38 protein-coding genes and 1 tRNA gene (2 of these 39 running past the window's edge) are annotated in these 57,671 nt (G+C 45.1%); 25 read left to right on the top strand and 14 right to left on the bottom strand.

All coding sequences use genetic code 11. The annotated features are described in order from the left end of the window. The 3 genes from ALT761_RS04585 to ALT761_RS04595 all read right to left on the bottom strand — a co-directional run. Positions 1-1,096, bottom strand: the beginning of a protein-coding gene (locus ALT761_RS04585; protein WP_129736923.1) for a hypothetical protein. 1,217 nt of this gene lie to the left of the window's left edge; the window shows 1,096 of its 2,313 coding nt (coding positions 1-1,096); its start codon is at positions 1,094-1,096; the stop codon falls past the left edge of the window. 185 nt (positions 1,097-1,281) lie between these two features. Continuing rightward, positions 1,282-2,001 carry a hypothetical protein gene (locus ALT761_RS04590; protein WP_129736925.1) on the bottom strand — a complete coding sequence of 240 codons (720 nt, stop codon included), beginning with the start codon at positions 1,999-2,001 and terminating at the stop codon, positions 1,282-1,284. A 224-nt stretch (positions 2,002-2,225) separates the two neighbouring features. Further along, positions 2,226-3,626, bottom strand: coding sequence for a GIY-YIG nuclease family protein (locus ALT761_RS04595; protein ID WP_129736927.1), 1,401 nt, complete (start codon positions 3,624-3,626; stop codon positions 2,226-2,228). A gap of 681 nt (positions 3,627-4,307) precedes the next feature. Here ALT761_RS04595 and ALT761_RS20575 point away from each other — a divergent pair. After that, on the top strand, positions 4,308-4,445 hold the full coding sequence (locus ALT761_RS20575; protein ID WP_172602850.1) for a hypothetical protein: 138 nt from the start codon (positions 4,308-4,310) through the stop codon (positions 4,443-4,445). Between the two features lie 600 nt (positions 4,446-5,045). Here the strand turns inward: ALT761_RS20575 and ALT761_RS04600 are convergent. Next, positions 5,046-5,351: a DUF3301 domain-containing protein gene (locus ALT761_RS04600; RefSeq protein ID WP_013785197.1), complete on the bottom strand. Its 306-nt coding sequence runs from the start codon at positions 5,349-5,351 to the stop codon at positions 5,046-5,048. 3 nt (positions 5,352-5,354) lie between these two features. Further along, positions 5,355-6,401 carry a DUF3549 family protein gene (locus tag ALT761_RS04605; protein ID WP_129736929.1) on the bottom strand — a complete coding sequence of 349 codons (1,047 nt, stop codon included), beginning with the start codon at positions 6,399-6,401 and terminating at the stop codon, positions 5,355-5,357. A 102-nt stretch (positions 6,402-6,503) separates the two neighbouring features. Here ALT761_RS04605 and ALT761_RS04610 point away from each other — a divergent pair, with 102 nt between their 5' ends. From ALT761_RS04610 to ALT761_RS04620, 3 genes are all read left to right on the top strand, one after another. Next, positions 6,504-6,887: a YqcC family protein gene (locus tag ALT761_RS04610; protein WP_129736931.1), complete on the top strand. Its 384-nt coding sequence runs from the start codon at positions 6,504-6,506 to the stop codon at positions 6,885-6,887. Positions 6,888-6,890: 3 nt separating this feature from the next. Beyond that, positions 6,891-7,676, top strand: coding sequence for a tRNA pseudouridine(65) synthase TruC (gene truC, locus ALT761_RS04615; RefSeq protein ID WP_129736933.1), 786 nt, complete (start codon positions 6,891-6,893; stop codon positions 7,674-7,676). 68 nt (positions 7,677-7,744) lie between these two features. Beyond that, complete coding sequence (locus ALT761_RS04620; RefSeq protein ID WP_129736935.1) at positions 7,745-8,194, top strand: flavodoxin; 450 nt, start codon at positions 7,745-7,747, stop codon at positions 8,192-8,194. 85 nt (positions 8,195-8,279) lie between these two features. Here ALT761_RS04620 and dapD read toward each other — a convergent pair whose 3' ends face one another. The 3 genes from dapD to map all read right to left on the bottom strand — a co-directional run bounded on the left by dapD (position 8,280) and on the right by map (position 13,050). Then, positions 8,280-9,104 carry a 2,3,4,5-tetrahydropyridine-2,6-dicarboxylate N-succinyltransferase gene (gene dapD / locus ALT761_RS04625; protein ID WP_013785192.1) on the bottom strand — a complete coding sequence of 275 codons (825 nt, stop codon included), beginning with the start codon at positions 9,102-9,104 and terminating at the stop codon, positions 8,280-8,282. Further along, a complete protein-coding gene (gene glnD, locus ALT761_RS04630; protein WP_129736937.1) occupies positions 9,101-11,752 on the bottom strand; it encodes a [protein-PII] uridylyltransferase in 2,652 nt (883 codons plus the stop codon). The genes dapD and glnD overlap by 4 nt, the downstream gene beginning before the upstream one ends. Positions 11,753-12,255: 503 nt before the next feature. Beyond that, positions 12,256-13,050, bottom strand: a complete 795-nt coding sequence (map, locus tag ALT761_RS04635) for a type I methionyl aminopeptidase (protein ID WP_129736939.1) — start codon at positions 13,048-13,050, stop codon at positions 12,256-12,258. A gap of 362 nt (positions 13,051-13,412) precedes the next feature. Here map and rpsB point away from each other — a divergent pair, with 362 nt between their 5' ends. The 17 genes from rpsB (at position 13,413) to tilS (ending at position 33,026) form a co-directional block, all read left to right on the top strand. Beyond that, the gene (gene rpsB, locus ALT761_RS04640; RefSeq protein WP_013785189.1) at positions 13,413-14,144 is read left to right on the top strand and encodes a 30S ribosomal protein S2; all 732 of its coding nucleotides are present in this window, start codon (positions 13,413-13,415) and stop codon (positions 14,142-14,144) included. Positions 14,145-14,267: 123 nt separating this feature from the next. Beyond that, the gene (gene tsf / locus ALT761_RS04645) at positions 14,268-15,140 is read left to right on the top strand and encodes a translation elongation factor Ts (RefSeq protein WP_013785188.1); all 873 of its coding nucleotides are present in this window, start codon (positions 14,268-14,270) and stop codon (positions 15,138-15,140) included. A gap of 241 nt (positions 15,141-15,381) precedes the next feature. After that, the gene (gene pyrH, locus ALT761_RS04650; RefSeq protein ID WP_013785187.1) at positions 15,382-16,119 is read left to right on the top strand and encodes a UMP kinase; all 738 of its coding nucleotides are present in this window, start codon (positions 15,382-15,384) and stop codon (positions 16,117-16,119) included. Between the two features lie 22 nt (positions 16,120-16,141). Further along, positions 16,142-16,699 carry a ribosome recycling factor gene (gene frr / locus ALT761_RS04655; protein ID WP_013785186.1) on the top strand — a complete coding sequence of 186 codons (558 nt, stop codon included), beginning with the start codon at positions 16,142-16,144 and terminating at the stop codon, positions 16,697-16,699. Positions 16,700-16,707: 8 nt separating this feature from the next. Next, positions 16,708-17,490: a polyprenyl diphosphate synthase gene (gene uppS / locus ALT761_RS04660; protein ID WP_129736941.1), complete on the top strand. Its 783-nt coding sequence runs from the start codon at positions 16,708-16,710 to the stop codon at positions 17,488-17,490. Positions 17,491-17,544: 54 nt separating this feature from the next. Further along, positions 17,545-18,408 (top strand): phosphatidate cytidylyltransferase, encoded by an 864-nt coding sequence (locus ALT761_RS04665; RefSeq protein ID WP_129736943.1) that lies wholly within the window; start codon positions 17,545-17,547, stop codon positions 18,406-18,408. Further along, positions 18,408-19,595 carry a 1-deoxy-D-xylulose-5-phosphate reductoisomerase gene (gene ispC / locus ALT761_RS04670; RefSeq protein ID WP_129736945.1) on the top strand — a complete coding sequence of 396 codons (1,188 nt, stop codon included), beginning with the start codon at positions 18,408-18,410 and terminating at the stop codon, positions 19,593-19,595. Before ALT761_RS04665 ends, ispC begins: the two co-directional genes overlap by 1 nt. Then, on the top strand, positions 19,589-20,941 hold the full coding sequence (gene rseP, locus ALT761_RS04675) for a sigma E protease regulator RseP (protein ID WP_129736947.1): 1,353 nt from the start codon (positions 19,589-19,591) through the stop codon (positions 20,939-20,941). The genes ispC and rseP overlap by 7 nt, the downstream gene beginning before the upstream one ends. Positions 20,942-20,999: 58 nt before the next feature. After that, entirely contained in the window at positions 21,000-23,477 is a 2,478-nt protein-coding gene (bamA, locus tag ALT761_RS04680; RefSeq protein ID WP_129736949.1) for an outer membrane protein assembly factor BamA, read from the top strand. A gap of 56 nt (positions 23,478-23,533) precedes the next feature. Next, positions 23,534-24,049, top strand: a complete 516-nt coding sequence (locus tag ALT761_RS04685; RefSeq protein ID WP_013785180.1) for an OmpH family outer membrane protein — start codon at positions 23,534-23,536, stop codon at positions 24,047-24,049. Between the two features lie 174 nt (positions 24,050-24,223). Beyond that, complete coding sequence (gene fabZ / locus ALT761_RS04690) at positions 24,224-24,673, top strand: 3-hydroxyacyl-ACP dehydratase FabZ (protein ID WP_013785179.1); 450 nt, start codon at positions 24,224-24,226, stop codon at positions 24,671-24,673. A gap of 1 nt (position 24,674) precedes the next feature. Next, entirely contained in the window at positions 24,675-25,445 is a 771-nt protein-coding gene (gene lpxA, locus ALT761_RS04695) for an acyl-ACP--UDP-N-acetylglucosamine O-acyltransferase (RefSeq protein WP_129736951.1), read from the top strand. 15 nt (positions 25,446-25,460) lie between these two features. Next, positions 25,461-26,609 carry a lipid-A-disaccharide synthase gene (lpxB, locus tag ALT761_RS04700; protein WP_129736953.1) on the top strand — a complete coding sequence of 383 codons (1,149 nt, stop codon included), beginning with the start codon at positions 25,461-25,463 and terminating at the stop codon, positions 26,607-26,609. Next, on the top strand, positions 26,602-27,177 hold the full coding sequence (gene rnhB, locus ALT761_RS04705) for a ribonuclease HII (RefSeq protein ID WP_129736955.1): 576 nt from the start codon (positions 26,602-26,604) through the stop codon (positions 27,175-27,177). Before lpxB ends, rnhB begins: the two co-directional genes overlap by 8 nt. A 2-nt stretch (positions 27,178-27,179) precedes the next feature. Continuing rightward, positions 27,180-30,644: a DNA polymerase III subunit alpha gene (dnaE, locus tag ALT761_RS04710; RefSeq protein ID WP_129736957.1), complete on the top strand. Its 3,465-nt coding sequence runs from the start codon at positions 27,180-27,182 to the stop codon at positions 30,642-30,644. A 68-nt stretch (positions 30,645-30,712) separates the two neighbouring features. Next, positions 30,713-31,669, top strand: coding sequence for an acetyl-CoA carboxylase carboxyl transferase subunit alpha (gene accA / locus ALT761_RS04715; RefSeq protein ID WP_013785174.1), 957 nt, complete (start codon positions 30,713-30,715; stop codon positions 31,667-31,669). A 43-nt stretch (positions 31,670-31,712) separates the two neighbouring features. Continuing rightward, positions 31,713-33,026, top strand: coding sequence for a tRNA lysidine(34) synthetase TilS (gene tilS, locus ALT761_RS04720; RefSeq protein WP_129736959.1), 1,314 nt, complete (start codon positions 31,713-31,715; stop codon positions 33,024-33,026). A gap of 275 nt (positions 33,027-33,301) precedes the next feature. On the opposite strand, the gene ALT761_RS04725 is transcribed toward tilS, so the two are convergent. Then, a complete protein-coding gene (locus ALT761_RS04725) occupies positions 33,302-34,201 on the bottom strand; it encodes a GGDEF domain-containing protein (protein WP_129736961.1) in 900 nt (299 codons plus the stop codon). 264 nt (positions 34,202-34,465) lie between these two features. Here ALT761_RS04725 and ALT761_RS04730 point away from each other — a divergent pair, with 264 nt between their 5' ends. Beyond that, complete coding sequence (locus ALT761_RS04730; RefSeq protein WP_129736963.1) at positions 34,466-36,433, top strand: monovalent cation:proton antiporter family protein; 1,968 nt, start codon at positions 34,466-34,468, stop codon at positions 36,431-36,433. Positions 36,434-36,518: 85 nt separating this feature from the next. Here the strand turns inward: ALT761_RS04730 and ALT761_RS04735 are convergent, their stop codons facing one another. After that, positions 36,519-36,752, bottom strand: coding sequence for a hypothetical protein (locus ALT761_RS04735; protein WP_129736965.1), 234 nt, complete (start codon positions 36,750-36,752; stop codon positions 36,519-36,521). 387 nt (positions 36,753-37,139) lie between these two features. Here ALT761_RS04735 and tadA point away from each other — a divergent pair, with 387 nt between their 5' ends. Next, positions 37,140-37,682 (top strand): tRNA adenosine(34) deaminase TadA, encoded by a 543-nt coding sequence (tadA, locus tag ALT761_RS04740; RefSeq protein ID WP_129736967.1) that lies wholly within the window; start codon positions 37,140-37,142, stop codon positions 37,680-37,682. A 292-nt stretch (positions 37,683-37,974) separates the two neighbouring features. Here the strand turns inward: tadA and mltF are convergent, their stop codons facing one another. Then, positions 37,975-39,342, bottom strand: coding sequence for a membrane-bound lytic murein transglycosylase MltF (gene mltF, locus ALT761_RS04745; RefSeq protein WP_129736969.1), 1,368 nt, complete (start codon positions 39,340-39,342; stop codon positions 37,975-37,977). Positions 39,343-39,518: 176 nt separating this feature from the next. Here mltF and purL point away from each other — a divergent pair, with 176 nt between their 5' ends. Together purL and ALT761_RS20580 are read left to right on the top strand one after the other, a co-directional pair. After that, positions 39,519-43,418: a phosphoribosylformylglycinamidine synthase gene (gene purL / locus ALT761_RS04750; RefSeq protein WP_129736971.1), complete on the top strand. Its 3,900-nt coding sequence runs from the start codon at positions 39,519-39,521 to the stop codon at positions 43,416-43,418. A 234-nt stretch (positions 43,419-43,652) separates the two neighbouring features. Further along, on the top strand, positions 43,653-43,793 hold the full coding sequence (locus tag ALT761_RS20580) for a hypothetical protein (protein ID WP_013785166.1): 141 nt from the start codon (positions 43,653-43,655) through the stop codon (positions 43,791-43,793). 91 nt (positions 43,794-43,884) lie between these two features. Here ALT761_RS20580 and smrA read toward each other — a convergent pair whose 3' ends face one another. From smrA to ALT761_RS04765, 3 genes are all read right to left on the bottom strand, one after another. Beyond that, complete coding sequence (smrA, locus tag ALT761_RS04755) at positions 43,885-44,475, bottom strand: DNA endonuclease SmrA (RefSeq protein ID WP_129736973.1); 591 nt, start codon at positions 44,473-44,475, stop codon at positions 43,885-43,887. Between the two features lie 468 nt (positions 44,476-44,943). Beyond that, positions 44,944-45,018 (bottom strand) — tRNA-Arg (locus ALT761_RS04760). Positions 45,019-45,240: 222 nt separating this feature from the next. After that, positions 45,241-57,671: the 3' portion of a BapA/Bap/LapF family large adhesin gene (locus ALT761_RS04765; protein ID WP_129736975.1), read on the bottom strand. Its footprint extends 6,175 nt past the window's final position; 12,431 of the gene's 18,606 nt are visible here — the last part of the coding sequence; its start codon lies beyond the right edge, outside the window — the gene reads right to left on this strand; it ends in the stop codon at positions 45,241-45,243.

Consider the following 57,671-nt stretch of genomic DNA (forward strand, 5'->3'; position numbering starts at 1 on the left):
CGCCATATTCAATGGATAAATAGAGTTGTGTGAGCTGAAATAGACTCTGTAGATTTTGCTCAATGAATTGCTCATCTTTTCGTGAGATAGCTACTTGTACATTCTGCCGTAAATGCTCTAGTGTATTCGTTAGAAAGCGATCAGATGCGAACGGGTTCTCGAAAATATAGTTATTTGAGAAAAACGTTTGCCCTTTTGTTTTAATATACAACTCATTGATTGCGGCTATTCCATTGAGGGCAACTCGTGAAACCTCATGATCGCCTTGTTCTGCATAGCGTTTTGAAAAGCTAATACAATAGGATATTGATTGTTCGGCTGATGCTGTCCAATTCGGATGTAATTGAAAGTAGGTTACACGATCCATATCGTATTTACCCCTGACTTCTTTATCTTCCTTCCCAGCGCTTGCATTAGCTCGATATATCGGTATCGTCCGCTTTACGTCTCTGTCCCATTTACTAAAATTCTTTTCCGTATCAGCGACAACCAATCCCAACTGCATAGTAGGACTAATCAAAGCAAGCGCTCTTCGGTACGCAAGCAAAAAAAGTAATATTATTAAAAATATACACCAAGCCACTATTGCAGTTGCCGCCGCGACCCAAGATTTATCTGGAATCAAAGCCATCCCAGCCATGATCACAGCCAATGAGAATGTAGAAACAAATGCTCCAAGCAGCCTCACGTCTGAGCTAAACTTTCGAAACAGGCCATGTGGCATGCGCTCAACATTTACCTGCATTGCAAACATAATGAGTGAGAACGCAATCGCGTTGGCACCGAGCATGGCACCACCAAGAGAAAGGAATAGTGCTCTTATTGAGTCTAGGCGTCCTTTTTCGGAAAAATACGCTTCTAGATAATTTTGAAGCGCAGGAACAGAAATTGCACTTATAAACATTAGTATAACTAGAAACAGTAAGCCCAATCTGCCAGCATATCTAGACATGAAGTTATAAAGCCAGTTTTTCCCAATATATAGATATTGCCAACCTTTGGCGTGCCAAAGTGATACTTGCTCTATTGCTCTTGATGCAATTACATGGGATGTTTGCTTTACCCTTCGCCAGAGCGATTTGGCTTGTTTGGTCACAGTTTGTCAGTCCCTTTGTTAAATGAAGCTTCTTAGAGTCATTCCATATTAATAACGTCAATACCGATAAGACACATAACCCCCCCCCCGACTTTGGGGCACATTTACATGGGCTAAAATAACTAGCGAAGCGTGGGAGCCTATTAGTTTGTGTCTCAGCGACGCAGTGAACGCCTACAGTCTTTTTAGGTACGCTTGTTACCATTGATTACCTGATAGAAAAGGTTCGGTAGTGCGCCGATTTCTAATAATGCATCTGTCATTGCTTTAAATAACTTGTCCGTTGCTATATAGAAGTCTTCTATCTCAGATTTAAATTTTATAACATTCAAGTTTGAGATTATTTCATACTGTTGTAAAGCATCAGACTCTCGATGTGCGATTGTATTATGGCGTAATTCAGAAAACTGAGTTGTTATGTTCTTCCTTGATTTTCGCACTTCTTTCAAACTATTGATTAAGTTAGTTTTAGCCTGTTCAGAAATGCCCGTGATGCCATAAATAATCTTCATGTTCTTACCAGTAACTTTCCCCATATCCCATTCATAAATAGTTAATAACAAAGCTCTCAATGCGATATTGCGTTTTGCTTCATTAGGATGAGCAAAAGCATCGGGTTTTAATGCTTGAATGTCCCTTTCAGCAAGCAAGAAAAACAAACAAATATTGAAGAACTCTTTAGTTGCTGGAAAAAGGTCTTCGTCTAACTTTTTAAGTTGGGTCACTATTGCATTGATAGCACTCCCTATTGCTTCATCTGTAATACGATGATTCTTTATTAATTTTCTATGAAGCTTACATAGAAGTAATTTTTGGAGCATTTTTCCATACTTTTTATGAAGTTTATAACGAAACCACCGTTCTTGGATTGTTTTACTTTTATCCCAAAACCTACTTGACGGCATAAACTCTCCTTTGCGCACCTAACAGCATATTACTGAGACTTCATGGTAACAGTCGCTTCGATTAAAAAATCATATTCTGTTATTTTCGCAGGAAGAATATGAAATGTTCGCTTCACGTACAAAACGGTAATTTGATTAGGCAGGGTAAGCTTGCCCAACACATATAGTTATTTGATTTATTGGTATGTAATTTGAGCTATCGAATAAAAATTTTAGCCTTCAAACTATATTGCTAACTCGGTTTCGTTCAATTGATTGTCGGGTAAATCTACTTTGGTATGTGTATTGAGTATCTTGAGAGATTGATAATACTCATCTGCACTAGGAACTCGTGAAATAAGTGCATCAATGTGCATTTTGTTTAACTCTTTTTCTACATCATCAATTGATACCCTGAAAAACTCCTTTCGGTGGTTTACACGATTTAATCGTTTAGTATCAAAGAGCCTATGTAATATTGATTCAAGGTTTGGTGCGTCATCGGACTCGATAAGTGCGTGTACATCAAAGGTAAAAGGTACAGAAGCATCTCCAAGCTCTCTCACTCTGTCCATTGGCTCTAAACGTCGGGTCATGCCAATTTTTAGTACGTCTTCACCGAAACTACCAATATTTGAGATAATATAAACGTGACCTTGTTTAGTTTCCTGTGCGCGACTTTTTGCACGCTTCATTTTTTCCTGGGCTAGCGCTAATTCAGATTTAAGAGCGTTAAGCTGCTCTTGGTAGGCCAGCCTTTCTTGTTCGGATTTTTCAGCGAGTTCAGCCTCAAGTTTAGCGATGGCGGCTGCCTTAATTGCCTCTTCTTTTTCAGCCTCTTTTTGGACTTTCATCGCTTCTTCACGTGCTTTTTTCTCTTCCCGTTGTTGCTCTCTTAATTCGCGTTGTTCCTCTTTCGCAATCTGTTTCGCTTTTTTATAGTTAATTTCAATCTCTAGTCGCTTCATCAACAGCGTCTTCATTTCGCTATTAATTTCGGCGCGACTATCAATTGCTTTGACCAGTGCTTCAGTCGCTATGATTGTCTCCGCCAGCTTTTCAGCAGCAAGGTGGCCACTTGACGCTGTAACCTTAGAGCAAAGCATTTCAACTACGCTAAGAAGTAGTGCCCCCGCCATATCCGCTTTTGCAGAAATGGCAACAAATTTCCCAACGTTAACATCTGCGTTGTGACCTCTGACATTGTCGATAGCATCGATGGCAAGCTTTTTCAGTCTAGCTTTGACTGCTTTCCTGTCATCAACATAGCTTTTACTTGATTGAAGATCGTCTTCTGTTAAAAGTTCTATATCGGCAGCATGTTGACAACTGCGGTCGGTAATACCATCTATGAGTGCTCTGGACTCTTTTAAGCGTGCACGGATCTCTTTATCTGCTTCTTTCAATCTTTCGATGCGAGCATCTGAGGCAGCTTCACGGTTATTTATGTCCTCGATACGTCGGTTAATATCTGCGTCAGTTTCGGCTTTTTTAGCTTTTGCTTCGCTCACTATTTTCATACTGCGAGATTTTGCGTTGCTAATGAGTTTGTTAAAAAGTCTTTGTTTTGTGGTGTATCGGTGTGCCGCCATTAATACAATGATGACAAAAAAGAGAAAGGCTAATAGGGCAAAGTAATAGTCCATGGATATTCCCTTATCATTAACTAGTAGAGTAAGGGTCTCATTATTGAGCAATGATTGCTAATTGATTACTTAAGTGGGAGCCACACAAAGCTAACTAAAACTCGCTATTCTTTCTAATCAAGGGCGTCATATGAATTCTTAGAAACAAAACCATGCTCTGTTAGCCATGTATTCATTTCAGAGAAAGAATGGGGGCCTTCATTCGTGATTCATATGACTTAGAGGACAAAGAAGGAATACTTGAATTAGAACGGCAGCTTTCGGCAAAACTGTCCGTCACTTTAAATTGGATGTTGAGCATACCGGCAAATAGAAATGCTTGATGTTAAAGAAACAGAGAATGTAATCTATGGTTGTACTCACTTAAATACTGTCTTTTGAGAAACAAGAAGCTGCAGGTAGTTGCCTCTTGAACGAGATTCTCATTTCGAATGACGATCGCCAAAAATTCGCAATTGGTCATAATGACGACAAGCTTTGTACGACATTTCCTACAAAAGTGTAGGAAATGTGGGTTTTTTTTCGTGGTTTATATCTAGACTAAAGTCTAATGTTGTTGATTTATATAAGTTTTTTATATGTAGATCATTTTAGCTCCTTATTTTCTCCTTAATTTATTGTAATTCTGCCTAGCGGGAATTCTTGGTAGGGATATTATTAATGGCGTCACAGGGAAACACGATGAGTCAGGATGATTTTAAGGACAACCTTGGACAACTTAAGGAAGAGAATCCCTTAACAGGAGTGAGGGGAGATGGAAAAGCAGGAAGCATCACAGGGATGATAAGCGCACCGGACGTGCTGAAATGGAATTACTAAAGGGACAAGCAAGGAAAGCGCAAGCGATAAGGAATCGCAACAGGAAGTAGAAAGGATTTGGCGAAGGATCGTCATAAAAAGGAAAGATATAGGATATATCGTAAAGGAAAGCTTGGAAGGCTTAAGCAAGGATAGTTTGCGCAGGATGCGTAAGAGCAAGGCAGCTCAGGAACGAACGGACCGCTTAAGGATTGAGCTAGTTGCACAGGATGTGTAATGCAGAAAGGATGAAAGGATAGGAACACCAGCTTTTGCTGGCAAGGAACAGCCTTAGGATGAGGCCCCCACGTGCAGGATAGGTGGGATGCTTAGGATAAATGGAAAGGGATTTACGCAAGGACGGGTAACTCGCACGGGAACACGCGAGAGAAGATGGAAAGGGGCGTATATGGATTTTAATCGGGAAGATTTTAGTCGCAAAGGAACGCAGAGAGGGAAACTCAAAATTCCAGGAAAAGGGGTAGCAGAGAGGCTACCCCTTTTTTTTTGCGTAATTTTTGGCGTTGTCACTAAAACGCTCACGTTTCTAGACGCCTATTGCGCTCGGCATAGCCATCTCGTTCATACCTAATTTATAGCGGGCTAACAAACTCGAAGAACTTAATTAACTCTGTGAGGTGGTAGGGTAGTTCTAATAATATGTTTGCCCACTAACTCCACTTCTCCGCTGTATCTGTCTTCACCATTACCGGAAAATTCAAACACAAAGATATTATGCCAATCAGGCTTGCTGTAGTTGAAGGTAATGCGGGTTTTGGCTCTGGCAATGCTGAGCAGTTGCAGTTGATTGTTTTTACAGTACTGGCGCAAGTAACTATCAGTAAATTCAGAAATACTTCGTATGCGCCAAAACTGAAAAGCGACAAAGCCCAGCCCTAGCCATAACGTTAACTCAAGTAATGTCATTCATTACCCCTTAGTTTGAGAAAACAGCGTGCCAATTGCGCTGGCCAGTAAGTCACTGCGTTCTGGGGTTCTTAGTATGCCTAGTACTAATTCACGTAACTGGGGCACTTGAACAAGATCAGAGAAGAAGCCGCGAAATACGTCGCCATTATAGTTTTCTTGGTTATCGACCTCGGCAACGGCTTCAAAAAATAGCAGTAGTAATTTCTCGTCCATTTGCTGAAAATGGCGGGCAGCAATAACACTTAATATATCCAAGCGATTCAATTTCTTAGCTTCAAAGTGCGACACTAATTGCGTATATATAGTGTCGTTTTTGGTCTCACAAGACAAACCCCGTAGGGCGGCTAAACTTATTTCATCACCGTCTAACACTGAAAGCATGCATTGGTTAAGGGGGGCAGGTACGTTCGCAACTTCGGCCATTTCCATAAAAGCCCGTTGAAATGGTTCGGCAAAAAGTGAAAAGTTACGCAGCACACTGCCTTGCACTTCTTGTGCGTTGTCCATTGAGTCTAATCTGATGACCACATCCGCAATTGCCTGTAAGGGAATGGTTTGCCAGTCAGCCACCTGAGGCGCTTTCACATAGGCGATAACATGCTGTGCGCTGGCGCTAATTGGCTGATTTAGCTTTGCACGAACCAGTGCATTAAATTGCGCAAGTAATGACTGCGCGGGCACAAATGAATAAGGATTATCTGGCAATGTGTTAGCCGCTTCAGAATCATCAGAAATTGATTGGCCGAGTGCTTCGACAATAATTTGCAGAAAATGGTTTCTTGAAGCCGCTACCACTAATCCCTGCTCGTCTAGAGGGAGTTTGATAAACCAAATATAGTGCTGATTTGAGCTGTTTTTATTCCAAAAAACAATGCCGAACCACGCATGTTGCTGGCGAGGGAAGGGCGCAACAGTTGAACCATTCTCAATATCCAAAAACGCCTGATTGTCTAAAGCGGTAAGTCTTCGACCCATATCAAAAACAATATATTCTGTACCTGCATGCAATAAAAATTCGCTGATAGAGTTAATACTGTTAGCGTTCATTTCAGGCGTTCTCACTTCATAAAACTGATTTTAGGGCGCAAAGTTTAGCATATTTTAGTTGCCGACAGGCAACGGCATTGTTCTTTTAAAGGTGCGAGCGGAATGAGCACTGCCTCTGGTATACTGCTGGCCAGATTTTTACGGCAAACCTTAAACCATGTAATGACTATGAAGTTAATAGAAGAATTCGAGTATCATTTAAATGCGCTAGAAACCGCGCTGCGCCAAACTAAAACGTGGCCGAACAAAGCACCTAGCAAGGCACAACTAGCCAGTACTGCCCCTTTTGCTATTGATACCCTGTCTTTTTTCGAATGGTTGGCGTATGTTTTTGTGCCTAAATGTCATCACCTAATAGCAATAGGTCAGTTACCTGGGAAGATGGCAATTTCCCCTGCGGCGCAGATGTATGTGCCAAACTGCCCCGAATCTATCTTAGTTTCGTTGCTTGCTCTTGATAAACTAACCGAACCTAATAAGAAGTAAATTATGCCTGAAGAATTATCGGTTAGCCCGAGTGAAAAGGCTGACAGCAATAGTGTGCAGCCATACCCGCCACTTAATATTTTATATCAAGATGAGCATATCGTGGCCATTGATAAACCGCCGGGTTTATTAGTGCATAGAAGCCCTATCGACAGGCATGAAACTCGCTTCGCCGTGCAGACATTAAGGGATCAGCTCAACAAGCATGTATTCCCAGCACACCGTTTAGATAGACCAACATCCGGTGTACTCTTGTTTAGTTTTGACAGTAAAACGGCAGCGCAGCTTGGCCAGCAGTTGATGAATAAGCAGGTGCAAAAGCAGTATCACGCTATTGTTCGTGGTTATGTTAAACATTCAGGGCTCATCGATTATGCGCTAAAATATCGCTACGATAAAATTGCCGATAAACATAAGCGCCCGCAGCAGGCACCGCAGCAAGCCACAACGGTATACGAAAGTTTAGCGAACTATGAATTACCTTTCGCCGTAGGTAAGTATGAAACCGCTCGCTATTCATTAGTTAAACTTTTGCCCTCGACAGGACGCAAACATCAATTGCGTCGTCATATGGTACATATTAGGCACCCTATCTTGGGTGATACCACCCACGGAGACGGAAAACAGAACAAATTTTTGCAAACACACTTTAGTTTTCAGAATTTGGCCTTAAGTTGTACGCAGATGGGTTTTTATCACCCGATAACCGGAAAGTGGCTATCGGTGTCTGTTAGAATGCATTCAGAAATGCAACGAGTGTTAGATGCGTGGCAAGAATATCAGGTTTAAGGTTTGGGCTAGAAAGTGTGATGCTTAAACGGGAAACCCACACGATTTGAAAAGATAATGAGGAAGTAATGGCAACATTAAAAATTTTTGCAGGTACCGTGTATGGCAATGCGCAACATGTAGCAGAGCAAGTTGAAGAAAATCTTGCAGAGCAAGGTGTAGATTGCGAGCTTGAGAGCGATCCTTCAGTAAGCGACTTTACCGATGCCGACGCTATCTTATTGATTACTTCTACGACTGGCCAAGGCGATGTTCCACCAAACTTAGAATTTGTCTTCTCTGATTTGAAAGACGAGTTTCCATTGCTAAAAGACAAGCCTTTTGCTGTTGCTGCGTTAGGTGATAGTAGTTACGGGGAAAGTTTTTGTGGAGCCGGTCGTCAATTCAATGAATTGTTATTAGAGCTTCAAGGTAAAGCGGTAGCCGACATGCTAGAAGTGGATGCCCTTGAGACCCTTGAACCTGAAGCTATGGTTATTGAGTGGGTTAACGGTATCAAAGCTCAGTTAGGCGTGTAACGAGGTTCGACAACAATCTCAAAAAATAAAAAAGGGCGCTAGGCGCCCTTTTTTAATGCAAAACGTTTAATTCGTGAGTACAGACTTATTCAACACCACGTAGTAGGGCATTAATACCTACTTTTGCACGGGTTTTAGCATCTACTTTCTTCACGATAATGGCAGCATATAGGCTGTACTTACCATCTGGGCTTGGCATGTTGCCTGAAACTACTACAGAGCCCGCAGGTACGCGACCATAATGTACTTCGCCGGTTTCACGGTCGTAAATACGGGTGCTTTGGCTAATGTAAACGCCCATTGAAATAACTGCGCCTTCTTCAACAATAACGCCTTCAACAATTTCAGAGCGTGCGCCAATAAAGCAGTTATCTTCAATAATAGTAGGGTTCGCTTGAAGTGGCTCTAAAACACCACCAATGCCTACGCCGCCAGATAAGTGAACGTTCTTACCGATTTGTGCGCAAGAACCAACCGTTGCCCATGTATCTACCATGGTGCCTTCGTCAACGAATGCACCAATGTTTACGTATGAAGGCATAACAACCGCATTTTTACCCACGAAGGTACCGGTACGGACTGCAGCCGGAGGCACAATACGCGCGCCGTCATTAGCAAATTGTTCAGCAGTATAGTTGCTGTATTTCAACGGTACTTTGTCGTAGTAACGGCTCTCAGCACCTTCAATAACGTCGTTGTTATGTAGGCGGAAGAAAAGCAAAACGGCTTTCTTTAACCACTGATGAACAACCCACTCGCCCGCGATTTTTTCAGCTACACGCGCTTTTCCGCTATTAAGCAATGCAATAGCATCAGCAACGGCTTGTTTCACTTCTGCTGGAGCAGAAGAAGGGCTAATGTTGTCGCGGTTTTCGAAGGCGTCTTCAATAATGGCTTTCAATTCATTCATGGTATCGTGATATCTTCAAGTTGATCGAGTTTAAACAAGATACGCTTTTTCAAGCTCACTTGTTGTTCTTGGGTTAATGCTTTGCCAGCATCATTACTGACAATAAATATATCTTCTGCGCGCTCGCCGATAGTAGCAATTTTTGCCAGCTTCAAGGTGACATTAGTATCAACAAAAGCATGGCCAATTTTAGCTAATATGCCTGGCGCGTCTAGTGCTTCTAACTCAACGAGTGTCGCTTCATCGCTCACTCCGAAAAAGCGTACTTTAGTAGGCACGTCTAGCTGTTTCATTTGACGAGGTAGTTTACGCTTATTTTCGTGTGAACGGCCTGGTTTTTCAAGTTGGGTGCTAATCGCTTTTTCTAACGATTGTATACGAGAATCTGACGATAGCCTTGAACCATCATTCTCAAGCACCAACATGCTATCAAACACATAGCCATCGCGGGTTACGGTAACATGGGCATCGTGAATAGAGCAATTACGGCTGTCTAATACGGAAGCCACTTGTGCAAATAAGGCTTTTCTATCTTTACCGAAAAGAAAAATTTCCGTGCCGCCTTTTGCACTGTTGTCATTGGCTTTAACAAGAAGCTGGTCGCTATCTGGTGTTAGCCAATCATCCTGAGCCTTAACGATTTCTTCGGTATGCCATGCAATTTGTGTTGGCTTGAATCGTACAAAATAGTCATCATCTAACCGTGCCCATAACCCATCAATTGATGCAGAGTTAACCCCGCGTTCGTGCAAAATTTGTTGCGCTTGATATTTATGAGTAGTCACTCGCTCACTTAATGTTACCTGGCACTGTAACCCGTTATCTAATGCTTTTTGCGTCATTAAATAAAGCTCTCTAAGCAGAGATGCTTTCCAATCGTTCCATAAATTATCATTGGTTGCACGAATGTCGGCAAGGGTAAGTGTATAAAGTAAGTTCAAGTGGTTATGGCTTCTTACCGCGCCAGCAAATTCACTGATAACGTCTGGATCGTAGATGTCTCTGCGCTGTGCTACGACTGACATTAGCAGGTGGTTTTCAACGAGCCAGCTTATCATGGCCGCGTCGTTTGCCGGTACATCATGCTGTTCACAGAACTTAGCAACATCGATAGCGCCTAATGTTGAGTGGTCGCCATTACGACCTTTGGCGATATCGTGAAATATAGCGGCAATATACAATACTTCTGGCTTATCTAAATTTCGACAGATGCGACCACAGCGTGGGAAATCTTTGTTCTCTTTCGAGAAAAAGTAATTCACGTGCTTCACTAAGCGGTGCGTATGTTCATCCACCGTGTAGGCGTGAAACAAATCAAATTGCATCATTCCTACTATGGCATCCCACTCAGGTAAATAAGCCTGTAAAATGCCGTACTGATGCATAATGTCCCAACCAAAATTAAAAAAGTCGGGTTGTTTAAGCAAGATCATCAGCTTTTCACGGCATGCGGGGCGCTCAACAAAGTAAGCATTTTCAAATGCGCGATGTGCGTTTCTTATTTGGCGAATACAGGTAGTACTTAAACCTTGCACTTCAGGGGTGTTAGTGACCACATTTAAAAAGTCTAAAATGGCTTCTGGCGAAGAAAAAGCATTCTCATGACGAGGCGAAATCATATTATCGAGTAATTCGAAATCTTCGTTGATCATCGCGGTACGCTGAACGCTCTGATTAAGCATGTCATACTTGAACCGTTGTAAAAGCATCTGGTTCAATTCAGAAACCCGGGCAATGGTGCGGAAAAAGTCACGCATCATTTTTTCTACTGAGCTTTTACCTTCTTCTCCGTACCCCATCATGGTGGCAACATCAGGTTGGTAATCGAAAAGAAGTCGATTTTCACTTCGCCCGGCAATGAGATGTAAGGCGCAGCGCATTTTCCACAAATGCATCCTACAGGTTATTAATTCGCTGTGTTCTTGCTCGGTGAAATAGCCGTGACCTACAAGGTTCCAGCCGTCATATTCTTTAAAGTGTTTTTTCGCTACCCAACCAATAGACTGAATGTCTCTTAAGCAGCCTGGGTTTTCTTTTATATTGGGTTCAAGGTTGTAAGCCGTACCGTTAAATTTAGCGTGACGTCGTTTTTGTTCATCGTACTTCGCTGAGAAAAACGCCTTACTCGACCATGAGTTTCTGCCGTTAACTTCATCCCACAGTTTTTCAAAAATAGACTCGCTGCCGCAAAGCAGTCGACTTTCTACGAGGTTAGTGGCAATGGAAATATCGTCTTTGGCAAGGCTGACGGTTTCTTTGATGGTACGTACTGACTGACCCACATCAAGCTTAATATCCCAAAGCAGAGTAATAAAACGACTTACTTTTTCTTGGGTGTCGGGCTTAAGGGTTCGTTTGCTCACTATCAGCAAATCAATGTCGGAATAAGGTTGAAGGTGCCCGCGTCCATAGCCACCTACGGCACATAATGCTAATTCACTTTCATTGTCTAAACCGTAGAGGTGCCACAAATGACACAAAAGGGCATCAACGAATTGAGCACGCCCAGTCACAAGTTGGTTAACAGGAATGCTATCGAATGACGCTTTTATCCATGCATAGCTATCTTCTACACACGACTTGATGGCAACTAAGTCGTCAACCGACGTTATTTGATCAATATTTTTTATTAGGGATTGCAGCGTCAAATTACACCTTCTATGCGTACAGCTTTTTGAACACACTGAACCTTATCATGAAATGAAACGAAATCGCAGTGCCGATTAGTTGCATACCCAAGGCGATATTGTGAATAAATATACGAAAATGTTATAGGTATGCTGCAAGTATAAGATGAAATATCACACCGCTATTTTCAAGGCAGGCAATAGGACTGATAGCAATAGGACTGATAGCAATAGGGCTGATAGCTATAGGACTGAAAGTAACAGTCAATGCAATAGCTCAGAGGAACAGCGAGGTAACTAGCGTGCCGTCGTTCTTGCTAAAAACGTGTGATGTACATTTATAACCAACAACGAAAGAAAGGAAAAAAGCATGAAGGCGTACTAGAAGTATAAAAACATATAGCAACCCAAAAAGTTAAGCTGCTATATGTTTATATGTAGGCGATTCAAACACTATAATGATTCAAACACTATAATAAAGAGTGCTTATCGAAACTGACCATTATCTGTCAGTGTGCAAATTGTTAAATATGTGAAATCACGCGTGGAAGGTCTTCTTCGTCACGCAAAGTTAATACTTCCACACCGTCTTCGGTGACGAGTAAGGTATGCTCCCATTGTGCACTTAAACTTCTGTCTTTAGTCACAACGGTCCACTGATCAGGAAGAATTTTCGAATAACGCTTACCAGCATTCACCATAGGTTCAATGGTAAAGCACATGCCAGCTTCAAGCACATCACCTGTGCCAGGTTTACCGTAGTGCACAATTTGTGGCTCTTCGTGGAAACTCGCGCCAATACCATGACCACAGTACTCGCGAACGATTGAATAGTTATGCGCTTCTGCATGGGTTTGGCAGATATGACCAATATCGCCCAATGTCATACCCGGTTTTACTTCTTTAATCGCTTTATATAAGCATTCTTGTGTAACTCGGGTTAAACGCTCTGCCATAATCGTTGGCTTTCCAACGGTAAACATCTTAGAAGTATCACCGTGATAACCATCTTTAATAACAGTGACGTCGATATTAATAACGTCCCCATCTTTCAATTTTTTGTCCGAGGGGATGCCATGGCAGATACAATGGTTTACAGACGTACAAATTGATTTAGGGAAAGGCGGGTGACCATAGTTTAATGGCGCAGGAATAGCTTGCTGCTCATTAACGATATAATCATGACATATCGTATTTAACTCGTCTGTCGTTACACCCTTTTTTACATAGGGGCCAATCATAGTAAGTACATCGGCTGCTAATTTTCCAGCCACGCGCATTTTTTCGATTTCTTCAGAGGTCTTAATAATTGCTGACACAGCGTCTCTCTATTCGTTTATTTGGGCCGTTACGCTACCGCTTGTAAAATAGGGCAGAGGTTAACGCGCAGAATATATCTATATAGGTTTATTTTAGCCATTAGGATTGAATGTGTATAGGGGCAGTCTTAAAGAATGCAAGTAATGGCAAAACTGGCGGTAAAACTTGAGTGGGTACGCGTAATATGGTATAAAGCGCGCGCCCTGACGGAATGCCCTTAAAAGCGTTTGGTCAAAAGGGTAAATTAAATTTAATTAAAACACACATATACCAACACTGCGTATCGGGGTGTTCTACTTATTTACTTAGGTGGGATCGATACAATGGGTATATGGAGGCCTAACCCCGAGAGGAAATTAAAATGGCAAATGTTTCAATGCGTGACATGCTGAAAGCCGGTGTGCATTTCGGTCACCAAACTCGTTACTGGAACCCTAAGATGAAACCTTACATCTTTGGCGCACGTAACAAAGTTCATATCATCAACCTTGAAAAAACAGTTCCACTTTTCAACAACGCTCTTAACTACCTATCAAGCGTAGCATCTAAGAAAGGGAAAATCCTTTTCGTAGGTACTAAGCGCGCTGCTGGCGATGCGGTAAAAGATGCAGCTGTTAAATGTGACCAGTTTTACGTTAACAAGCGTTGGTTAGGTGGTATGTTGACTAACTGGAAAACAGTTCGTCAATCAATCAAGCGTTTGAAAGAACTTGAGCAGAAAAGCCAAGACGGTACTTTCGAAAAGCTGACCAAAAAAGAAGCCCTAATGCTTCAGCGTGAAATGGAAAAGCTTGAAAACAGCCTTGGCGGTATCAAAGATATGGGCGGCTTGCCAGACGCTATCTTTGTTGTCGATGCAGACCACGAGCACATTGCTATCACAGAAGCACGTAACCTGGGTATTCCAGTTGTTGGTGTTGTGGATACTAACTCTAACCCAGATGGTGTTGATTACATCATTCCTGGTAACGACGATGCAATCCGCGCAGTTCAACTTTACTTGGATGCCGCTGCTAACGCTGTGATTTCTGGTCGCGAAAGCAACCTTGAAGCACAAGCTGAGCAAGACGACTTCGTAGAAGCAGCAGAGTAATTCTGTTCGCTTTACTGTCATATCTAAAGCATATGATAGTGCAACAATACGAAACGTATTGAGAGGGGCGATAACGCCCCTTTTACCTAACCGAATTTATATTTATTGCTGAGGAATTGAAAAATGGCAGTGACTGCAGCACTAGTTAAAGAACTGCGCGAGCGTACAGGCGCAGGTATGCTGGATTGTAAAAAAGCCCTGGTTGAAACGGATGGTGACATTGAGCTAGCCATTGAAAACATGCGTAAATCAGGCCAAGCGAAAGCCGCTAAAAAAGCAGGCCGTATCGCAGCTGAAGGTGTAATCCTTACTAAAGTTCAAGACGGTCGCGCGACTATGCTTGAAATTAACTGTGAAACAGATTTCGTAGCACGTGACGAAGGTTTCCTTAAGTTTGGTAACGAGTTGCTAGAAATAGCAGCAGCGAACAACATCAACGATATCGACACGTTGAATGCGTCTGAACTTAACGGTGCTAAAGTAAGCGACGTTCGTGACACATTAGTGGCGAAAATCGGTGAAAACATCTCTCCTCGTCGCGTTATCAACGTTGAAGGCGATACACTAGGTGCATACGTGCACGGCGGTCGTATCGGCGTAATCTCAATTCTTACTGGTGGCAGCGAAGAGTTGGCTAAAGACATTGCAATGCACGTTGCAGCGGCTAGCCCTCAGTTCGTTAAGCCTGAAAATGTTCCAGCTGAAGTTGTTGAGAAAGAGAAAGAAATCCAAATCGGTATTGCAATGCAGTCTGGTAAGCCAGCTGACATCGCAGAGAAGATGGTTGCAGGCCGCATGAAGAAGTTTACTGGTGAAGTAAGCTTAACTGGTCAGCCTTTCGTTAAAGATCCTTCAATCAGCGTTGCTGAGTTGCTTAAAAACAACTCTGCTGATGTTGTTAACTTCGTACGTTTCGAAGTTGGTGAAGGTATCGAGAAGAAAACTGAAGACTTTGCAGCAGAAGTTGCAGCACAAATGGAAGCGGCCAAGAAATAATTGGGCGTTTATCTTTTGCATTGTGCTAATGTCAGATAAACTACAAGGCACCTCTTCGGAGGTGCTTTTTTATAGCTAGTACCCGCGAGTTACAGTTTTGCTAAGATAATTTAATTCGCAAAGCGGTAAAATCTTTAAACGTTTAAGAAAGCATTTTGTCCTATTCTTTTTACCTGCAAAAGCAGTGTGTAAACAATAGAAAAGCATAAGACAAAATGGGTTTACGAGGACATATCGAATAATGAGTATCACACCGAAATCAGCATATCGACGCATTCTGTTAAAGCTAAGTGGCGAAGCCCTTATGGGTGAAGAAGGCTTTGGCATCGATCCTAAAGTACTTGACCGTATGGCCCAAGAAATCAAAGAACTTGTTGAACTAGGTGTTCAAGTAGGTTTGGTTATTGGTGGCGGTAACTTGTTCCGCGGCGAAGGGCTAGCAAAAGCTGGCATGAACCGTGTTGTAGGCGACCACATGGGGATGCTTGCTACCGTAATGAACGGCTTAGCCATGCGTGATGCACTTCATCGTGCCTTTGTTAATGCGCGTATGATGTCAGCTATACCATTGAACGGCGTGTGCGATGCTTACAACTGGGCAGAAGCGATTAGCTTATTAAAATCTGGCCGCGTGGTTATCTTTTCTGCGGGCACAGGCAATCCTTTCTTCACGACCGATTCAGCCGCATGTCTTCGCGGAATTGAAATTGAAGCCGATGCCGTGCTAAAAGCCACAAAAGTTGATGGCGTTTATAGCGATGATCCGGTTAAGAATCCAGATGCTACTTTGTACGATCAACTTTCTTATCAAGAAGTACTTGAGAAAGAATTAAAAGTGATGGACCTGTCAGCGTTCACACTTGCTAGAGATCACAGCCTACCTATTCGTGTATTTAACATGAACGAAGCAGGTTGTTTGAAACGTGTTGTTATGGGTGAGCAAGTTGGCACCCTAATTTGTCACGCTGACAATAGTTAATTAAGAAAATAGGAAATATAACGTGATTGATGAAATTGAATTAGATGCGCAAGAGCGTATGGATAAAAGCATCAGTGCACTTAAAGGCCAGTTTAGCAAAATTCGCACAGGCCGTGCTCATCCAAGCTTATTAGATGGCATTATGGTACCTTACTACGGTACAGATACACCGCTAAAGCAAGTCGCTAACGTTATTGCGGAAGACAGCCGTACATTAGCACTGACGGTTTTTGATAAAAGTGCTATTCAAGCTGTTGAAAAAGCAATTATGCAGGCAGATTTGGGATTAAACCCAATGAGCGCTGGTGGTTCTATTCGAATTCCACTTCCTCCGCTTACCGAAGAGCGTCGTAAAGACCTTATTCGCGTAGTGCGTAATGAAGCAGAAAACGGTCGAGTTTCAATTCGAAATATTCGCCGCGATGCCAACAGCGACGTAAAAGAATTACTTAAAGAGAAAGAAATCAGCGAAGATGAAAGCCGCGCAGCGGAAGAAAATATTCAGTCTTTAACGAATGACTTCATTAAGAAAGTTGACGGCATGCTTGCTGTTAAAGAAAAAGAACTGATGGAAGTGTAACAAGTATTATGATTGGGAAGCGGTCAAACGCAGCCAAAACGACTGATACAGTAGGGCCAGCATCCGTTGCTGGCCCTAAACATGTTGCTATCATTATGGATGGCAATGGTCGTTGGGCGCAAAAGAAAGGGAAAATTCGTACCTTCGGGCACAAGGCAGGTGTTGAGTCTGTTCGAGCAGTGGTACGCTTTGCTCGTCAAACTGGCATTGAGTCTTTAACCTTGTTCGCTTTTTCAAGTGAAAACTGGAAGCGTCCCGAAGAAGAAGTCAGTGTATTGATGGAACTGTTCAATTTAGTATTAAACAGTGAAGCCAAACGACTCCATAAGAATGGCGTTCGCTTAAAAGTAATAGGCGATTTAAGTGCTTTTGATAGCAAGTTGGTTGGAAAAATCCGCAAAGCGGAAGACATGACTTCTGGCAATAACGATCTTGTCCTTAACATCGCAGCGAATTACGGTGGTAGATGGGACATTGTTAACGCTGCAAAAGAAGTGGCTGAAAAAGTAAAGCAAGGCGAAATGTCCCTTCAAGACATTGATGAGGCGGTTTTTAATCAACATACCTCTACGGCAAGCCTTCCAGAACTCGATCTTCTCATACGCACCGGTGGTGAACACCGAATCAGCAACTTTTTATTATGGCAGTGTGCGTACGCCGAATTGTATTTTACCGATGTGCTATGGCCAGACTTCAATGAAGATGTTTTTCAATTAGCCGTAGATGATTTTAATGTTCGCCAACGACGATTCGGTCTTACCGGTGAACAAATTGATACTGCCAGCAGCTAACTCTATGCAGGCAGGCATCAGGGCAGGCCTGAGCACAGGAGCCGAGAGCCAATTATGCTAAAACAAAGAATAATAACAGCGTTAATTCTCGCGCCTTTGGCGCTATTTTCCATACTGTTTCTGCCTATCTTCTGGTTTGAAATTGCAATCTCCGGTGTGGTTGCCATAGGCGCTTATGAATGGGCTAATATGTCCGGCATATGTGAGCGTCCTAAAAAAATACTCTTTATGGCAGCAGCATTCGCTATCTGCATTAGCTTATCCTTAATTGTTGATACCAGTGTTATTTGGTATCAAGGCCAACTTCACGATTTATATCACGGAATTTTAGGTATAGCAGTGGTGTGGTGGATAGTTTCTCTTTTCATGGTGCTGGCATACCCAAAATACACCAAGTTTTGGCGTGAAAGCCGCAGTGTACGTACCGTGTTCGGCTTACTTACCTTAATTCCAACTTGGGTGGCGGTTATTGCCCTTCGTACTAGTTTGCACGATGTAGACCCCTTTTATGGTGCATCACTTATTTTCTACGTTTTAGGTATCGTGTGGGCGGCAGATATAGGCGCTTTCTTCGTAGGCGTTAAATTTGGTCGCCATAAGTTACGTCCTAATGTTTCCCCTGGTAAAAGTTTAGAAGGTCTTATAGGCGGCATTGCAGCTTCATTTGCCATTATTGCTTTTGCTGCATTGCACTATCAAGTTGAGCCTTCACGCATTTGGTTGCACCTCATTATTGGCGGCATTACCGTGGCGGTTTCGGCATTAGGTGACCTTAACGAAAGTATGCTCAAACGCTGTGCGGGTATTAAAGATAGCGGGAAAATTCTGCCTGGACACGGCGGAGTGCTTGACAGAATAGATAGCTTAACTGCTGCATTTCCGGTCTTTGCGTTCTGCTATGTAACGTGGATGGCGTGATGCAAACCGTTACCGTTTTAGGGGCAACCGGCTCTATTGGTTGTAATACCCTGGATGTTATTAATCGCCATCCTGAAAAATACCGCACCTTTGCTATCACTGGTAATGGTCAGCTTGAATTACTTATGCAGCAAGCGCAGAAGTGCTCGCCTCGATTCGTGGTGGTTGCGGATGAAGCTAGGTACAAAGAGGCTTGCACGCTAGCGACAGAATACAATATCACCGCGGAAATACTCTGTGGCGCTAAAGCTTTAGAAGACGTGTCTTGTGCAGCCGAAGTCGATACTGTGATGGCGGCCATAGTGGGGGCGGCAGGTTTGCTACCTACATTAGCGGCTGTGAAAGCGGGTAAAAAAGTATTATTAGCAAATAAAGAAGCGCTAGTGATGTCTGGTGCATTATTTATTGATGCTGCAACACAAAGCGGCGCAGAAATTTTACCTATAGACAGTGAGCATAACGCTATCTTTCAATGTCTCCCTCAAGGTTATGAGTATGGCGAATTGGAGAAGGCGGGTATTAGCAAAATTTTGCTAACCGGCTCTGGTGGGCCTTTCAGAGAGCGTGAATTAGGCTCCTTTAATGCTATTACGATTGATGAAGCGAGCAGCCACCCTAATTGGTCTATGGGGCGTAAAATCACGATAGATTCGGCCACTATGATGAACAAAGGGCTTGAGTTTATTGAAGCCTGCTGGTTATTTGGCGCATCACCAGACGACATTCAAGTGGTGGTCCATCCTCAAAGTTTTATCCATTCAATGGTGCAGTATGTAGACGGTTCGGTAATAGCGCAGTTGGGCAATCCAGATATGCGTACCCCCATTGCTTATGGTCTTGCCTATCCTTCTCGTATTGATGCTGGGGTGAAGCCGTTAGATTTTTCTGATATGGCCAATTTCAGCTTTGAAACCCCTTGTTTTACGCGCTATCCAAATTTGAAGCTCGCTATAGATGCATGCCGAGAAGGGCAAGCAGCCACCACCCGATTAAATGCTGCAAATGAAATAGCGGTTGCCTCTTTTCTAGAGGGAAGAATAGGGTTTACGGATATTGCAGTAGTCAATGAAGAAACCCTAAACAAAATGGAACCAGTAACCGTTTCATCTATCCAACAAATCCTTGAACAGGATACTGCCGCCCGAGCGGTAGCAGACCAAGTCATTAGAGGTAAGTTCGCGTGTTAGGATTTTTATGGAGCTTGGGTGCATTTATTGTCGCGCTAGGTATTTTAGTGGCGGTACATGAATGGGGGCATTTTTATATAGCCCGACGTTGTGGTGTACAAGTAGAGCGTTTTTCTATTGGTTTTGGCAAGCCGCTTTGGCGTAGAACCAGTAAAGCAGGCACTGAGTATGTGATTGCTATGATCCCGCTCGGTGGCTACGTACGCATGCTTGATGGACGAATTGACGACGTCCCTCCAGAGCTAGAACATAAGGCGTTTAACCATAAGCCAGTGTTACAACGCATGGCTATTATTTTTGCTGGGCCCGGCGTTAACTTTATCTTTGCTGTGTTTGCATTGTGGTTAATGTATCTAGTGGGGCTTCAAACAGTAAAACCCGTTATTGGCAATATTGAACCTGAAAGCATTGCTGCTCAAGCAGGCATCGTACAAGGCGATGAAGTCATTAAGGTAGGCTCTCGCAGTACCCCAGATTGGGAAGCGGTAAACCTTGAAGTGGTTTCTTATATTGGTCAAGAATCAGCGCTAGTGACGGTATTAACCCAAGACAAAAAAGAAAAAGAAGTAACATTTACACTTGAGGGTTGGAACTTTGACCCTGATAGCGAGTCTCCTTTAAGCAGTCTAGGAATAACTCCATTTCGTCCTAATCCAACTTTGGAAGTGGGTTTTGTTGGAGAGGACAGTGCAGCACAAAAGGCTGGTTTGCAGCCAGGTGATAAATTACTCGCTTTAAATGGTGATGAATTAACCACATGGCAGGCATTAGTTGATGTGATTGTTGAAAGCCCTGGAGATTCGGTTGTATTGTCGATTGAAAGGGATGGACAACCCCAGCAACTGCGTGCAACGATAGCGCGCCGCGATACACCAGAAGGGCAAACTGGGTATTTAGGGGTCAGCCCAACGTTTGAAGCTTGGCCTGAAGGGTATGTGTTTACCCATCAATATGGCATAGTAGAGGCCGTTGGAAGAGCGCTAGATAAAACGTGGCGCTTAATGACACTCAGTGTTGAGATGATAGGCAAATTGGTTACCGGCGATGTTTCGGTGAAAAATTTAAGTGGGCCTATATCCATCGCTCAAGGAGCAGGAACCAGTGCCGGTTACGGCTTGGCTTACTTTTTGAGCTTTCTTGCCTTAATCAGTGTGAATTTAGGCATAATTAATTTACTACCCTTGCCCATGCTAGATGGTGGTCACCTGATGTTTTACATCGTGGAATGGCTTACCGGCAAGCCTGTGCCTGATGCGGTACAGGAGTGGGGTTACAGAATCGGTGGCGTGCTTCTGTTTATGATAATGGGTATCGCTATTATGAACGATATTGCTCGCATAGCCTGATGAAAGTCAGGAAACATAAAACAGCTAACATAAAACGCGGCCAGGAAAAGAAAAATAGATGAAGTTAAAACAGTTAGTAGCAGCCGGAGCCATTTTTTCCAGTGCTAGCTTTGCCAATGCTGCGGCGCAGAATAGTGAATTCGTTGTAGAAGATATTCGAGTAGAAGGTCTACAACGGGTAGCACTAGGTGCAGCCTTAACCTATTTGCCAGTTCAGGTTGGTGATGAGCTAAATACCTTCCGGGTAACCCAGCTTATCCGTTCTCTGTACTCATCAACGCATTTCGAGAACGTCGAAATTCTGCGTGACGGCAACACATTGGTAGTACGCGTAGCCGAACGCCCCACAATAAGTAACATTATTTTTGAGGGCAACGATGATATTAAAGATGAGCAACTCCAAGAAAGCTTAGACGGCAATGGCGTGCGCTTAGGCGAGCCTTTAGATAAGACCGTTCTAACGTCAATTGAAAATGGCTTGAAAGATTTCTTTTACAGCATTGGTAAATATAACGCTGACGTAACAGCGATTATTACGCCACTTCCTCGAAATCGTGTCGATTTGAAATTACTTTTCGAAGAAGGTGATGCGGCAAAAATTCAACAAATCAATATCGTTGGTAACGAGATTTTTACTGATGCAGAGTTGATGGACCAGTTTGAGCTGCAGTTCGATACACCATGGTGGGATTTCTTGTCAGAAACTCGCTATCAGCAACAAACGTTGCAAGGTGATATGGAATCATTACGTAACCACTATTTAGATCGTGGTTACCTACGCTTCAATGTAGATTCTACACAAGTATCCATGACCCCTGAAAAGTCGGGCATTTACGTGGCAATGAACGTAAGTGAAGGCGAGCAATATACTATTTCTGAAGTGGAGCTAGTCGGTGATGTGCTCGGGCATGAAGATTATATTCAGCGTGTACTTCCACTTACACCAGGTGAGCTTTATAACCAGGCTGAAGTGACTTACACAGAAGAATTTATTAGTAAGTATCTTGGTAGATTTGGTTATGCTTATCCAACAGTGACCACAGTACCAAACATCAACGATGAAGATAAAACCGTTAAGCTGACACTGTCAGTGGACCCAGGCAAACGTATCTACGTTAAACGTATTAAGTTCAACGGTAACGTGGTTACTGCTGATAACGTGTTACGTCAGAACGTAAGTCAGATGGAAGGCACCTGGTTATCAAATAACTTGCTTGAGTCTTCCAAGAACCAATTGTCTCGTTTGACGTATATGGAAGAGGTTGAATTTGAAACCATCCGAATTCCGGGTCAAGATGACCAAGTAGACGTCAACTTCAACGTTAAAGAGCAGCCCTCTGGTTCATTTAACGCAGGTATTGGTTATGGCGACCAAACTAAGTTAAGCCTTCAAGCGGGTATTCAGCAAGATAACTTCTTGGGTACCGGTAAGCGCGTGGGTTTAAACCTAAGTACGGTTTCTTATCAGCGTTCGGCGCAAATTACCTATAACGATCCTTACTTTACCATCGACGGTATAAGTTTAGGTGGTTCACTAGGGTATAGTGAATTTGATGGCTCAGACTTTAACGTTATTCAGTACAACTCTAAGCAGTGGTCTGTAGGTGCAAATATCGGTTATCCGATAAATGAATTTAACCGAATCAACTTCGGACTAACGTACAGCAACGTAGAGCTTTATAACCGTGGTTATTATGAGCAAACGGAACAGTTTTATAACCAGTTCCTTGACGGAGATGATCCCGATGCGCCCATTAAATATCATAGCTATCTTGCCAGCGTAAGTTGGAGCCGCAGTACATTAAACCGTGGTTTATTCCCTACGGCTGGCTCGTCACAGCGTGCCTCATTTAGTATTACTACACCTAATTCAGATGTGAACTACTTCAAAACCTTGTTTGATGGAAAGTGGTACTTCCCACTATCAAGAAACCAGCGTTGGTCAGTACTTGCAAGAATTAGAATGGGTTACGGTAACGGCTATGGTGATGTAGATGGTAACGAGCAAATATTACCGTTTACCGAAAACTTCACCGCAGGTGGTGCTGATTCACTTCGTGGATTTGAAAACAACACCGTAGGTCCGCGTGGTATCATTCGCTCACCAAGTGGCTCTTTAAGTGGCCCTGATGGCGAAGTTTACCCAACAGACCCTATTGATGATGTGATTACATTGTCAAGCCGCAGCCTCGGTGGTAATGCAATGGCACTAGGTGGTCTTGAGTTAATTGTTCCCACTCCTTTTGTGGAAGCTGATATGGATAACTCGGTACGAACTAGTCTATTTGTGGATGTGGGCAACGTGTGGGATACTGAGTTCGATTACGACGAATACAAAGACTTTAGTCAGTCTAGTACTCAGTATGGTTCGTTGATAGACTATTCTGATTGGTCACTGTATCGTAGTTCTGCTGGTATTTCGGTACAATGGATCTCACCAATGGGGCCGATGGTATTTAGCTTCTCAAGAGCTATTCAAGAACGTGATGGTGATGATGCTAAATTCTTCACCTTTAATATCGGTCAGACATTCTAAAATATTAAACGGGGCCATTGGCACCCAGATAAAAAGATGGATAAAAGGAGTTCCTTTTGAAACAGTTGGTTAAACATATTGTTGCAGGTGCAATGCTTGGTAGCGCACTAGTTAGTACTTCAGTAATGGCAGAGCAAAAAATTGCTGTTGTTGATGTTCAGGGCATTTTTCAAGCTATGCCTCAGGCTGCTGAAATTCAAAACGCCATTCAGGTGGAGTTTAAAGACCGCATTGAAGAAGTTAATCAGCTTCAACGTGATGGTCAGTTCTTCGCAGAACGTCTACAACGCGACGCAGCAACAATGAGTGCTCAAGAAAAGAAAGAACTTGAGCAAAAAATGTTGGCTGTACGTGAAGAGTTAGCAGAAAAAGCGCAACCGCTTAAGCAAAACATTCAGCGTCGTAGTAACGAAGAACAAAACAAATTATTCAGCCTTATCAAGCAAGCAATTGATTCAGTTGCCGCTAAACAAGGTTATGACATTGTACTTAACGCAACGGCAACGCCTTTCGTAAAAGAACAATACGACATGTCAGAGCAAGTATTAGAACAGGTTAGCAAAGTAAACTAAGGCAGAAATGCTTACAGTTTGTCGCTAATTTCATCAGACCAACGCCCGAAAGGGGTTGGTCTGATTTGTTTTTTGCGCCTAACAGCGTATGGTTGCCGCCGTTTTAGTAATTTACGGCGAGTTTGTGACCATGAAACAGTTTTTAGGTCATGCTTGCACTATAGGAGATAGTTTTTGACCACTTCACTCAATACCATAGAAATTCAGGAAATTCTGTCGTTACTTCCTCACAGATACCCGTTCCTGTTGGTTGATCGAGTAACAGACTACGTTCTGGGTGAATCAATTAAAGCATATAAAAATATCACTTTTAACGAGCCTTGCTTTACCGGGCACTTCCCAGGCCGCCCTATTTTTCCAGGCGTGCTTATACTAGAAGCCATGGCACAAGCCGCGGGCGTTCTTGGTTTTAAAACCATGGGCCAAAATGATAAATTGTATTTATATGCAGGAATTGACAATGCTCGGTTTAAACGTCCTGTTGTACCTGGAGACAAACTAGAATTTGATGTTGCCTTGGTAAAAGAAAGGCGGGGCATCTGGAAGTTTAAAGGCGTTGCAACTGTTGATGGCGAAAATGTATGTGTTGCAGAGTTTATGTGTGCAATGAGAGAGATGACCTAACGTGATCCATCCTACTGCGGTAATTTCAGATAAAGCATCTATTGGCGAAAACGTCACTATTGGTCCATTCTGCGTGATTGATGACGATGTGACGATTGGCGATGGCTGTGTATTGAAGTCTCATGTGGTCGTTCGCGGCACCACCCGCATTGGCAAGAATAATACCTTCTATCAATTTTCATCAATTGGTGAAGATTGCCAAGATAAAAAATATGCTGGTGAACCCACAAATTTAATTATTGGTGATGACAACGAATTTCGTGAAGGCGTGACTGTGCATCGTGGCACCATTCAAGATAACAGTGAAACCATTATTGGTTCGCGTTGTTTATTTATGGTGAATTCACACATTGCCCACGATTGTGTGTTGGGTAATGATATTATTTTAGCCAATAACGTTGCCGTTGCCGGGCATGTTCACATTGATGATTTCGTTATTGTGGGCGGTGCGGTTGGTATACACCAATTTTGTAAAGTGGGTGCACATGCGTTCTTAGGCGCTGGCGGTATTATTCTTCGCGATACACCTCCTTTTGTGATGGTCAGCGGTACAAAAAACATTCCTCAGGGCATCAACTCTGAAGGTTTACGTCGTCGCGGTTTCGATAAAGATGAAATAATGGCGATTAAACGTGCCTATAAAGTTATTTACCGTGAAGGTAATACGGTGGCCGAAGCGGTAGAGATTCTTTCTTCGCAAGAAGCAGATTCTAGCGGTGTTGCACTTATGACTGCGTTTTTAAAGAACGCAGAGCGCGGTATCATTAGATAACATGAGCCCGCTATCATGAGTAAACCTTTGCGTATCGCGATGGTGGCAGGCGAGCCGTCAGGCGATGTACTCGCTGCTGGTATGGTCGCCGAATTAAAACGCCTATACCCTGATGCTATTATTGAGGGAATAGGCGGGCCTAATATGCAAGCTCAAGGTTTTCATAGCTTATTTGATATGGAAACCTTATCTGTAATGGGGTTAGTTGAAGTACTGTCTCATCTACCCGCTATTTTAAAAGTCAAAAAAGCGCTGCTCGCGCATTTCTCTGATAACCCGCCTGATATTTTTGTTGGCGTAGATGCCCCAGATTTTAACCTGCGGGTAGAAAAAGAACTTAAATCCAAAGGTATTAAAACCATTCACTACGTTAGCCCAACTATTTGGGCGTGGCGTGAAAAGCGGGTGCATAAAATTGCCAAGGCAGCAGGCCGCGTGTTGGGTTTATTTCCTTTCGAGCAGCAGGTTTATGATAAATACGATGTGCCCTATACCTTTGTTGGCCACACCATGGCCGATAGCATTGCTTTAACGCCTGACCAACAAGCTTCTCGCAAAACACTTAATTTACCTATCGATAAAGCGGTATTAGCTGTGCTGCCTGGTTCTCGTCGTGGCGAGGTCGATACGCTTCTCCCTATTTTTATCGAAACCATGGAAAAGATTGCGGCGCAAAGACCAGATATTGAGTTTGTCATTCCCGCTGCGAATGCGCATCGGCTTGAGCAAATTAATGGTATGTTGAAAGAGGCTAATAATGCCAGTGAAAGGCTGCCTATTCACGTTACTGAGGGTACGTCTCGCGACGCTATGATTGCCAGTAATGTTATATTGCTCGCATCTGGCACCGCTACGTTGGAAGCCATGTTGTGCAAACGCCCCATGGTAGTGGCGTATAAATTGTCGCCAATAACCTATAAAATAATGCAGCGTTTGTATAAAGCGCCTTTTTTCGCTTTACCCAATTTATTGGCTAATGAAGCGTTAGTGCCAGAACTGCTTCAAGAAGACGTTAACCCAGATACATTAAGCCAGCATGCCCTTACTTATTTCGACAGTGATAACACTGACTTAATTTCCCGTTTCACCGACCTCCACCATACGCTAAAATGCAATGCTGATAAAACAGCAGCACAAGCTGTAGTGGAGGAATTGTTTGCATAAGTTAATAGCCGGCGTAGATGAAGTTGGTAGAGGCCCTCTTGTTGGGGATGTGGTAACCGCCGCCGTTATACTCGACCCAGCCAACCCCATAGTAGGGTTAACCGACTCTAAAAAGCTCAGTGAAAAAAAGCGCATTGCGTTAGCCGCTGAAATAAAAGCGAAAGCGCTTTATTGGCACATCGGGCGCGCCACACCAGAAGAAATCGACACCCTGAATATTCTCCATGCTACCATGTTAGCCATGAAGCGCGCTGTCGAAGGCTTAGCGGTAACGCCAGACTTTGTTCGTGTTGATGGCAACCGTTTGCCTGATTGGCCTTATGCTGCAGAAGCTGTGGTCAAAGGCGATAGCTTACACGCTGAAATTTCTGCCGCTTCCATCATCGCCAAAGTAGAACGTGATAACGATATGCTGGCACTTGATGAATTACATCCTGAGTATGGTTTTGCTGGCCATAAGGGTTATCCTACAAAAGCGCATTTTGAAGCACTCGCCACCCATGGCGTGATTGATGGTTATCGCAAAAGCTTTAAACCAGTTAAGGCACTACTACAAGAGATTCAATAATTATGTCCTCGCCTTTTATTCATTTACGCGTACACAGCGATTATTCCATGATGGATGGGCTTAATAAGGTTAAGCCCATACTTGGCAAAGTGTCTGAGTACAACATGCCTGCTGTGGCAATTACCGACCAAATGAATATGTGTGGTTTGGTAAAGTTTTATTCCGGCGCGCATGGGCTTGGCATTAAGCCTATTATTGGTACCGATTTTTGGGTGACTAATGAAGCTTTTGGCGATGAGCCTTTCCGTCTTACCTTGCTTGCGATGAATAATGAGGGCTATAAGAACATTACGGTTCTTATTTCTAAGGCCTATTTGCGAGGTCATGTTGCGCATAGAGCGGTTATAGACCAAGACTGGCTTATTGAACATGCAGAAGGCGTTATCATCCTCTCTGGTGCCCAGTTAGGAGATGTTGGTGTTGCACTAACTAAAAATAACACCGGTTTGCTGGCAGAATCGCTAGCCTTTTATCAAACCCATTTCCCAGACCGTTTTTATCTTGAGCTAATTCGTACCGGCCGCCCTGGCGAAGAAGACTATTTACATCGCGCGGTGGAATGTGCTGAACGGGAAGGTCTGCCTGTGGTGGCCACCAATGAAGTGTGTTTCATTGATAGAGAAGGGTACGACGCCCACGAAATACGGGTATGTATTCACGATGGCTACACCCTAGATGATACACGCAGGCCTAAGCGATACAGCGACCAGCAGTATCTTCGTACCAGCGAAGAAATGGTGGAGCTATTCAGTGATATTCCTGAAGCGATAGAAAATACGGTTGAAATCGCTAAGCGATGCAACGTTACAGTACGATTAGACGAATACTTTCTGCCCCAGTTTCCTACGGGCGGCATGACCACTGAAGATTTCTTAGTAAAAGTGTCAGAAGAAGGGCTTGAGCGCCGTTTAGCGTTCTTGTTTCCTGATGAACAAGAACGTGCAGAAAAACGGCCCGAATACGACGACAGACTCCGTATCGAGTTGGAAGTAATCAACCAAATGGGTTTCCCTGGTTACTTCCTTATCGTCATGGAGTTCATTCAGTGGAGTAAAGATAACAACATTCCAGTAGGACCAGGTCGTGGTTCTGGTGCGGGCTCGCTAGTGGCTTACGCATTAGATATTACCGACCTAGACCCGCTTGAGTTCGACCTGCTCTTCGAACGATTCCTTAACCCTGAACGGGTATCAATGCCGGATTTCGATGTCGATTTCTGTATGGATAGACGAGATGAAGTTATCGACCATGTGGCCGAGCTTTATGGTCGTCAGGCGGTATCGCAGATTATTACTTTTGGTACGATGGCGGCTAAAGCCGTGGTTCGGGATGTGGGGCGTGTATTAGGCCACCCCTACGGTTTTGTCGATCGTATCTCAAAGCTTATTCCACCAGACCCAGGCATGACCCTTGAAAAAGCGTTTGCCGCCGAGCCTCGTTTACCTGAAGTGTACGACCAAGACGAAGAGGTTAAAGACCTTATCGATATGGCGCGTATTTTAGAAGGGGTAACGCGAAATGCCGGTAAACATGCTGGTGGCGTGGTAATAGCGCCAACCACTATTACCGATTTCGCGCCGCTATACTGCGACGATGAGGGTAATAACCCCGTTACCCAGTTTGATAAAAACGATGTTGAAACTGCTGGGTTGGTTAAGTTCGATTTCCTTGGTTTGCGTACGCTAACTATTATTCAATGGGCCATTGATATGGTGAAGGAAGGGAAGGGTATCGATATTGATATTACCTCTATTCCTTTGGCGGATTCAAAAAGCTTTCGTACCCTGCTAAATGCGGAAACTACAGCGGTGTTCCAGTTGGAATCCCGAGGTATGAAAGAGCTAATCAAGCGTCTTAAACCGGATAGTTTTGAAGATATTATCGCATTGGTAGCCCTGTTTAGGCCGGGGCCATTGCAGTCGGGCATGGTAGATAACTTTATCGACCGTAAGCACGGTCGAGAAGCCATCTCGTATCCAGACGCTGAATATCAGCACGAATGCTTGCAAGAAATTCTAGAGCCCACCTACGGCATTATCTTGTATCAAGAACAAGTTATGCAAATAGCGCAGGAAATGGCGGGCTATTCCCTAGGTGGCGCCGACTTATTACGTCGAGCTATGGGTAAGAAAAAGCCTGAGGAAATGGCAAAGCAACGTGGCGCGTTCGCAGAAGGGTCGAAGAACAACAACATCGATCCAGACTTGGCGATGAAAATTTTCGACTTGGTAGAAAAATTCGCAGGTTACGGGTTTAACAAATCTCACTCTGCTGCGTATGCTTTGGTGTCTTATCAAACCTTATGGTTAAAAGCCCATTATCCTGCAGAATTCATGGCGGCGGTAATGTCGGCCGATATGGATAACACCGATAAAATCGTTACCTTGGTTGATGAATGCAGTCGAATGGGTCTTGAATTATTACCCCCTGACTTAAATGCGGGTAAGCATAAGTTCACCGTGGATGAGAAAGGTAGAATAGTTTACGGCATTGGTGCCATCAAAGGGGTAGGTGAAGGCCCGATTGAAGCCATTATAGAAGCCAGAGAGAACCAAGGTGCGTTTAAAGATCTATTCGATTTTTGCGCAAAGATTGATATTAAGCGTGTTAATAAACGGGTACTAGAAAAACTAGTACTCGCGGGTGCGCTAGATAATTTAGGGCCTCACAGGGCTGCGCTCATGGCCTCTTTACCCGATGCTATCGCGGCCGCGGGGCAACATGCTAAAGCAGAATCGTTTGGGCAGTCGGATATGTTCGGGTTGCTCACTACTGAGCCTGATGAAGTAGAGCAAGCTTTTGCCGATGTGCCGTTGTGGCCAGAAAAAGTATGGTTGGAAGGTGAAAAAGATACCTTAGGTTTATACCTTACAGGGCACCCTATTAATCAATACGCAGAAGAAATTAGGCATTACACCGATGGAAGGTTGGTTGACTTAAAGCCCACAGGCAAGGAGCAAATGGCTAATGCCGTTGGCCTAGTGCTTGGGGTTAGGGTAATGACCAATAAGCGGGGAAGGCGTTGGGCTATTGTCACACTTGATGATAAAAGTGCGCGAATAGACGCTCGTTTTTTCCCTGATACCTTCGAACAGTATGAATCTATGCTAGAAACTGACAAAATATTGCTTATAAAGGGACAGGTCAGCTTTGATGATTTCTCTGGGGGCAATACAATCACCGCCCGTGATGTAATGGACATTGTTCAGGCACGGGAGAAAAACGCGAGAGCATTAGCGTTAAATGTTGAAACCCAGTTGCTTGAACCGAAAAAGATTAATCAAATGCAATCTATCTTGCAGGCCTTTAAAGGCGGAAGTTGCCCGGTGCATTTATTAGTAACGCATCCTGATGCAGAAGCACTGATTACGTGCGGTGCACGGTGGTTTGTTACACCAGAGGATCAACTTTTGCACGATCTCAAACAATGTTTGGGAGAAAAAGCCGTTTCAATCCTCTACCATTAATGGGTAGAGTTCGATAGATTGACTATCTCGCGTTGGCATTGACAAGCGCAGTACGAATAGGACATACAATGAGTATACAGTTTTTGGACTTTGAACAGCCGATAGCCGAATTAGAAGCAAAAATTGAAGAGCTTAGGTTAGTAAATCAAGGCGGTGAATTCGATGTTGGTATTGAAGAAGATATTAACAAGCTGCGTGGTAAAAGCGCAGAGCTAACAAAAAAGATTTTTTCTGACTTAGGTGCGTGGCAAGTATCACAACTTGCTCGCCACCCTATGCGCCCTTATACGCTAGATTACATCCCGCGTATTTTTACCGACTTTGACGAGTTGGCAGGAGACAGAGCTTTCGCTGATGATAAAGCCATTCTTGGTGGCCCAGCTATGTTAGATGGGCAACCTGTAATGGTGATTGGGCATCAAAAAGGGCGTGACACCAATGAAAAAATTAAGCGTAACTTTGGTATGCCTAAACCTGAAGGTTATCGTAAAGCACTCCGTTTGATGAAAATGGCAGAGCGTTTCAATTTGCCAATTATTACTTTCATCGATACCCCAGGGGCTTACCCAGGTGTGGGTGCGGAAGAGCGTGGACAAAGTGAAGCCATTGCCAAAAACTTGTTTGAAATGGCAGAGCTTACGGTGCCAATCATTTGTACCGTTATCGGTGAAGGTGGTTCAGGTGGTGCGCTTGCGATTGGTGTTGGCGATCGTGTGAACATGCTGCAATACTCAACTTACTCGGTTATTTCGCCTGAAGGTTGTGCGTCGATTTTGTGGAAAAGTGCAGAAAAAGCACCATTAGCGGCAGAAGCAATGGGCGTAAGTGCAGGCCAGATTAAAGAGCTAGGCTTAATTAATAGTATTGTTGAAGAGCCGTTAGGCGGCGCTCACCGAGACCATACTAGTATGGCGGCGAACTTAAAAGCCGTGCTTAAACAGCAATTAAGTCAACTTAAAAGCTTAGATACCGCTGACTTGATGGAAGAGCGTTATCAACGCCTTATGTCTTTCGGCTACTGCTAGTTAAACGAAACGTTAGAAGAAACGAGTAGAATGAGTCTAGCAAGTGAGTGAGATTGTAAATCACATCTGCGAGTCTATCACCGCAGCACTTGCTAATACTCCATTTGAAGCGCCACCTCTTCTTGCTGTTGCTTACAGTGGAGGAGTGGACTCCTCTTTATTACTTCACGCCTTGCATGCCTTTCGAGAGCAAACTTCTACACCGGTGCACGCCGTTCATGTACATCATGGGTTGAGCGATAATGCCGATACGTGGTTACACCACTGCCAATCTGAGTGCGACAAATTATCGATTCCGCTTACGCATTACCACGTGGCCGTTGATAATGGCGCTCGTAAGAGCCTTGAAGCTGAAGCCAGAGATGCACGCTATAAAGTACTTCATGAGTTTTGCCATACCCACAATGGGGTACTCTTATTAGGACAACATGCTGAAGATCAGCTAGAAACTTTACTGTTACAGTTAAAGCGCGGTGCGGGGCCACAAGGGCTAGCAGGCATGGGCGCGCAACAATGGCGAAATGGAATACTTACCGTTCGTCCAATGCTAGCACTTCAAAAAACTGACATTGTTGATGCCGCAACTCAGCTTAATTTACAGTGGGTCAACGATGAGTCAAATGCAGATAATCGTTATGATCGTAACTTTCTTCGCAATCAGATTATTCCTGCGTTATCTGAGCGATGGCCTCAGCTGTCTAAAACTGCGCTACGGAGCGCGCAATTGTGTGCCGAGCAAACCGCTTTAGTAACAGAGCAGGCTGAAGTGCATCTTAGTCAATGCTTAAAGACAGATACTCAGTTAAAAGGCGCTACCTTGCTTACCTTGTCTCAAAACTGGCAGCGAGCTGTACTGCGACAGTGGTTTTCAAAGCAATCAGCGTTGTTACCTTCTCAAGCACAATTAGCGCAAATAGAAAATACGCTAACGGCGAAACAAGATGCTACGCCTGAAGTATCGTTTTCATGGGGGAAGGTAGCCAGGTTCAACAACGACCTTTATTGGTTACCAAAACGAAACACCCAAATACCCCAATCCCTTGATGTAAGAGATAGCGTCGACACCGAACTGTATTGGTTGAGAGAACCGCTAACACTTCGGGTGACAAATAAGCTGTCTGGCGCAGTAACCATTAAAATGGGCGTGAAGGGACTTCGTGTAAAACCCAAAAGTGCGCAGGTATCAAAATTACTTAAAGAATGGTTCAAGCAATGGAAGGTGCCCACGTGGGAAAGAGCCGAAGTGCCCGTAATCTTTTTAGATGAAGCGGCGGTTGCGTTGGTAGTAAATCAAAAGGTGGTTACCTTGAACACCATGCCCGCGACATTATCTGTAGAGATAGTGAATGTAGACTAAAGTCTATGCATGTGAGTAATAAGGTGTCAGAGTCGGCAAATAATTGCCAGTAGGTAAAAGTAAAATGTATCTTCATGGCAGCCATGCCAAAACATACTCATTTACTTAAATATATTAATTATTCCTACTATACGTAAAAAGTATCCTCTTTACGCTGCTATAACCACTCTGGTATTTCATTGATTTTACCGAAGCACTGGCGCTAATTTCCGTTGGTATTGTTATCACCGCCCTCGCAACGTACTCGAATTACTACGCTATTATGAACTTGTGGCTTAAGCGGCCAAGTAGCTATTTTTGCCAGATTGCTTCACTTTGTATAGTGCCTCATCAGCGCGGTCAAAAAGCTTACCGGTATCGTCACCCTCACGGTAAATAGCGCCACCTAAGCTGCACGACACATTCATGCGTCTTAAGTAACGTGATTGGTTAATACTAAGTTGTATCCGCGATGCAGCACATTCCAACTGAAATTGTGTTTGGCAGTCTAAAAGGCAACAGAACTCGTCACCACCAAATCGAAATGCTTCATCTTCATCTCTTAGCACTTGTTGTAGTTGAGACGCTACATGGACCAAAACGTTATCACCTTCTCGGTGACCGTGGCTGTCATTTACCGATTTAAAATTATCTAAGTCGATGACTAGCAGTGAAAAACCTTCCTCGTGGCGTTGGGCCCACCCTAGCTGACGTACAAGCGCCTGATCGAAACCTGAGCGGTTCCCCAAGCCAGTTAGCACATCTTTTGTCGTCATTTGATGTAGGCGTAAGAAAGATTGAGCTTGAGCCACTTGTTTCGAAAATAGTTCATGAAGTTGCTCTAATGCGTTACGTTCAGAAAGGGAAAGCGGTACTGCGAAATAGTAATGCGCAGTGGCTTGTTTACCTTCCTGAGAGGTAACACCTGGCAAAGACATCGCCACAAGAGTTGATGATAGTTTGGCATTTCCGTATACCCAACGGGTGTCAATATCCGATAAGCTAAAACCGCCCAATGAGAAAAAACCATTCAATTGGCGAAAGTAAATCTCACCAAGTTTTTCCAATTCCAGCGTCGACAAAATCTCGCTGATAAAGGATGTTATTTCACCGGCAGTTAACGCCTGACCCGTGCTAGCAGGAGGATAAAAATTGTCATGTTGTGTGCTATCGTAGATAGTAGTAGAGAAATCCACGGAAATGCCCCTTAAGCAATACGGAAAATATACATAAGTGGAAAGTGCCAAAATTTGCCGCTTATGCTAATTTGTTAATAGGTATTAGCAAGCTTGATGCCAATTCCTGCAAACTTGCTTCGCGATTTAAGCGATTTAAAAGATGAGGGGGCACTAGGGCTGCAGTAATGCTTTGATGTTCAGGAGTATTTCAATTCAAATATGCGCTATTTTTTAATCAGCTTAGAACATTGAAGCCTCAAACAAACGGTAGGGAGATGTGAAGTGAGTGCCGGTTTTTTGAACATGATCGCGTTAATGTTTATTGCCGTTTGTAGCGTGGCGGTTTTTAAGCGTATCCATTTGCCACCAATTTTAGCGTATTTATTTGCAGGTATATTAGCGGGCCCTCAGCTTTTTGCGCTTTTTGCTCACCCTCAAGAAATGCATTTGCTGGCTGAAATCGGCATCGTATTTTTACTCTTCTCCCTCGGGCTGGAATTCTCCCTACCTAAACTAGTAGCCATGCGTTCATTAGTATTCGGTGTTGGTGTTGGTCAAATGCTGCTGACCACCGCTGTATTTACAAGTATCCCTTATCTCTTCGGGCTACCCATTAGTGCTTCTATTATTATAGGTGGTGCGCTGGCACTAAGTTCTACGGCAATCGTCATCAAGCAAGCTACTGAAATGGGTATTCTCAATAACAGAAGAACCCAGTTGGCTGTAAGTATTCTACTATTTCAAGATCTTGCTGTTGTTCCATTCCTTATTGCTATTCCCTTGCTTGCTCAAAGCGGTGAGGTGAGCATTGCGTTGGCCTTAGGCGGGGCTTTGCTAAAAGGTATATTCGTTATAGCGTTCTTAATGTCCGTAGGTAAGTGGGTGTTACCTTGGGTGTTTAGAGAAGTAGCCAAAACCCGCACCGATGAGCTTTTTGTTCTAACCACTATTTTAATTGCACTGTTGGCTGGCGGGCTTACCTATTACTTTGGGTTGTCTATGGCATTGGGCGCCTTTTTGGCGGGAATGATGTTGGGAGAAAGCCAGTACAAATACCAACTAGAAGCTGATATTCGCCCTTTTCGCGATATTTTAATGGGTCTTTTTTTCGTCACAGTAGGCATGCAGCTTGATATCAACGTGCTATGGAGTAATTTCTTTACCATTGTTCTGGGCGTAATTGGGCTGATGATTATCAAAGTTGTTATGGTAAGAGTGGCCGCTTCGTTTGTGAAAACTAATCCTCTGGATGCATGGTCGGCAGGTATTAAGCTATGTCAGATTGGCGAGTTTAGTTTTGTTATTGCTGCATTGGCTACCACTTACGGCGTGCTTACCACTGGACAATCTTCCCTTATTGTCAGCATGGGCGTATTAAGTATGGCGCTAACCCCTTGGTTAATGAACAACAGTTTGGTATTGGCAAAGCGTATTGTGGCTAATAAGAGCGAAGATAATGCGCACAATACATTAATGGTGGATAACGATTTAACCAATCACGTAGTAATCTGTGGCTTTGGTAGAGTGGGGCAGTCGGTAGCTCGCATGCTAAAAATGGAAGGTATTGCATTTATTGCTATTGATATGGACCCGGTTCGTGTGCATGAAAGTAGGAATGCCGGTGAGCCAGTGCTATTTGGCGATGCCAGTCAAAAAGATATTCTTAGTAGCGCCAATGTTGAAAAAGCAAAGCTTATCTTAGTCACCTTCGACCAACCTGATAAAGCAAAACAAGTTATTAGTGGCACACACCAACTAGTACAAAACGCAGATGTTATGGTGAGAACTAAGCGAGATTACCAATTAGAGAGTTTGTATTCTGCGGGCGCAAATCAAGTTGTACCTGAGTTGCAAGAAGGAAGTCTAATGCTGATTTCTCAAGTACTGCATTACGCCGGTGTGCCCATGTCTCGAATTTTAAAGCGTGTTCGCGCGGAACGAAAAGGGCGATACGATCACTTGCATGGGTTCTACCCAGGGGAAACGACTGAAATAAGCTATGGCACTGAGGATAAACTTGAATTTATTCATGCCGTGGTGCTGTCAGAGCATGCAGCATGTATGGGTAAAAAAATTAAAGATATCGACTTTGCCAGAATGCGGGTGCGTGTACGTGGATTAAGAAGAAATGGTACTGAAGTAAAAGATCCCGATCATGAAGCTGTGCTACAACCCCATGATGTGCTGGTTATTGCCGGCAAACCTCGGCGCGTAGAACGCGCTGAGAGAAAATTACTGGAAGGCAGCTAGCCGACAGCAGGACCGTTCTGATAAAGATTCAAAGTAAGTACACGCTTTTAAAAAAGGCACTTAGGAAAAGCGTTTTACAAAACGCCTATGCAACTTTGTCTTTTTCCAAGTCGGCAAACTGTTTTTTCAGGTCGTATTTTTCATCGGTCACAATTTTTTCAAGCACAGAAACACGTTCTTTGAGTGATGCGATTTCGGCTTCATAAGCTTTCGATGCCTTGTCAGATACTTTATTCGACTTTTTTGTTTTTACTGAGTCTGTGATACTCACAATAGCCCAAGCGATAATGGCAACAATAAAAATAGCGGTCAGATTCATGGTACTTTCCCTTTAGTTTGTTTTAAATTGTTCTACTCAGTGTAGGTGAAAAATAATGTTCATTCCTACAAACCTAGCTTACAAAGCGACTACGCTAAACACACTTTTTTCGTTACTATAGCGCTTATAAATACGCTTGTTGGGAAAAAAGTGTAAATAAATACGTAGCTGTACATTAAGGCTTTTTACCTACTTCATATAGATTAAGCCGTGGACAGGTTTGTATTTACGCTAGCACTGTGTAATTTGTGAGTATATCTATAGCAAAGATAGCAAGATGGCTGCCATTGTTGTAATTAGTATATAAATCAGATGATTAGGTTTTTCTTTAAGTGTTGAGCTAGGCTACTGAAAACCTAATTCACAAAAAATTAGTTAAATTAACGAATGAATGATGAAATTAACAACTCAAAACGCATGGTAAAGCATACTAAGTGGATGCAGCATGCCCTTAGCCTAGCTGCCAAAGCAGAAGCAATGGGAGAGGTGCCGGTAGGGGCTTGTGTTGTACATAATGGTGAATTAATTGGTGAAGGGTGGAATACGCCTATTACTGATAGCGATCCTTCCGCTCATGCCGAAATGAATGCGGTAAGAATGGCGGCAAAGCATTTAAAAAACTACCGTACTACCGATGCCACGCTTTATGTCACCTTAGAGCCGTGTTCAATGTGCGCAGGAATGTTAGTCCATGCCAGAATTAAGCGAGTGGTATTTGGTGCAAGCGATGCTAAAACTGGGGCCGCAGGGTCAGTGATGAACATTTTGAAGCATCCATCACTCAATCATCAGGTAGATGTCATATCAGGGGTGTTGGCCGACGACTGTGCTGATAAGATTTCAGCATTTTTTAAACGTCGTCGAGCGCAGATAAAACTAGATAAAAAAGCCAAACAAGCGGCGCTTAAGAATTGCGGGTCAACTGAGTAAACATCTCACTGGTGACAAACAGTTTGCGGCGTTGTAGTACTTTTTGATGCATTCTTTTTAGCATCACTCTACGTCTATTATTATTTTTCAATTTTATTCCTTTCCTAAATAATTTGTTTCTTTTCATTTTGCCCTCCTTGTTAATACAAATTGGGAAATTGAATAAGGCATATTCTCATTTCATCATTTCATCATTTCTGCATTTATGCCTTAGCTAGCCGAAAAGGCTAGTTACATTCGATAGTACTTATCTTAGATGACATCAAAATGACAAAATTCAATATGGTGTCAGCTAAATTCTTCCTTGTTCATCTAGCCAAAGAAGACTGTCGTAATATCGGCGAATATTGTCAACATACTGAAGCGCTTCATCGCCCCTAGCGTACCCATAACGTGTTGTTCTGTAGTACTTCTTTTGCCTTAGCTGTGGAAGTCGTTGTTTGACGTCTACCCACAAATCTGGATTGCCGCCCTGACGCTCTGTAAGAATTCGGGCATCTTCTAAATGTCCTAGGCCAAGGTTATACGCCGCCATTGCCATCCAAGTTCTATCTGGGTCGCCAATTCTTGCAGGAATTCGTCCTAATAAGCTGGCGAAATAGCGAGAGCCACCGCGAATACTTTGTTCTGCGTCGGTACGATCTTCAACATCCCAGTCGTTAGCCGTGTCCATGGTCAGCATCATTAAACCGCGAACGCCAGTACGAGAGATTGCATCAGGATCCCAGTGGCTTTCTTGATAGCTCATTGCGGCTAATAAGCGCCAATCTAAATCGCCTGCATATTGCTGAAACATACTTTTGTAATCTTTTAACAGCGATTCGGCGGATTGATTAAATGCACGGCTGTCTACGTAGTCAAATTGCCTAATGTGACCAAAATACTTTTCTTCTAATACGGTAAACCACCCTGATTGGTGCACGGTACCAAAATATTCAATGATGGCGGCTTTAATGGAATCGTCTAACTCAGGGTTTAGCGCCCATGCCATTGGCATTTCTTCTCGTACGGTTAAGCCTACGGCCAAATTAGGGTGTCGTCTTCGTTGCAATGCAAGCCGGTTGCTATCGGCAAGCGTGTAGGCAATTTCACCTGTAGCCACTTTTTGTAGCAGTTCCTCGGCATCAGAATCTTCTGTAGTGACTAACAGGGATTCACTATCGCCGTTTAATACTGCAAGTAGCTGCGCTTGACTGCTTCCCGACACTGCTACAACAGGGTCGACGAGACTATCAAGTTCTCGAGGTCGTGTGGTGCCCGCGCGGTATACCAAGTGTTGCGCAACCGTTTGATACGCCGGTCCGTAAGTAAAGCGCATCAGTAATGCATCGGTAACCGCATCACCTGTGGCCACAATATCAAGGTTACCTTCAGCAAGTTGCTCTAACATTGCGTCGTAACTGTAGAAGGGATATAAGTCGAGGGTCACACCTAGGTAATCTGAAAAACCGGCTAATAACTCATATTCAAAACCTTGCGGGCCTTCGGCGCCATTATAATAAGTAGCAGCACCATAAAGCGTGCCCACTTTTATCGAGCCGCGCTCAATTAATGACAACAGAGCGTTCGGAACGGTAGGAGAACCACAACTTGTAGCGAAAAAGCATAATGCGATAAAAAAAGTTGTTTTTAATCGCTTTTTGTATTGTTGTAACGGCATAAACCTTTTCTTATTGTTGTAAATTGGGTTTTGAGAAAAAAAACTGCAACATAGCCTATGTTGAAGGTTACCAATAGAACATAAATCCTCTATAATCCGCGCCGAAATATTCATCAATTACAGAGGCAACGCGTCCCATTGATGCTCGTTGTTTCTGAACAACTAGGTAAAGCAATATGTTGGTCCTTCGAGGCGCTCCCGCACTATCAGAGTTTCACCAAACTAAACTGATTGCAAAGCTGGGTCAATCCGGCATTAAGGTGAAAAACCTATATAGCGAATATATTCACCTTATCGATTCAGAAGGTGAACTCTCGCAGCAGCAATTAGAAATACTTAAAAAGCTGCTTACCTACGGGCCTGCCCGACAAACCCAAACGCCAACTGGCACCTTCTTCGTGGTAACACCCCGACCAGGCACTATCTCTCCTTGGTCTACCAAAGCAACTGATATAGCAAACAATTGTAGTCTGAACACGATTAATCGTATAGAGCGAGGTTGTGCTTTTTATATAGAAGCAGAGCAGCCGCTTAGCGATGCGGACTACAGCCTTGTTGCTGCCCACTTGCATGACCGTATGACGGAAACCGTTTTTCCTGATACAGCAGCGGCAGAAGTATTGTTTGCACATACCACGGCGAAAACCTTTACTTCAGTAGCAATACTAGAAGATGGCAAACAAGCCCTGGTTGATGCCAATATTCAGCTTGGTTTAGCATTGGCTGATGATGAAATAGAGTATTTATTCGAAAGCTTTACGCGTTTGGCGCGTAACCCCACCGACGTAGAGCTTTACATGTTTGCACAAGCAAACTCTGAACATTGCCGCCACAAGATCTTCAACGCCAGTTGGACAATCGACGGGCAAGAACAAGATAAATCCTTGTTCAAAATGATCAAGAACACGTTTGAAGAGTTACCCGATCATGTTTACTCAGCCTATAAAGACAACGCTGCTGTGATGTCTGGTTGGGAAGCAGGGCGTTTCTTTCCGAACCCCCAAACGCACCAATACGAATACCATCATGAGAATATCGATATTCTTATGAAGGTGGAAACCCACAACCACCCAACGGCTATTTCGCCTTTCCCAGGTGCGGCAACCGGCTCTGGTGGTGAAATTCGTGATGAAGGTGCTACCGGTCGTGGCTCTAAGCCAAAAGCGGGTTTAGGTGGATTTAGCGTGTCTAACTTACGTATTCCAGGCTTAGAGCAGCCGTGGGAAAAAGACTACGGTAAACCACAACGTATCGTTAGCGCATTAGATATTATGCTAGATGGCCCGCTAGGTGGCGCAGCATTTAACAATGAATTTGGTCGTCCGAATTTGCTTGGCTACTTCCGTACCTACGAGCAAGAAGTGAATAGCTTCAATGGCGTTGAAGTACGTGGCTACCACAAGCCAATTATGCTTGCCGGTGGCTTGGGTAATATTCGCCGTGAACATATTGAAAAAGGCGAAATTACGGTAGGTGCCAAACTTATCGTGCTTGGCGGCCCTGCAATGAACATTGGACTTGGTGGCGGCGCCGCCTCTTCAATGGCATCAGGTCAGTCGAATGAAGATTTAGATTTTGCCTCGGTACAACGTGAAAACCCAGAAATGGAGCGTCGCTGCCAAGAAGTTATCGATGCATGCTGGCAGTTAGGCGATAACAACCCCATTCAGTTTATTCACGATGTGGGCGCGGGTGGTTTATCAAACGCATTACCTGAATTAGTTAACGATGGCGGACGTGGCGGTAAGTTCGAACTGCGTAACGTATTGTCTGACGAACCAGGTATGACACCACTCGAATTATGGTGCAACGAATCACAAGAGCGTTACGTGATGTCGGTAGCACCAGAAAATATGCCGGTGTTTGAAGCGATTTGTGCCCGTGAACGTGCACCCTACGCAGTAGTAGGTGAGGCCACAGCTGAACAAGAATTGAATGTAAACGATAGCCAATTTGATAACCAGCCTATTGATATGCCCCTTGATGTATTACTTGGTAAGCCGCCTAAAATGCATCGAGACGTTACCAGCAAGCCAGTAGAAACCACAGGTTTTGATGAAAGTGATATTACGCTAGCTGATGCGGCAACCCGCATATTATCGCTACCTACTGTGGCAGAAAAAACCTTCCTTATTACTATAGGCGATCGCTCGGTAACAGGTTTAGTTAACCGCGACCAAATGGTTGGCCCTTGGCAAGTACCTGTAGCCGATGTAGCGGTTACAGCCACGGCCTTTGATACCTACCATGGCGAAGCGATGGCCATGGGTGAAAGAACCCCAGTAGCCTTGTTATCACATGGGGCGTCAGCGCGTTTAGCCGTAGGCGAAGCCTTAACTAACATTGCCGCTGCGAATATTGGCGATTTAAAGCGGATTAAGCTTTCAGCAAACTGGATGGCGGCGGCAGGTCATCCTGGTGAAGACGCTGGTTTGTATGAAGCGGTAAAAGCCGTAGGCGAAGAGCTTTGTCCTGAATTGGGATTAACCATTCCGGTAGGCAAAGATTCCATGTCGATGAAAACCGCGTGGCAAGACGAAGGTGAAGATAAAGCGGTAACGTCACCGTTATCGTTAGTGATTTCTGCTTTCGGTGCCGTAAAAGATATTCGTAAAACGGTAACACCAGAACTTCGCACCGATAGAGGCGACAGCCAACTATTGCTAATCGATTTAGGTGAAGGCAAGAACCGTCTTGGCGCGAGTTGTCTTTCACAAGTATACGAGCAACTCGGTGACGCACCTGCGGATGTGGTTTCTGCGCAGCGTTTAAAAGACTTCTTTAATGCAGTGCAGTCGCTAATTGAAAAACAACTGGTTGTGGCTTACCACGACCGTTCTGACGGTGGACTATTCACCACCGTAGTTGAAATGGCTTTTGCAGGTAAAACTGGTGTGAGTGTTGCGCTTGATGGCATTTCAGGATCAGAAGCAGGTTCAGACTTATCCGTATTGTTTAACGAAGAGCTTGGCGGCGTACTTCAAGTGTTAGACAAAGACATCGAGGAAGTTAATGCTGTACTAGCGTCTTTCGATTTATCTGATGTTAGCCATTACATCGGTACATTGAATACTACCGACACCATTGAATTTACACGTGATAACGTGGCAGTACTAAACGATAGCCGCGTAGCCATGCGTACCACGTGGGCGCAAACTACTTTAGCGATGCAGAAACTTCGCGATAATCCTGTATGCGCTGAGCAAGAGCATGCTGCTAAGCATGACGCTGCTGACCCAGGTTTGCATGCTGCGCTTACATACGACGTAAATGAAGATATTGCCGCGCCCTATATTGTAAAAGGTGTACAGCCGAAAGTGGCTATTTTACGCGAGCAAGGCGTAAATTCGCATCTTGAGATGGCGGCGGCATTCAATCGCGCTGGGTTCAACGCTATTGATGTTCACATGAGTGATATTTTAGCCGGTAAAGTCACCCTTGATGACTTTGCAGGTTTAGCTGCCTGTGGTGGTTTCTCTTACGGTGACGTTCTTGGAGCCGGAGAAGGGTGGGCGAAATCCATCTTGTTCAATACAGTTGCGCGGGATCAATTTGCTGCTTTCTTCGACCGTAACAGTACCTTTAGTTTAGGGGTATGTAACGGTTGCCAAATGTTGTCTAATTTGAAGTCGCTCATTCCTGGCACGGAACATTGGCCACACTTTGTTGCCAACCAATCGGCACGTTTTGAAGCCCGTATAGCCATGGTAGAAGTGACTAAATCGGCTTCTGTGTTATTGCAAGACATGGCTGGTTCACGCATGCCTATTGCGGTATCGCACGGTGAAGGGCAAGCAGAGTTTGCAAGCGACAGCGCGCTTTCGTCGGTTGCATCGCAAGTGGCGCTTCGTTATGTTGATAACTACGGGCAACCCACTATGCAGTACCCTGCTAACCCGAATGGTTCGCCTAAGGGGATCACTGGCTTAACTTCAGCTGACGGACGAAGCACTATTATGATGCCACACCCTGAGCGCGTGTTCAGAGCGGTGGCAAACTCATGGCGTCCTGATGATTGGCAAGAAGATGGTGCATGGATGAGAATTTTCAGAAATGCGCGTCGCTTTGTTGGATAAAAGCGCCATTAAGCGAAGTAGAGATAAGATATTCTTATCTCTGCTTTTTCACTTAAATAAGCGTGAAATGCGTCAATAGATTGGCAAAGTGTCAAAAATTTGTACTGAGGGCTTGTCTTCGTTAGGTCGCTGATCTATTGTAGTGCAATGCAGGGATTGCAGATTGGTTACAGGAGTTTGTTAAGGGTTGTACCAACAAAATATATTGTTGGTGTTGATAACAAGAGACGACGAATGAATCGTTCATCAAAAGGGTTTGGCTTAACCGGAGTAGCCATAGCGGTTGTGCTGATGTTTGTTACTGCTGTTTTCAGCAGTTCAGCTAAATCTGCCGACGTTACTTCAACGCTAGTTGTGCAGTCTTCAGTTAAGTAGTCTGAAAGTGAAATTCTAACGCCAGTATCTGTGTTCAGATACTGGCGTTAATCACTCAGCTTTACCAATTCATTTTACCTATCTTGCGCTATTAGCCTTTTCTATTTTTCTCTCTGTTGATCAATTTCTGATCGGGATGTTTCTTCAACAATACATACGTAGCTGCAAATCCGCCGTGCATAGGCTGCGCTGTGTGGTAGGCAATGACCTCTTCTAACTCAAGCAACCAGTGATTAACAAAGCTTTTCTTGTAAGCAGGAAACGGTTTACTCTCTTCACCCTTACCGTGCTTTATTAATAATGCTCTGACACCCCGTTTATGTGAGTCGGTTATGACTTTGTAAAGCGCATCTCTACTTTGCTCAATCGTCATGCCACTGAGAGAAAGGGTTTCTTCTAATGGGTATTTACCCATGCGTAATTTTTTGAATACACCATCTTGAATACCCGGTTGTTGGAACAAAATGAATTCGTCAGGCTTTACTGGTGCTATCCCTTCTAAGCTTAGCGGGCTTTTCAGCTTTTCCCGTTCACTGCGTTGACGCGCAGCACGCCGCTTTTTTTCGGCTATCGCACTCTCTGTATCATGCAGTAATGCTTTGTTTGAAGGTTTAATAGGTTTTACATCTTGCATCTCTGCAAAGAATGAATGTAAATCATCATTTGTTTCAATATCAGTCATAATTTTCTCCCACACTCAGCGAAGCGTTACTGCCATGAATGTATTCGCTACGCCAATACTACTTTATAACGTTGGCCTGAGTGAGCACAGTCTTACTTAGAAATGAATATGGGGCTGTTTGTTTGATTTTCTACGCTCATATTTCATGGGCTGATCCTAATATCGCATCATTTTAAAAGCTGAAGTCGAGGTGGTTGTTTGCATTGTTAGCGAATGAATCTTGTACGTAGCAAATTTAGCGATGGGTTACTATTAGCGGAAGTGGCTTAAATCAACAAGGTCTAGGTGCTAGGTTTTGTGGGAAGGCGGGGAGAATGATCACACTAGGGCATGGCGATAGAGCCTCAGTTGCTTATTATGGAATGACATTTTAGATACCTAGTTAGGTAGCTTATGGGGAATAACTTAGGAAAGGCTGAACGCAACACGATTAATCTTGCTAACTACTGAAGTCGGAGTTAGCTAAGATGGCGTCCCCAGCTGGAATCGAACCAACATCTAAGCCTTAGGAGGGCCTTGTTTTATCCATTAAACTATGGGGACCTAACGTTGTGAGAAACTATTATACGTAGTTCCGTTAAATACGAAACCTTTTGATTAATCAATGAGGTGCCGAAGGTTTCCTTGGTATAGGTTTAACATATACCTGCTTGTTCGTTGTATAGAATAATTAGACGTTGTAAGCGGTGCGTTTCGCAGCTCTCTAAATAAAAAAAGGCCCTGATACAGATGTATCAGGGCCTTTATCGTTAAGCCTCTTTTACACTAAATATCCGTAGTTGGGAATTTATCAATAGCAGTTTTTAGCACATCTGACTCCGTTGGAGTGGCAATGCCAATACTGCCGTCACTCTCTTTAGAAGTATCACCAGACACCTGCCCAGACTCAGCTACCGATGTGCTATCGCTTTCAGAATCAGAAGGAATAGACTCTATCGACGGTAAAATCAAATCTTCTGGTGGAAGCTCAAGATCTACGGTATCAATCGTTACTTCGGTTTCCAGCCCGATGGTAACAATATCGTTTTCCTCTGGAAGGGTAATTATATCTTCCGGCAATGTGCTCTCAGATGTCACCACTTGAGAATCAGTGTTTAACTCGACGGTTTGTTCAGACTGCCCACTAAATTCAATAACGTTAGGCGCTTTGGGTTCATCAGTAGCTTCCGTTTCTGAGCTTTGTGATGCACTTACCGACTCCGATGAACTATTTGCCATAGTTTCAGCTGAGTTACTTGTTTCTGCTACTGGTACACCTTCGCCAGATGCCGTCACAAATACGTTAAACTCAGCCTGTTCGACAGTACCATCTGGATACTCAATACGGTAAGTAAAGGTATCTGTTAAGGTTCCACTAAATACGGCTTGCGTATTGTCCGGGGTATAAGTGTACGCGCCCGTTTCGTCAATTTGCAGCGTGCCGTAATCACCCACTAACGTAATACCGCCCGTTGGGTCTTGGAACGTTGTTCCATCAGTAGAGAGGGTTACGTCGTACGTTGAACCAAACAGTACATCGTTTTCGAACAGGTTGCCCGTGGCGGTTTGTACGCCGCTAACTTCAAACTGGTCAAGGTAATTGATGGTAGAGGATAGACCTACACTAATACTCCCTGCAACACCAATACCTGTCGTACCGCTCATGGACAGACGGTACAAGCCTTCAGTTAATCCGTTGACGGTAAGCATGGTGTCGCCATCAATGCCTAATAAGCTAACAAGCTCGCCGTTAGGGAAAACTCTGTACTCTTCCCATACTCCGTTTTCAAACTTTTCTACAGTAACAGTAAGGCTTGAAACCAGTGACAGCACGCTACCATTATCAACGTTTAACGTAATATCTTGCGTCGTGTCTGTAGCTACGGAAAATGTATTGCTGGTATCGCTAAAACTGCCACTCAAAATACTCGCTAAATAAGTGTGAGATAGTGCCCCTGGTTCATCAAGACCAACGTCCGTAACAAAGTCATAGGTCAATTCAGCACGGGCCGAGTCTACCGATACCCCTTGCCCTGATAGGTTGAAGTTTAAGTTTGCGGTAGAGGTGTTAGTCCCATCTGAAATGGTGTAGCTGAAACTATCTGTACTACCCAAGCCATCGCGCACGCCGTTGGCTACATAGGTGTAGCTACCGTCTTCAAATATAGTTAAATCGCCATAGTCACCCTCAATGGTAATGCCAGATAAACCAGTACCTAATACGGTCACCGACTCACCATTGCTATGGGTAACTTGCGTCACTACGCCGCCCTCGGCAATGCTATCGGCCACATCGCCTGTGTTAGCAGCATCGATAACATTACCTGATGTTGTCGTGCTACCTTCAAACGCATATTCAGTGAGTGTTGAAGTTATATCGGTAGATTGTAGTAAAGTGAGCGTATTGCTTAGTAATGCTGCCGCAACCGCGTCTAATACGGTATCTGCCAGTGTACCCAGCCCTAATAGATTAAGTCCTGTGGTAATGGTACTCACTAAGTCGCCTGCGCCTATGGTATCAGCGGTGCTTAAGGCTGGCTCTAGAATAAGGTTTCGTACGATCGTACCCAAACCAAGCCCGTTGAGTACACTTGCGTTAGTGCCGTTTAATGCATCTTCTACCGCAGTCAAAACATCGTCTTGGTTATCCTCGCCAAGAACGACGCCGCCATCACCTAACTCTGTTAGCGTAATCGAGCCGTCGCTATTTTGATCGAATAATGTCTCAAGGGCACTTTCATCATTGCGCACAACCACAGTGTAATTACCGGCAGGTAGCCCAGAGAATTTTGCAACCAGCGTATCGTCACCGGTTAGTCCGATAAGGTTTACACCTGCCACGTCACCTATTAACGGGTTGTCCGGCGTCATAGCTGTAGCGACCACGTTGCCATCTGCATCAATAATATCAACACGATACGCATCGGCAACGGCAACCAGCGCTGTTTGGCTGACCTCTACTACCACTTCGCCAAAGAAACCCGCGTCAACGGTAAGCGTTGTGCTAGCCTCTGGCGAACCCGCCGCGGGTGAACCTTCTGCTAAGCCAATGACTTGGAAGTCGCTGTCGGTGACTGGGGCGTTCACAATGGCGGTTTGTGCGCCCAGCTCCATATCATTGTTATCGGTTTGAGCTACTACTGGTGGGAAGTCGCTACCAGATATGGAGATGGTAAGTGCCGCAATATCAGAGGTTTCACCGTCTGATAAGGTGTAGTTAAACACTTCGTCTTTGCCAATTGCACTGCGATCGCCGTCGGCAGTGTAGGTATACGTACCGTCTGCAGCAATTTCTAGTACGCCATAATTACCTTGAATAGTAACTGTACCTGTAGCAGGAACAGCAACGCTATCACCAGATGCATTGGTAACAAGCGTCACTTGCGCGCCGTCTAAGATAGTGTCTGCGCCCACGCCACTTAAATCACCATTAATCAGGTTACCTTGCGCCACTAAATCACCCGTATAAGTGTATTCCGTTAACGTGGTGGTAATGTCAGTGTCTTGTAAAAGGGTTAAGGTATTGCTAAGCAACGCATCGGCAACAACACTTAAAATGTCATCAAGGAAGCCAGTTAAACCAATTGCATCAAGAGGCGCGGTAAGTAAATTAACAAGCTGACCTGCGCCAATGACTGTAGTCGCATCCAGAAGTGTTTCTAATACTCCCCTTACTTGCGTGCCAACCGTACCAAGTGGAATACCTAAAACGCCGGTATTTAACGTGGTTTCAATAGTATCAAGAACGACTGCTTGATTGTCGGGTCCAAGTACAACGCCAGCTGTACCAAGTTCATCAAGGTCAACATCGTTACTATTGTCGTTGTCTAACAAATCTTCAAGTAAGTTCTCATCATTGCGGACCACCACACTGTAGTTGCCAGCATCAAGACCTGCTAACGTGAACGAAATGGTCTCGTCGCCGGTAACATCAAAAATGTCTAGGCCACCGACATCGGCAAGTTGTGAATCTGCGCTTACTCCTTGGTAAACAAGCTGACCGCTCTCGTCATACACCTCAACAATGTAAGCATCGGCAACAGCAACCAGTGCTATTTGGTCAACTTCTACTAACACTTCACCCACATGGTTAGGGGAAACGGTAAAGGATGCACTTGCATCGACACCACCTGTAGACTCAGCCAAGCCGATAACATCTACGTTGCTGGTGGTCTCTGGCGGGTTTACCGTCACCACAGGCTCACCCATATCAATGGCATTGCCGTCGTTTATAGCATCAAGCGCTTGTACAACTACGTTTTGGCTAGCGGTACTTGCCGAGTTACCGGCATCGTCGGTGACGGTTGCCACCACCGCATAGGTACCCGCTGATAGCGTTGTGCCCGTTAAATCTAGGCTCCAGTTGCCGCTGCCATCAATAGTAAGTTCAGGGTCAGTGCCAAAGGTATAGTCAGTTCCATCTACAGTTACGGTTAGTGTAGCGTTGTCACCAAGGTCGACGGTGCCATTGAATATTAATGTACTATCGCTAGTGACAAAGTCTCCAGTCGTCCCTGAATCATTGCTGATACTATCGAAGGTAACGGTTTGCCCGTTGTTGTTTCCGTCAATACTGGTATCGATAACAATTGAACCTGTAGCTGAGTCAGAATTACCTACAGCATCTGTAGCGGTAACTGTTGCCGTATAATTACCTTCAGCGAGTAATGCGACAATATTGTCAGCTAATATCCAGGTACCGTTACCATTATTGGTAGCGGTGTAGTCATTCCCGTCAATAGTGACCACCACAACCGCGTTCGGGTCGTTCACTGTACCGGTAAGCTCCGGCGTGGTGTCGTTGGTGGTTAGATCGTTTATTGCAACCGTAGGCGCAGTGGTATCAATTACCACTGTACCTGTATTGGTGACAATATTACCCGCGGCGTCTGTCGCGCTTACCGAAGTGGGGTAGCTACCTTCAGCAAGTGTGGCGACTACGTCATCGGCTAGTGTCCATGTACCGTTACCATTATTAGTAGCGGTGTAGTCGTTGCCGTCAATCGTCACCACTACAATCGCATTCGGGTCGTTCACCGTACCGGTAAGTTCCGGGGCAGTGTCGTTAGTAGTAAGATCGTTAATGGCTACCGTAGGTGCAGTGGTATCAATTACTACAGTACCTGAGTTGGTAACCGTGTTGCCTGCGGCATCTGTCGCGCTTACCGAAGTTGGGTAGCTACCTTCTGCAAGCGTGGCGACTACGTCATCGGCTAGTGTCCAAGTACCGTTACCGTTATTAGTAGCGGTGTAGTCGTTGCCGTCAATGGTCACCACTACAATCGCATTCGGGTCGTTCACTGTACCGGTAAGCTCTGGTGTGGTGTCGTTGGTGGTTAGATCGTTAATGGCTACCGTAGGTGCAGTGGTATCAATTACTACAGTACCTGTGTCGGTATCGGTATTACCCGCATCGTCAGTTGCAGTAACAGATGTTGGATAACTACCTTCCGCGAGTGTAGCAACTACGTCATCGGCCAGCGTCCAGGTACCGTTACCATTATTGGTGGCGGTGTAGTCAACGCCGTCGATGGTTATTACTACAGTAGCCGTTGCGTCATCAACTGTACCCGTTAGTGCAGGCGTAGTGTCGTTGGTCGTTACATCATTAATGGTTACTACAGGTGCTACTGCGTCTACCGTATCAGACGCAGGTGCGCTGGTATTGCCAGCGTCATCTGTGGCGGTTGCTGAAACTACAACGCCATCTGCCAATGGTGTATCTGGCGTAATACTCCAATTGCCGTCGCCATCAGCGGTGACGGTGAAATCAGGTGTGCCGTCGCCATCTACATCAACGCTAACTAACGCACCTGCTTCGGCAGTGCCTGTGATCTCAGTGCCGTTACCGGCATCAACTGTGGGGGCTGTAGGTACAGTGGTATCAATCACTACTGTGCCTGTATTGGTGCTGACGTTACCGTCAGGGTCGGTTGCCGTAACGGTTGCGTTATAGCTGCCTTCGGCGAGTGTGGCTACTGCGTCGTCAGCTAGCGTCCACGTGCCGTTACCATTATTAGTGGCGGTGTAATCAATGCCGTCGATGGTGACCACAACGGTAGCTGTCGCGTCATCAACCGAACCCGTTAATGCCGGCGTAGTGTCGTTGGTCGTTACATCGTTAATGGTTAATACAGGTGCTACGGTGTCTACTGTGTCAGATGCAGGTCCACTGATATTGCCCGCTTCATCTGTAGCGGTTGCCGTTACGACAACACCATCGGCAAGCGGCGTATCTGGCGTGACTACCCAGTTACCATCACCATCAGCGATAACGGTGAAATCTGGCGTACCGTCGCCATCTACGTCTACATTCACAGTAGCGCCAGCTTCCGCAGTGCCTGTGATCTCGGTGCCGTTACCGGCATCAACTGTGGGGGCTGTAGGTACAGTGGTATCAATCACTACTGTGCCTGTATTTGTACCAACATTACCCTCTGGGTCGGTTGCAGTAACGGTTGCGGTATAGCTACCTTCAGCAAGAGCAGCCACGGCATCGTCAGCCAGCGTCCAAGTGCCATCACCGTTATTGGTGGCGGTATAATCCACACCATTGATGGTAACAACCACCGTGGCCGTTGGGTCGTCCACCAAGCCAGTAAGCGCCGGTGTTGTGTCGTTAGTCGTTAAGTCATTGAAGGCTACGACTGGCGCTGCCGCATCAACCGTATCTGAGGCTGGATTGCTAATGTTACCCGCTGCGTCAGTCGCCGTTGCTGTCACTACAACGCCATCCGCGAGCGGTGTATCAGGCGTAATACTCCAATTGCCATCGCCATCAGCAGTGACGGTGAAATCTGGGATACCATTACCGTCTACATCAACATTGACTTCGCTGCCTGCTTCGGCGGTACCGGTAATTTCGGTGCCGTTGCCCGCATCCACAGTTGGTATTGCAGGTGGTGTAGTATCAATAACTACAGTACCTGAATTTGCACCTACATTACCATCGGCATCAGTGGCAGTAACGGTAGCGGTATAGCTACCTTCAGCAAGAGCAGCCACGGCATCGTCAGCCAGCGTCCAGCTTCCATCACCATTGTTAGTCGCGGTGTAGTCCACACCATCGATAGTGACTACTACAATAGCGCTTGGATCATCAACCGTACCAGTTAACTCTGGCGTAGTGTCATTAGTGGTTAGGTCACTGATGGCAACGACTGGCGCAATAGCGTCTACCGTATCTGACGCTGGTGCACTGACATTGCCTGCTTCATCTGTGGCAGTAGCCGTCACTACCACACCATCGGCAAGCGATGTAGCTGGCGTGACTGACCAGTTGCCATCGCCATCCGCGATAACGGTGAAATCTGGCGTACCGTCGCCATCTACGTCTACATTCACGGTTGCGCCTGCTTCTGCCGTACCCGAAATTTCATTGCCATTACCTACATCGACAGTAGGAGCTGCAGGTGCTGTGGTATCAATTACCACTGTACCCGTATTGGTACTGACGTTACCGTCAGGGTCTGTGGCTGTAACCGTCGCGGTGTAGCTTCCTTCAGCCAGAGCCGCTACTGCATCATCAGCCAGAGTCCAAGTACCGTTACCGTTATTGGTGGCGTTATAATCTATACTATTAATGGTAACGACGACTGTGGCGGTTGGGTCGTCCACCGAGCCAGTAAGTGCAGGTGTGGTGTCGTTAGTCGTTAAGTCATTAAAGGCAACCACTGGCGCAACAGCGTCTACCGTGTCAGATGCTGGACCACTAGTATTGCCTGCTTCATCGATAGCCGTTGCCGTTACAATCACGCCATCTGCTAGCGGTGTAGTGGGTGTTACTGACCAATTACCATCGTTATCAGCGGTCACCGTAAAATCAGGTGTGCCATCTCCGTCTACGTCAACATTCACCACGGCTCCCGCTTCGGCAGTACCGGTAATTTCGGTACCATTGCCTGCATCGACAGTAGGTGCAGCAGGCGCAGTAGTATCGATAATTCCACCATTCTCATTTGCAGTTGCCGTATTGCCCGAAGCATCAGTGGCAGTTGCAGTGACAGAATAAACACCTTCAGATAAGGCCGCTGGCACATCTACAGAGAAGGTCCCATTGGCTTGAACAATGGCGTCAAAGGTTTGCGTATTACCAACATTATCGGTAACGCTGATGGATACGGTGCTGCCTGGTGCAATATCTGTAGTTCCAGTAATTGTTGGGGTTGTATCGTTTCCTGTACTAAGCGAGTCCAAGGTTAAGTTTGGTACGGCCGTATTGATGTTTCCGCTGGTAGTATCAGACGCTGAGTTTCCAGCGGTATCAGTGGTGGTAGCGGTAACATTGAAGTTACCGTCTGCCATCGCATTGGGCACGTCGGCGCTGAAATCACCGTTGCTATCGACAATAGCCGTAAATGTCTGTTCTGCTCCTGCGCTGTCGGTGACGGTTATGGTCACTGAACTGCCAGGGCTTAAATCGGTGCTGCCAGTAATTGTTGGCGTGGTATCGTTACCTGTGCCTTGGGCATCTAAGTTGATAGTCGGCGCGGTAGTGTCTACGCTCCCGTTTGTTTCAGTGGTGGTAGTCTCATTGCCAGCAGTATCTTCGGCAACCGCCGTGACGGTATAGCCTCCCTCAGCCATTGGATTAGGCACATCGGCCGAGAAACTGCCGTCTCCCTGAACGGTAGCATCGAAGGTCTGGCTTACGCCTGCATTATCGACAACGGTAATCGTTACCGTGGCGCCTGCAGGCAGGTCACTATTACCCGATATAGTCGGCGTTGTGTCATTCTCTGAGTCTAGTGCGTCTAATGATAGGGTAGGGGCTGTTGTATCAATAACTCCCGTATTGTCTACAACACTGGTGCTATTACCTGCATCATCACTCGCGGTGGCCTCAACGCTGTAAGCGCCTTCTGCTAAAGGCACGGGCACATCCACCGTAAAGTCTCCATTTACATCAACAGTCGCTGTGATGGTTTGGACATTTCCTGCGTTGTCAGTTACCACAAGGGTAACTTCACTACCTTGCGCTAGGTTAGTGCTACCAGACAGAGTAGGCGTCGTGTCGTTGCCTTCCTCAAGTGGGGTTAACGTCAACGACGGCGGTGTAGTGTCTATGTTTCCAGTATCACTCGCTGTCGCTGTATTGCCTGCATCATCGTCGATTGTAGCGCTTACCGTGAAGTCGCCTTCAGCTAAATTGGTACCCGGGGATATAGAGAAGGACCCATCGGCCTGTACGACTGCACTTAAGGTCTGGGTCGCACCAGCACTATCGGTTACCAAAATGGTGATTACAGAGCCTGCAGGTTCATCGGTTGAGCCTGTAATAAGCGGAGTAGCGTCGTTAGTGGTATCGGCAACATCTATAGTCAATGTAGGTACAAGTGTATCAACTACGCCTGCTTCATTATCTGTTGTACTGTTTCCTGCTGTATCGGTGGCGGTTACTGAAACAGTGAAGTTTCCTTCAGCCATCGCAGCCGGTACGTCGGCAGAGAATACGCCGCCCGCCGCAACCAGTGCAGAGAACACCTGGGTATTACCCGCGCTATCAATAACGGTTATCTGCACTGTAGCACCTTGCGGTAAATCTACAGTACCGCTTATGGTTGGGGTCGAGTCGCTAATTGTGCCTGGGTCGTCCAGCGTAATAACAGGTGAAATTGTGTCGATTACGCCGGTTTCAGCGTCGGACGCTGTATTGCCAGCCTCATCAACAACCGTTGCTTGAACCGTGTAGTTACCCTCCGCCAAAGTGGCAGGTACCTCTACACTAAAGGAATCGTCGCTTTGCACCGTTGCTGACAAGGTTTGTACATTTCCAGCATCGTCCGTCACTGTAATAGAAACCGTGCTTCCAACAGGTTGATCTGTGGTACCGCTAATTGTTGGCGTTGCATCATTGCCAATTCCCAGTTCTGTCACATCAATAGTCGGTGAAGTGGTATCTATCACACCGCCAGTTTCGGAATCAGAGCCTGTATTACCCGCGCTGTCATCCACCTCTGCGACAACTGTGTAGCTACCCTCGGCTAAGTTTGACGGTACGCTAGCGCTGAACGTGCCATCTCCTTGTACTGTTGTAGTAAAGGTTTGAACCGCCCCAGCACTATCTGTCACTGTTAAAGTGACTACGGCACCAACCGGCGCGTTAGTTGTGCCTGAAATAAGAGGCGTAGCGTCGTTTGTCTGGCCAAGGGCATCTAGCGTAATGTCAGGTGCGCTCGTGTTAACATTCCCGCTATCCGTTACCGTCGTGCTATTGCCCGCAGCGTCATTCGCACTAGCTGTTACATCGTAATCGCCATCAACAAGCGCGCTGGGTACTTCAACTGAGAAAGAGCCATCCGCGTTTACCGTAGCAGTAAGGTTCTGTACATTACCGCCTGCATCGGTGACAACTAGCGTAATGGTTGCTCCCTCTGGTAAGTCGGTGGTGCCGCTCAAAATTGGCGTTGCGTCATTGCCGCTGGCCACCGGGTCTAAGTTGATAACAGGTGGGGTGGTGTCAATAATACCGTTGTTATCAATCGCTGTGTTTTGATTACCTGCATCATCAGTCGCCGTCACTTCTGCGGTGTAATCGCCTTGTGCTAGGTCAACCGGCACATCAGCGCTAAAGCTACCGTTCACTTGAACTATGGCGGTGAAGGTTTGCGTATTGCCTAGGCTGTCAGTCACGCTAATGTTTACTGTGTTGCCCGCAGATAAGTCGGTAGTTCCCGAGATAGTCGGCGTAGCGTCGTTAGTCAGGCCTTGTGCGTCTAGCGTTATCGTTGGCGCTGCTGTGTCTATGACACCGCTGTTATCTATTGCCGTTGCAGAATTACCCGCATCGTCAGTAGCAGTAACGGTTGCGCTGAAACTGCCTTCAGCTAAATCGGCGGGAACATCAGCACTGTAAGTGCCATCGTTTAGCACTGTGGCTGTGAATGTCTGGGTGTTTCCAGCGTTGTCTGTCACGCTTATGCTTACCGTATCGCCAGCATTGAGGTCTGTGGTGCCAGAGATAGACGGTGTTGCATCATTACCAAGCCCTTGCGCATCAATGGTGATTGATGGGGCCGTTGTATCTATGTTACCCCCATTTTCAGTTACCGATGCACTGTTGCCTGCGCCATCTGTGGCGGTTGCCGTAACAGAATAGTCACCTTCAGGTAAGCCTGCAGGGACATCAGCAGTAAAGCTACCATCACCTTGTACTGTGGCCGTGAATGTTTGCGTGTTTCCAGCACTGTCGGTGACGGTTAGCGTTACCGTGCTACCTGGTGCTAAATTGGTATTACCTGAAATGGTCGGTGTGGTGTCGTTATCTGACTCTAATGGTTCAAGCGATAAGGTCGGTGCTGCTGAGTTTATATCCCCACTTATTGTATTTGTAGCGGTATTGCCCGCAGCATCAGTAGCGGTTGCAGTGATGTCAAAGTTTCCATCAGCCATAGGGTTAGGCACATCTGCACTGAAGTCGCCGTTATCATCTACGGTTGCAGTAAACGATTGCTCAGTGCCAGCGCTATCAGTGACTGTGATAGTCACTGTACTTCCTGCGTCCAAGTCTGTGCTACCGCTAATAGTTGGTGTGGTATCGTTTCCAGTGCCAAATGGATCTAGGGTAATTACTGGCGCTGTGGTATCTACGCTACCACCAGTTTCAGAAGCAGAACCTTGGTTGCCTGCCGGGTCTTGAGCCGTTGCTATGACGGTATAGTCACCTTCAGCTAATGGTGAAGGTACATTGGCTGCAAAACTGCCGTCGGTTTGTACCGTTGCCGCAAAGGTTTGCGTGTTACCTGCACTGTCGACGACTGTCAGTGTAACAATTGCGCCAGCCGGAAGGTTTGTGATACCGGAAATGGTTGGCGTTACATTATTTTCTGGCGCTAATTCATCTAGGTTTAGCTCAGGTGGCGTTGTGTCGATATTCCCCGAATTATCGAGTATCGATGTGCTGTTACCTGCTTCATCAGTGGCTGTTGCTTCAACACTGTACGAACCTTCAGCCAGTGCCGCGGGTACCTCAACCGTAAAGTTTCCTGCAGCATCAACCGTTGCCGTGACCGTTTGAATGTTGCCTGTACTATCCGTGATAACCAAGGATACAACGCTACCTTCAGCTAGATCAGTGCTACCCGACATGGTTGGCGTTGTGTCATTGCCTAGCCCTTGAGGGTCTAACGTTAAGGTAGGCGCTGTGGTGTCAATGGTGCCCGCTGCACTGGCTGTCGAACTGTTGCCTGCCTCATCCGTAGCTGTTGTGGTTACGGTATAGTCACCTTCGGTTAGCGCAACAGGCACATCCACACTGAAGTTGCCGTCTGCATCAACCGTTGCCGTAACAGTTTGGGTATTTCCTGCATTGTCGGTAATCGAAAGTGTAACGCTCTCGCCTGCTGCCAAGTCCGTAGTGCCCGAAATGGTAGGCGTTGTATCGTTATTTGAACCCAGCGTATCTAGCGAGATAACAGGGGCGACGGTATCGACGATACCGTTATTATCAGTGACAGAAGCACTATTGCCATTGCTGTCAGTGGCGGTAGCTGTTACTGAGTAATCGCCCTCGGCAAGTGGCGCGGGGACATCAGCACTGAAATTACCGCTTGCATCAACCAGTGCTGTAAAGGTTTGCGTGTTGCCTGCACTGTCAATGACGGAAAGCGTAACGGTTGAACCCTCGGGTAGGTCAGTCGTACCCGATATGGTTGGAATAGTATCGCTAACTGTAACTTGAGCCTCTAGCGTTAGTGCAGGAGCGCTGGAATCTAGCGTACCGGTATCAGAGGTGGTGGTTGTATTGCCTGCATCATCTGAGGCACTTGCTGTTGCCGTGTAGCTGCCATCCGGTATAGCGTTTGGAACATCCGCGCTGAAGTCACCATTCGCATCCACAATGGCGTCAAAGGTTTGTGTATTGCCTGCGCTATCAGTAACGGTTAATGTTACCGTGCTTCCTGGTGCTAAATCAGTGTTGCCCGATATGTTAGGCGTTTCATCGTTGCCTGTACCTTGCGGATTTAGCGTAAGCAAAGGGGCAGTGGTGTCAATATTGCCACCATCTTCAGATGTGGTTGTTGAGTTACCAGCATCATCTGTTGCAGTGACTTCTACGCTGTAGTCGCCTTCAGGCAATGGAGACAATGCCTCTGTAGCAAAGTTGCCATCGGCATCAACCAATGCGTTTATGGTTTGTGTGTCGCCATTACTGTCAGTTATGTTGATCACAACAACAGCGCCTTCGGGTAAATCTGTATTACCTGAAATAACCGGCG

Source organism: Alteromonas sp. 76-1, assembly GCF_900654235.1.
Taxonomy (GTDB): domain Bacteria; phylum Pseudomonadota; class Gammaproteobacteria; order Enterobacterales; family Alteromonadaceae; genus Alteromonas; species Alteromonas naphthalenivorans.

Excerpts from the sequence above, each read along its gene's own strand:
- uppS (WP_129736941.1), top strand. The coding sequence starts at position 16,708 with ATGATTGGGAAGCGGTCAAACGCAGCCAAAACGACTGATACAGTAGGG.
- smrA (WP_129736973.1), bottom strand. The coding sequence starts at position 44,475 with ATGACTGATATTGAAACAAATGATGATTTACATTCATTCTTTGCAGAG.
- purL (WP_129736971.1), top strand. The coding sequence starts at position 39,519 with ATGTTGGTCCTTCGAGGCGCTCCCGCACTATCAGAGTTTCACCAAACT.
- ALT761_RS04605 (WP_129736929.1), bottom strand. The coding sequence starts at position 6,401 with ATGAACGCTAACAGTATTAACTCTATCAGCGAATTTTTATTGCATGCA.
- accA (WP_013785174.1), top strand. The coding sequence starts at position 30,713 with ATGAGTATACAGTTTTTGGACTTTGAACAGCCGATAGCCGAATTAGAA.
- dnaE (WP_129736957.1), top strand. The coding sequence starts at position 27,180 with ATGTCCTCGCCTTTTATTCATTTACGCGTACACAGCGATTATTCCATG.
- ALT761_RS20580 (WP_013785166.1), top strand. The coding sequence starts at position 43,653 with ATGAATCGTTCATCAAAAGGGTTTGGCTTAACCGGAGTAGCCATAGCG.
- rpsB (WP_013785189.1), top strand. The coding sequence starts at position 13,413 with ATGGCAAATGTTTCAATGCGTGACATGCTGAAAGCCGGTGTGCATTTC.
- lpxB (WP_129736953.1), top strand. The coding sequence starts at position 25,461 with ATGAGTAAACCTTTGCGTATCGCGATGGTGGCAGGCGAGCCGTCAGGC.
- pyrH (WP_013785187.1), top strand. The coding sequence starts at position 15,382 with ATGAGTATCACACCGAAATCAGCATATCGACGCATTCTGTTAAAGCTA.
- truC (WP_129736933.1), top strand. The coding sequence starts at position 6,891 with ATGCCTGAAGAATTATCGGTTAGCCCGAGTGAAAAGGCTGACAGCAAT.
- dapD (WP_013785192.1), bottom strand. The coding sequence starts at position 9,104 with ATGAATGAATTGAAAGCCATTATTGAAGACGCCTTCGAAAACCGCGAC.
- ALT761_RS04665 (WP_129736943.1), top strand. The coding sequence starts at position 17,545 with ATGCTAAAACAAAGAATAATAACAGCGTTAATTCTCGCGCCTTTGGCG.
- ALT761_RS04620 (WP_129736935.1), top strand. The coding sequence starts at position 7,745 with ATGGCAACATTAAAAATTTTTGCAGGTACCGTGTATGGCAATGCGCAA.
- tadA (WP_129736967.1), top strand. The coding sequence starts at position 37,140 with ATGAATGATGAAATTAACAACTCAAAACGCATGGTAAAGCATACTAAG.
- mltF (WP_129736969.1), bottom strand. The coding sequence starts at position 39,342 with ATGCCGTTACAACAATACAAAAAGCGATTAAAAACAACTTTTTTTATC.
- ALT761_RS04610 (WP_129736931.1), top strand. The coding sequence starts at position 6,504 with ATGAGCACTGCCTCTGGTATACTGCTGGCCAGATTTTTACGGCAAACC.
- ALT761_RS04590 (WP_129736925.1), bottom strand. The coding sequence starts at position 2,001 with ATGCCGTCAAGTAGGTTTTGGGATAAAAGTAAAACAATCCAAGAACGG.
- ALT761_RS20575 (WP_172602850.1), top strand. The coding sequence starts at position 4,308 with ATGAGTCAGGATGATTTTAAGGACAACCTTGGACAACTTAAGGAAGAG.
- ispC (WP_129736945.1), top strand. The coding sequence starts at position 18,408 with ATGCAAACCGTTACCGTTTTAGGGGCAACCGGCTCTATTGGTTGTAAT.
- bamA (WP_129736949.1), top strand. The coding sequence starts at position 21,000 with ATGAAGTTAAAACAGTTAGTAGCAGCCGGAGCCATTTTTTCCAGTGCT.
- ALT761_RS04735 (WP_129736965.1), bottom strand. The coding sequence starts at position 36,752 with ATGAATCTGACCGCTATTTTTATTGTTGCCATTATCGCTTGGGCTATT.
- tsf (WP_013785188.1), top strand. The coding sequence starts at position 14,268 with ATGGCAGTGACTGCAGCACTAGTTAAAGAACTGCGCGAGCGTACAGGC.
- ALT761_RS04595 (WP_129736927.1), bottom strand. The coding sequence starts at position 3,626 with ATGGACTATTACTTTGCCCTATTAGCCTTTCTCTTTTTTGTCATCATT.
- ALT761_RS04600 (WP_013785197.1), bottom strand. The coding sequence starts at position 5,351 with ATGACATTACTTGAGTTAACGTTATGGCTAGGGCTGGGCTTTGTCGCT.